This is a genomic window from Pseudomonas sp. CGJS7 (genome assembly GCF_036961695.1).
In genome coordinates, this window is sequence record NZ_JBAMDI010000038.1 from 1 (window position 1) to 57,221 (window position 57,221).

The window sequence follows — 57,221 nt, forward strand, 5'->3', positions numbered from 1 at the left end:
GAAATCAGCTGGCGATGTAGCGCTGCAACTGATCCAACTCGACCTGCTGATCTTCAATGACCGCCTTGACCAAGTCGCCGATCGACACCACCCCCACCACTTGCCCGCCTTCCAGCACCGGCAAATGGCGAATGCGCTTGTCGGTCACGATCTGCATGCAGCGCTCGGCGCTGTCGCCCAGCCCGACGCTGACCACTTGCGCGGTCATGATGTCGCGCACCGGCGTGTCGGCGGAGGAACGCCCCTGCAATACGATCTTGCGCGCGTAATCGCGCTCGGACAGGATCCCGGCCAATCGCGGGCCCTCCATCACCAGCACCGCGCCGATGCGCTTTTCGGCCATCAACCGGATCGCGTCTATCACCGGCGCATCGGGGCCGATCGCGAACACCTCAGCGGCTTTCGCCTCCAACAGTTGCCTTACTGTGCGCACGGCCATCTCCTTCCGCGAGCGGGGGGAACCGGGTTGGGACCGAGGATACTCCCGCGGCGGGCTGCCAAGTGTCGACAAGATATAAAGGCCGCTGTTTGGATTCCTCGTACAGCCGGCCCAGGTACTCGCCGATCAGGCCCAGCGCGATCAGCTGAACCCCGCCCAGGAACAGGATCACCGCCATCATCGTCGGCCAGCCCTGCACCGGGTCGCCGAACAGCAGCGCCTTCAGCACCACCTTGGCGGCGAAGGCGAACGCCACCAGCGCGGTCGCCAGCCCCAGATACGTGGCCAGCCGCAACGGCGCGGTCGAGAAACTGGTGATGCCTTCCAGCGCCAGGTTCCACAGCCGCCACAGATTGAACTTGCTGCGCCCGGCCACTCGCGGCTCGCGGTGGTACGGCAGGGCGATGCGGTTGTAGCCGATCCAGCCGAACAGGCCCTTCATGAACCGATGACGTTCGCGCAGCTGCCGCAACGCATCCAGCGCGCGCGGCGAAAGCAGGCGGAAGTCGCCGGTGTCGGCCGGGATCGGCGTGCGCGAAAGCCGGCCGATCACCCGATAGAACGCATGCGCGCTGCCGCGCTTGAGCCAGCCTTCGCCCTCGCGTTCCAGGCGGGTGCCGTAGACGTCGTCGTAGCCCTCGCGCCAGCGCGCGACGAACTGCGGAATCAGCTCCGGCGGATCCTGGCCGTCGGCGTCCAGGATCAACGCCGCGCCGTCCTCGATCCGGTCCAGCCCGGCGGTCAGCGCCGCCTCCTTGCCGAAATTGCGCGACAGGCGCAGCAATCCGACCCGCGCGTCCTGCGCGGCGAACGCCTGCAGGATGCTCCAGGTGGCGTCGCGGCTGCCGTCGTCGACATACAGCACGCGGCCGTCGATGCCGTCGCCCGCGAGCGCGTCCAGGGCCGCGGCGATCCGCGGCTGCAGCAAGGGCAGGCTCTGCGCTTCGTCGAAGGCGGCCAGGACGACGGTGACGCGATCGCGGTTCATGGCATCAATAGTAACGAGGCGGCGTAGCCGCCGGGTGTGCGGGTAACGCCGACGACGGAGCGAAGCCGATCCCGCCCCCGGCCTTCACTCGATCTGCTTCAAATACCCGCTACCGCCGATATACCGCATCTGCCGCTGGATCGCCCCGGCCCGGCGCTGCACATACGGGCCCGGCTTGGCGATGCTGTAGCGCTTGGGATTGGGCAGCACCGCGGCCATGCGCGCGGCCTCGGCCGGTCCGAGCTGGCTGGCGTCCTTGCGGAAGTAAGTGCGCGCGGCGGCCTGCGCGCCGTACACGCCGTCGCCGAACTCGGCGATGTTGGCGTAGACCTCGATGATCCGCCGCTTCGGCCACATCGCCTCGATCAGCAGCGTGTACCAGGCCTCCACGCCTTTGCGGACCCAACTGCGGCCGCTCCACAAAAACAGGTTCTTGGCGGTCTGCTGGCTGATGGTGCTGCCGCCGCGGACCTTGCGCCCGCGCTCGTTGTTCTTGCGCGCCTTCTCGATCGCCTGCAGATCGAAGCCGAAATGCTCGGCGAAGTTCTGATCCTCCGAGGCCACCAGCGCCACCGGCACGTTGCTGGAGATTTCGTCCAGATCGCGCCAGTCGTGAGCCAGCCGGAAGCCGAAATCGCCCGAGCCCCAGGCCTCGAACTGGCGGATCATCATGAACGCCGAGAACGGCGGGTCGATGAAGCGCAAGCTCGCCACTTGCAGGATTGAGGCCAGCGCGAACAGCAACGGCAAGGCCAACAGCCAGCGCAGCCAACGGCGGCGGCGCGAGGGTACGGCGGCCGGGGGCGCCGGCGCGGGAGTGGCGCGATCGGTCAAGCCTTGCACCACGCCGCCTCCGTCCCCACTGTTTGCGCAAGGCGCAAGACCCGTCGTAGTTTGGCTTGGATTGTTGGCGAACTACGTTCCGGTCGCGACCGCATTGCTGCTTCTCCCCCTTCACAGGCACCTGCGCATTATCCGCGAAGCCGCGTCCGCCGCGTTCGCCGGCACGCGATCGGCGCACTGCGACCCCAGAGTACGACCATGACCGACCACGCCTCACCCCAAGCCGCCCCGTCCGACGACCGCGACCGCCTGACCCGTTTCCTGATCGAAACCGCCGGCGTGCGTGGGGTCCGGGTGCGCCTGCACGACACCTGGCAGCAGATCCGCGAACGCGCCGATTACCCGGCGGCGGCGGCCGAAATGCTCGGCGAGGCCGCGGCCGCGGCGGCGTTGTTCACCGGCCACGCCAAGGTCGAAGGCCGCCTGTCGGTGCAATTGCGCGGCGAAGGCGCGCTGCGCACCCTGTTCGCCGAATGCACCGCGGCCGGCACCCTGCGCGGCATCGTCCAACTGGCCGAGGAAGGCGGCGAGGTGTCGCGCGATCTGCGCGAACTCGGCCCGCAGGCCATGCTCGCCATCACCATCGAAAACCCGGCCCTGGGCGGCCGCGAGCCGGTCCGCTACCAGGGCCTGGTGTCGCTGGAATCCGACTCGCTGGCCGGCGCGTTCGAGGACTATTTCCGCCAGTCCGAACAATTGCCGACCCGCTTGCTGCTGGCCGCCGACGGGCGCCAGGCGGCCGGGCTGATGCTGCAGAAGCTGCCGGGCGATGAAGGCGACGACGACGGCTGGGCCCGGGCCGGGGCGCTGTTCGACACCCTGAGCACCGAGGAACTGCTGGAACTGCCCACCGACACCCTGCTGACCCGCCTGTTCCACGAGGACGGCGTGCAGGTGCTGGGCGGCAAGCCGCTGAGCTTCGCCTGCTCGTGCTCGCGCGAACGGGTCGAGGCCATGCTGGTCTCGCTCGGCCGCGAGGAGGCCGACGCGGCCGTGTCCGCCGCCGACGGCCAGGCCCACATCCGCTGTGAGTTCTGCGGCCAGAGCTATCGTTTCGACAGCAACCAAATTGCCGGCCTGTTCGCCGCCGCGGCCGCTGAAATCCAGGCCCCGCAACGGGTACAGTGATCGCTCCGGCGGTCGGCGGGAGGCGGATTTGGGACCGCTTTCCGATTGTTAAATAAACATAAACCGGCTATAGTCAATTTCGAGAAATGGGGAACTCGACCGCTTTCATCCGGTCTTAACCACGGTCCGCGCTCAACGACTTTTCGATGCTCAAGCACCTGCGCCAATTGCCGCTTGTCCTGACGCTCGCCCTAGGCGTGGCTACGGGCGCGCACGCGCAGGCCAAGCAAGACACCACCTACTTGCCGGTGTGGAACCAGAACAACGGCAAGCTGGAGTACCTGTTGCAGTTGCAACCGGCCGACAAAGCCGCCGCGGCGCGCTGGAAAGTCGGCGCCAACACCTTCGATGCCGCACTGGGCCTGGATTCCGGCGACGGGCTGGGCTTGGTCTGCGACCGCAAAACCGGTCTGGCCGGCGCCATCGGCAACCTCGCCAATCACTGCATGCTCGCCGCGCTCGACGACGACGATCGCGACGGCAATCGCCAGATCGGCGCCGGCGTCGGCCTCAGCCGCCCCGGCGGCCGGGTCGGGGTGAGTATCGGTTCCGGGCGCGTTACCCTGCCCGGCTGGCTCAGCCCCAACAACCGCACCAGCCGGGTCGATCAAAACACCCTCGCCGTCTATGCACAGAAGAACATCGGCCGCGAGGCGATGGTCTCCATCGGCGGAACCTTGGCCCACGCCAAACTGATCCCGGCCGGCGAGATGCCCGGCCTGGCCGATCGCTGGAGCAGCAAGAGCATCGCCGTCGGCGCCGGCTACGGCAATTTCGGCGCCAACATCGTCGGCCGCGTGGTCGAAATGCCCGGTCAGCAGTGGGAAGCCCTCGGCATCGGCTTGACTTGGCGCACCCCGTGGAGCGGCCAGCTCACCGTCGGCGCCGAAAACGTGGTCACCCGCGGCAAGAACCCGTTCGCGCCGGGCAACGGCGAAAAGGACGAGGGCACCGTGCCCTACGTCCGTTACGAACAAGACCTGTAATCCCCTCGCTCACCCATCCGGACGCGCGCTCTCGGCATCGTGCGGCGTAGCCGTGCGTCACGACGAAGCAGGGGTAAAGATCGGTCGCTTCGCATCGAACGGTCGCGAATATCGCGGCCGTCGTTCGCCAACGATTCCGCCCACTGAGCAGCCCTCAAGACGCGCCCGCAGGGCCGTCATCCACGCTGAAACCGCGCCGACCGTGCTTTGCGGAATCGGCTGAACGAAATTGTGTGTTTTTGTACCAGAGTGAGGTGACCGCATCCGGCGCAGCACATTTGCCGCTACACCGCGTGCACCCCCACGCTCGCGATCAGGCTTTCGATGCCGCGTCCGGCACCGAATGAACAGGGAAATTCCCCCTAAAATTCACTCACTTGTGCAAATCAAGTGACCTCAAATACGCAAAAGTACGGTGTCTTTAAGTACAAACCGGCACTTCAACAGGTCACAAACCGACACTTAACGACACTTTAATTCTTCCGAACTGACGGTTAGCATCGGCGGACCTTGCTGGTCTTGGCGTTTTATTTGACGCCTCCGGCCGGGCTACACGGGTACACCAGACCGATTTTCGGAGAGAGAGAATGACCTTCAAGACCACCCAGCTCCGCGACGCGATCACCTTCGCGCTCGCGGTGGGCACGACCGCCATCGCCGGCGGCGCCGTAGCACAGGAAGCGAGCGCACCCGCTTCGAAGGAAGCCACCACGCTCGACCGCGTTGAAGTAACCGGTTCGCGCATCCGTCAGGTGGACATCGAAACCTCGCAGCCGGTGCTCAGCATCAGCCGCGCCCAGATCGAACAGCAGGGCTTCCAGTCGGTCGCCGACATTCTCCAGAACGTCTCGGCGGCCGGTACCCCCGCGTTGTCGCGCGCCTCGCCGCTGCTCGCCGGCGAAACCGTCGGCGGCTCGTTCATCAACCTGCGCAACCTCGGCGCGACCCGCACCCTGGTGCTGGTCAACGGCAAGCGTCTGGGCATTTCGACCGGCGGCCTGCAAGACATCTCGACCATCCCGGCCGCGGCCGTGGAACGCGTCGAAGTGCTGAAGGACGGCGCCTCGGCGATTTACGGCTCCGACGCCATCGGCGGCGTGATCAACATCATCACCCGCACCAACTACGAAGGCATGCAGGCCAGCGCCTACTACGGCCAGTACGGCGAAGGCGACGGCGACATCCAGAAGGTCGACCTGGTGATGGGCGCCCGCGGCGATCGCGGCTCGTTCACCGCCGTGGCCGAATACGCCAAGGAAGACCGCGTCCGCGCCAGCGACCGTCCCTTCAGCGAATTCCCGCAGGGTCAGTACCATCCGTACGTGAGCTGGACCCCGGTCGGCCAGTACGGCGGTTTCGTCGTCAACCCCGGCACCCCGGGCACCGGCCGCGCCAACGGCACCCGCTTGGTCCTGCGCGAAGGCGGCAATCCGAAGAACATCGCCGACTACGTGCCGCAGAACCAGACCGCGCCGAACGGCCAGGTCAGCAACACCAACGAACAAACCGACCTGCGTACCCCGCTGGAACGCAAGTCGATCTACGTCAGCGGTTCGTACGACATCACCGACAACATCCGCTTCCGCGGCGATGCGGCGTACACCAACCGCACCGCCGACCGTCAGGTCGCCGGTTATCCGTTCCAGTCGATCACGTTCAACAACCGCACCACCAACGTCTCGGTCGACCCGAACAGCTACTTCAATCCGCTGCCCGGCCAGACCATCAGCAACTGGTGGCGCCGTACCTGGGAAGTGCCGCGCTTCTCCACCAGCGACCTGGACACCCTGCGCATCAGCGGCGCGGTCGAAGGCAGCTTCGAGTTCGCCGACCGCACCTTCGACTGGGACGTCAGCTACCTGCACAGCAGCAACAAGGTCGTGCAGGCCAGCTACGGCAACCTCAACCTGGCTAACGTCGGCCGCGCCGTCGGTCCGTCGTTCCTGAACGCCAACGGCCAGGTCCAGTGCGGCACGGCCGCCGCGCCGATCGCCATCGGTCCGGATGCGGGCCAGTGCGTGCCGTGGAATCCGTTCCTGGCCTACGGCGTCTCCGGCCCGGGCGCTCTGACCGGCAACCAGGCGCTGCAGGACTACCTGTTCCAGGAAGAACATTCGACCGGCGAAACCACCACCCAGGTGGTCAGCGCCAACCTGACCGGCTCGCTGTTCGCGCTGCCGGGCGGCGATCTGGCCTTCGCGGTCGGCGCCGAGCACCGTCGCGAGCGCGGCTCGTTCACCCCGGACGCCCTGGCGGTCAGCGGCAACTCGACCAACCTGGCTTCGCGTCCGACCTCGGGCGGCTACACCGTCGACGAACTGTACGCCGAGCTCCAGATCCCGGTGTTGGCCGACGTGGCCGGCGCCAAGGAACTGAGCTTCAGCCTGGCCAGCCGCTACTCCGACTACGACACCTTCGGCGACACGGTCAACAGCAAGTTCGGTTTCAAGTGGAAGCCGATCGACAGCCTGTTGTTCCGCGGCACCTGGGCTGAAGGCTTCCGCGCGCCGACCATCGCCAACCTGTACGGCGGCGGCTCGCAGAGCTTCGTCAGCTACACCGATCCCTGCGATCCGGTGAACGGCGCGGCGCGCACCGATGCCGCTACCCGCGGCCGTTGCGCGTCGGCGATCGCCAACTACGCGAACTTCCGCCAGTTGCAGCAGGGCTTCGTCGCCGCGACGACCGCCTCGCCGCAGACGCCGATCCCGTTCTTCCAGGGCGTGGCCAATCCGCAGCTGACCCCGGAAACCTCCGAGTCCAAGACCTTGGGCGTGGTCTGGAGCCCGGACTTCATCCCGGGCCTGGGCGCCAGCCTGGACTGGTGGAAGATCCGCATCGAGAACACGATCGTCGCCGACCTCGCCGGCCAGATGCTGAGCGACTGCTACGTGCAGAACATCGCCTCGCGCTGCACCACCTTCACCCGCGACTCGGTGTTGGGCATCGTCAACAGCATGCAGCTGAGCACGCGTAACGCCGGCTACCAGGAAACCGAAGGCTTCGACTTCGACGTCAACTACCGCTTCGACACGAGCATCGGCAATTTCGTGTTGAACTGGCAGAACACCTACGTCGTGCGCGACGAGTTCAAGACCACCGATGCCGCGGGCGTCCTGCCGCAGCAGAGCGTCAGCTTCGCGAGCACCAACGGTTCGAACTTCCGCATCCGTTCCAACGCCAACCTGACCTGGACCAAGGGCGCTTTCGGCGTCACCTGGGGCGCGCGCTACTACTCCGGCCTGAAGGAAAGCTGCCTCAGCGCGGCTGCGTTCCCGGAAGAGTGCAGCGATCCGAACTACATGGCGCGTAACCCGGCCCAGACCCGTCCGATCAACAAGCTGGGCAGCAACACCTTCCACGACCTGCAGCTGCGCGTGTCGGTGCCGTGGAACGCCACCGTTTCGATCGGCGCCAACAACGTGTTCAACCACTTGGGCCCGCAGATGTACAGCGCTCCCAACTCGACCACGGTCTACAACGGCGAGTTCGATATCGGCCGCTTCGTGTACATGAAGTACCAGCAGCGCTTCTAAGCAATTCGCTGCACCGCAACAATGAACACGGCTCCCTCGGGAGCCGTGTTTTTTTATGCCGCCGCCAACAGCGTCGCAAAGTGCTCTGCGACAGAAATCGAGCTTTAACAACACTTTAATTATTTCTTCAAGCCGTCTACTATCGGGCCGGATTTGCCAATTTAGGCCTTCAGTTATGCGCCGTTTGGTAGACCACTTTGCATTGGGACCCGTTCGTTCAGGACAGACTTGGAGAGAGAGATGACCCTGAAGACCACCAAATTGCGCGACGCGATCGTCTTCGCGTTGTGCGTGGGCGCGACCAGCCTCGCCGGCACCGGCCTGGCTTCCGCCCAAGACGCCGCGGCGCCCGCCGCGCCGGCTGCTGAAGACGCCACCACCCTGGATCGCATCCAGGTCACCGGTTCGCGCATTTCGATCCCGGGCTTGACCACCAACAGCCCGGTTATGACTGTCGATCGCGAAGAGATCGATCGCATCCAGCCCTCCTCGGCTGAGGACTTCCTCAAGCTGATGCCCGGCGCGGTGCCCTCGATCGGCCCCGGCACCAACAACGGCACCAACGGCGGCGCCACCGTCGACCTTCGCGGCCTCGGCCCCAACCGCACCCTGGTGCTGATGGACGGCCGCCGCGTCGTTCCGTTCAACCTGCAGGGCGTGGTCGATACCAACGTCATTCCGGTCGCGCTGATCGACAGCGTCGATGTCGTCACCGGCGGCGCTTCGGCGGTGTACGGCGCGGACGCCGTCGCCGGCGTGCTCAACTTCGTGCTCAAGCGCAATTTCGAAGGCGTTGAGGTCAACACCAGCTACGGCCAGTCGAGCAAGCAGGACGCCGACCGCCGCAACACCGACGTCACCATCGGTGTAAACCTCGACGACGGCCGCGGCAACGTCGTGCTGAGCCTGAGCAAGACCGACAACGATCCGCTGCTGCAGGGCGCGCGCGACTTCAGCGAATTCAACTTCGACTCGCTGAGCGGCAAGGCCGGCGGTTCCGGCACCGGCATCCCGACCCGCGTCACCCGCCTGGGCCAGATCAATCCGGCCACCGGCGCGTTCACCGGCACCTCGGTGCCGTTCAACTTCAACCCGTTCAACTTCAACCAGACCGCGCTCGATCGTTGGCAGGCCACCACGCTGGCCCGCTATGAAATCAACGAGCACGCCGAAGCCTACGCCCAGGCGCTGTACACCCGTTCGAACGTGTTCTCGCAGATCGCTCCGGGCGGCCTGTTCGGCGACACCTTCACCTACAACGTCGGCAACCCGCTGATTCCGGACGCCGCGCGCCAGCAGCTGTGCGCCGAGTTCGGCGCACCGGGCATCAACTGCACCGCCGGCAGCACCGATACGGTCACCACCGGCATCTTCCGCCGCACGACCGAACTGGGCACCCGTTACTCGGACTTCCAGAACAAGACCTTCCAGGGCACCGTCGGCGTGCGCGGCGCGATCAATGACAGCTGGCGCTACGACGCCTACTGGTCGCACGGCGAAGCCGATCAGCTGCTGGTTCAGGGCGGCTTCCTGGCCAAGAGCAAGGTCGAGCAGTCGCTGCAGTCGATCGACGGCATCAACTGCGTGAATCCTACCGGCGGCTGCCGCCCGCTGAACCTGTGGGGTCCGGAAGGCTCGATCACCGCCGACTCGAAGAAGTTCCTCGAAGTGCTGACCTTCGCTACCCAGCGCGTCGAACAGGAAGTGTGGTCCGGTTCGGTCACCGGCGACCTCGGCGACACCTTCAAGAGCCCGTGGGCCGATTATCCGATCGGTCTGGCATTCGGCTTGGAAGGCCGCAAGGTCCACGCGACCAACCGCGCCGACGCGGCCTCGCGCGATCCGCTGGAAGTCCTCGGCGCCGGCAGCGCCAACCCGGACGTCGACGGCAAGCTGAGCCTGAAAGAGGCTTATGTCGAAGTCATCGCTCCGATCATCAGCGGCAAGAGCGGCGCGCACGCGCTGAACTTCGAAGGCGGCTATCGCCGCACCCAGTTCAAGTCCGGCCCGACCGATGTCTCCTACGGCAGCTACAAGTACGGCCTGGAGTGGTCGCCGATCGAACAGCTGCGCTTCCGCGGCATGTTCCAGCGCGCTACCCGCGCGCCGAACGTCAATGAGCTGTTCCTGCCGGTCATCACCCAGCTCGACAACGCCGACGCCGATCCCTGCCAGTTCGACAACATGAAGGCCGCCGATATCGGCGTCGCCGGCACGTTGACCAACCTGTGCATCCAGACCGGCGTGCCGCTGAGCGCGGTGGGCGAAGTCAGCGAGCCCAGCGCTTATCAGGCCAACATCTTCCAGGGCGGCAACCCGCTGCTCGGGCCGGAAACTGCCGATACGCAGACCCTCGGCGTGGTCTGGCAGCCGTCGCAGGACTTCTCGGTCACCTTGGACTACTGGAAGATCAAGATCGACCAGGCGATCGAAAGCCGCACCCTCGAAGACGTGCTGAACAACTGCTACAACCCGGCGCGCAACCCGGGCCTGTCGCTCAGCAATCCGTTCTGTCAGCAGATGATCGGTTCGCGCGACGCGATCAGCGGCGGCATCGACGGCGACGCTCGCGGTCCGTTCCTGGAACTGACCAACGACGGCCAAGTCGAGACCGCGGGCTGGGATCTGGGCGTTCGCTACGGCTTCGAAATGGCTAACGAGTGGGGCCGACTGGACTTCGCCCTGGATCTGACCAAGACCGACTCGTTCGACTTCAAGGCCTCCTCGATCACCCCCGTGCGCGACTGCCTGGGCTACTACAGCACCGCGTGCAACACCGTCGCCGGCATCATCTACGACTACAAGTCGAACTTCCGCGCGGTGTGGTCGATCAAGGACTTCGAACTCGGTCTGAACTGGCGCCACCTCAGCGCCCTCGACGTCGAGCCGAGCGACAAGCCCTGGTTCGATGCCTACCGTTCGATCAATTCGTACGACTACTTCGACCTGTCGATGGCCTACGAACTGCCGTGGAACGCCCGCGTGACCTTCACCGTGGCCAACCTCGCCGACAAGCAGCCGCCGGTGGTGGGCAGCAACATCGGCAGCACCGCGGTCAACAGCGGCAACACGTTCCCGCAGTTCTACGACACCCTGGGTCGCTACTACACCATGGGCATCAAGTTCCGTTTCTAATAAGAACCACGTAATCCGAGTCACTCAAAGGCGGGCTTCGGCCCGCCTTTTTTTGTCCTCGATTTACTCGCGGCCGACCCCGAAAACGAAAGGGCGGAGCCCAACGCGGCGCAATCGCTCGCCACGTTCCGCTCCACCCCGATTCGTTCGCCCAGCCGGTGCCGCTACCGCCTCAGCGCCCCGCCAGAAAATCCCGATGCGCGCCCATCATCGCATTGACCATCTCGCGCTCGGCCAGCGACAGCAGCGGATTCCACACGTCGAAGATCAGCACCACCCGCAGCTCGTCGCTGTCGTTGCGCGCTTCGTGCTCGATCGAGTCGTCGAAGATCAACACTTCGCCGACCTTCCACTCGCGCCGCTCGAAACCGACCCGGTAGCTGCACTTCTCCGGCACGATCAGCGGCAGATGCACCACCAGCCGCGCGTTGGTTTCGCCGTGGTGCGGCGGGATGTGCGTGTGCGGCGCCAACGCGGAGAACATCGCGTTCGGGCAGACGTCGGCGATGGAGGCCATCTCCACGGCCTCCAGCGCGGCGCGGGTCTGAGGGCAATGCGCCAAGTGCTCGTGCACCGGCTGGGAGTAGCTCCACAGCTTGTAGGTGCTCCAGCGCCGCGAGTGATTGAGCTCGCGCCATTGATTGACCGGGTCGCCGGGTTGGTACTCGATGTAGGGGGTGAATTCGGCCTGTTCGTTGCGCAGCACTTCGCGCATCTCGCGCAGGATGTCGTAGGTGCGGCTCTCCAGTTCCGGCACCCAGGCGAACTGGTCGCGGTCGAAGAACGGGATCGCCGGCAGGCGCGGTACGCACAGTTGATTGCAATCGGCGTGGTACGGCTTGCTGCGGCCGACCATGATCGAGGCCGCTTCGTCCCAGCGGCCTAGCGCGCCGGCCTGCAGCGCCGCGCGCGGGCCGCCGACGCGGTGCGCCAGGTACTCACTGAATTCGTCCTGGTACTGGCTGACTTTGGCCTGGGCGTGAACCAGCTGCGACTTGAGCATCTCCGGCCAATGCGGCTGCGGCGGCGCCACGGTCAGGGCGTTGCGATAGGCCTGCGCGGCCGCGCGCGACTGGCCCTGGCGCTCCAGCCAAGTGGCCTTGCTCAGCAGGCCCGGCAGGAAGTACGCATCGAGCGCGAGCGCGGCCTGGATCGCGTCCCATTCGCCCTGATGCTGGCCGCGTTCGCGCTGGACCATGCCGATCGACAACAGGATCATCGGATCGTTGGGCGCGGCTTGGTGCGCGGCTTGCAGCAGCTCCAGGGCGCCGGCGCTGTCGCCGCGCTGCAGCGCGTGGATGCCCAGGCTGTACAGCGCCTGCGGGTGCCGCGGTGCGAGCGTACGCACCTGGTTCCACAGCCGCTCGGCCTCCTGCCAACGGCCGGCGCGCGAGGCCAGACCCGCGGATTGCACCAGTTGATCGACCTGATCGTTCAAAGCCTGCCACCCCGTAACGCCACGGCGTTGCGCCGACGATCGGGCAAGCATAAGGTCGCCGCCGCGGCCTGACCACGCCCGCGGACGATCCTGCGACCGCGGCCGATTGTGGGAACCCCGGCGGCCGGCTAACGTCGCGGCATGTCGCGCCGAACCGTCCCGATCTGGTTGCTGGTCCTGCTGTGGTGGATCGCCTACGCGGTCCTGTTCGCCGGGCAAGTGCTGAGCATGAACGAGGCCGCCGGCCGCACCGAGCCCTGGAGCATCGTGCTGCGCGACAGCCTGTCGATCTGGCTGAGCTGGGTGCCGCTGACCCTGGGACTGCTGTGGGTGGTGCGGCGCTACCCGCTGGAACGCGGCCGCTTCGGCCGCGCGCTGGCGATCCAGTCGGCGGCGGTGCTGGCGGTGATCCTGCTGCGCGCGGCGCATATGTACTACACCAACCCGATCCACCATTGGTACGACCAGTTGCCGGGGTTCTGGGAAGTCGCGGTGACCAGCTTGCGCAACAACGTGATGATGGCCTGGATGATCGTCGCCGCCGCTCACGCGCTGGTGTTGTCCGAGCGCATGCGCGAACGCGAGCGCAAGCTGCTGCAGGTCGAAGCCAACCTCGCCCGCAGCCGGCTGGAAGCGCTGACCGCCAAGCTCAATCCGCATTTTCTGTTCAACACCCTCAACTCGATCGCCGAACTGGTGCAAAGCGATCCGGACATGGCCGAGGACATCCTGGTCGGCCTGTCGGAGCTGCTGCACGACAGCCTGGACGCCGACCAGAGCCAGGAACGCCCGCTGCGCGAAGAGATCGAACTGATCCGCACCTATCTGCAGATCGAAAGCATCCGACTGGGCGAACGCCTGCGGCTGGAATGGTCGATCGAGGAACGCGCGCTGTCGGTGGCCGTGCCGACGCTGATCCTGTTGCCGCTGGTGGAGAACGCCATCGTCCACGCCATCGCCAAGCGCCGCCAGCCCAGCCGTTTGTCGTTGCGCGCAAGCGTCAGCGACGGCCGGCTGCTGATCGAGGTGGAAAACACCCTGCTCGCCGGCGTCGCCCCGGCGCCGGGCGGTGGGCTGGGCCTGAGCAGCACGCGCGAGCGGTTGCGTTGTCTGTACGGCGATGCTGCTCAGCTCGAATACGGCGCCATCGACGGCGGCGAACACCGCGTGCGCATCGTCCTGCCGATCCTTGCGGCGCGGGCTGCGCAGTTCGCGCCGATGACGACTTCAGCGCCCGCCGCCGCGACCGAGCCGCCGCTGTGAGCGCCCTGCGCGTCGCCATCGTCGACGACGAGCCGCTGGCGCGCGCGCGGCTGCGCCGGCTGCTGCAGCGCGTGGCGGGGACGCAGGTCGAGATCGTGGTCGAGTGCAGCGACGGCACCGATGTCGCCGCGGCCTTGGCCCGGCAACCGGTGGATGTGCTGTTCCTGGACATCGAAATGCCGGAAACCGACGGATTCGCCGCGCTGGCGGCGCTGCCCGCGCCGCAACCGGCGATCGTGTTCGTCACCGGCTACAAGCAGCACGCGATCCGCGCATTCGAAGTCCGCGCCACCGACTATCTGCTCAAACCGGTCTCGGCGGCGCGCCTGCTCGATACCTTGCAGCGCATCCGCCAGTCGCGGCCGCCGGCCGCCGCCGTCCATGCGCCGGCCTATCCCTTGCGGCTGGCCTTGCCGATCGGCCAGCGCTTGCAACTGGTCGGCACCGACGAGATCGAACTGGTCATCGCCCAGCGCAATTACCTGGAAGTGCAGACCGCCGACCGCAGCTTCGTCCTGCGGCGCACGCTGAGCGCGTTCGCCTCGGAACTGGACCCGGCCCGGTTCGTGCAGGTGCACCGCTCGATCATCGTGCGCTCGGCGGCGGTGCGCGAGGTCAAGCCGATCGAATCCAGCCGCTACCGACTGACCTTGGCCAGCGGCAAGCAAGTGCACAGCGGGCGGAATTATCGCGAGGCGATCCGTGGGCTGTTGCGGGCCAGTGAGCTTTAGGGGCGCTGAGCGAACGGCTTGCGCGGGCGCAGTGGAGCGGGATCAAAATGGATTCCGGCTTTCGCCGGAATGACGACAGGTGAGATGACGCATGGGCCGCGCGGTTTCCACGCCCGATGCGGTTCGTCGCCCCACTTCTGCGGTTTGTCCCAATGCGCTTGTCCGCGTTGCGCAGTCTTTGTGAAATCGACTCGTACTCGATGCGCAGGGACGCAAGTGGATGCTTCAGGATCGAGCCTCCGGCGGACAAGGACGAACGTCGGATGCGACACCGCACGGCTGCGGAATCGGCATGGATCGCCGTCGCCCCACGCCGGCATCGAGCACGCGATCGACCGGGCTTGCGCATGGATCGCGCATCGCGCTCGGCGATACCCGCCTGGAAGGATTCCAGGTGTTGTCCCTCATGGAGCAGGACCGATGACCGATCGCAACACCCCAGCGGGCCGATCGCCGGCTCGCGAGCCGACTCAGGACGAGGTCGCGAAGATCTCGGCGGTGGCGGCAGCGACAAGGGCATGATTCGTTTCGATGCTGTGTACGACGATCAGACCCTTCCCTGATGCCGTACCGACCTTGCCGGCACCCGGCCTCTGTGGAGGCCGGGTGCGTTTTTTCTTGAGCCTGTGGCGCGCGACGCGCCATTTTCCATCCGGCAATCGCGCGGACGGCGGTCGTCTCTTAAACCCGATGAGAGCGAGATCAAAATGGATTCCGGCTTTCGCCGGAATGACGATCGCAAGCAGCGCGGGTTGATTGCTTCCGGAATGACGATCGCAAGCGGCGCGGCTGGATTGCTGCCGGAACGACGTCCAGCCAGCCGCGCGGTCTGCTTAGCGCGGCTTACTCCAACTGCAGCGTCGCGTCGCCCGAGAACGTCTCGATCTTGACCTTGGCGCTGCCGCTGCCATAGCGGTGTTCGAAGCTCGAACCCGGGCCGTGCTTGGGACGCACGATCTGCGCGCCCGGCGCGTTGAGGTCGCCGCTGAAGCTCTGCCCGTGCACGTTCGCCGAGACGTTGCTCGGCAGGGTCAGGCGCACGTCGCCGCTGACGGTTTCCAGCGAGACTTCGGCGCCGTCGGCCAAGCCGCCGGCGACGCGCAGATCGCCGGACACCGAATTGCCGGAGACCCTGCTCAGCCGGGTTTGATGGGCGGCCACGTCGACCTTGCCGGAGACGGTTTCCACATCGACCTCGCCGCTCAGGCGGCCGCGCAGGTCCAGATCGCCGCTGACGGTCTGCGCCGAGACCTTGGCGCTGTTGAGGGTCAGGCGCAGGTCGCCGCTGACGCTCTCGATTTCCGCCTCGCGCGGCGCGCCGGCGACGATCACGTCGCCGCTGACGCTGTCGATCTTGAGCTCGCGCGAGGCCACGCCGTTGACGTCGACCGTGGCCGAGACCGCGTCGATGTCCAGCGCCACCCGCAGCGGCACGGTCAGGCGCAGTTCGGTCGGCTCGCTCTTGTCGCCGCCGGCCAGGAAACCGATGCCGCTGCCGCGGTTGGGATAACGCACCTTGATCGACAGATCGTTGCGGTCGCCTTCGATGGCGAGCTTCTCCACGCCCTCGCCGAGCGAGCCTTCGATCTTGACCTCGGGGCGGTCCCAGACGCGGACCTGGATCAGGCCTTTGAGGTTGTCGATCTCGATGCTGCCGAGCGGATCGATCGGCCGGGTTTCGTTGATCGGGGTGGCGGCGAAGGCCGGCAACGCGACGGCCAGGGCGACGGCGAGCAAGCCGGTCGCGGGCAGGCGGCGGAGAACGCGGCTATGTGTGCTGTGGCGGACGGATGTCATGGGGGCGTTCTCCTTGGATCAGGTGTAAGCCACGCGCTGAGCCAGCGCGAGGCGTCGTGCGTAGGTGCGGCGCAGTTGCTCCAGCAGCAACCGCGAATCGGGGTCGTGCGACAACGCGTCCAGGATCAACGCGGCGTTGCGGTCGAGCTCATCGAAGGCCGGCTTGAGCGCGAGCGCCTGTTGCGTGGCCGGTTCGATCTCGCGCATCGCCGCCTGGTACTGGCGGGTCATGCCGTCGGCTTCGCGCTGCATCAAGGTGGCCGGCGCGGCCGCGGCGACCTCGCTCGGCGCGGTACCGGCCGGGCCTTGCGGGGCGCGGAACTGGCTGCCGATGCCGATCGCCAGCGCGGCCACGCCGGCGGCCAGCGCGAACGGCGCCATCCAACGGTTGCGCGTGTTATCGCGCGGCCGCAGTACCGTGACCGATGCCGGCAGCTCGTGCACCACCGGCGCAGCCTCGGGTTGCTCGACCGGCGGCGATTGCTCGCCCAGCCGCGCGGCGATGCCTGCCCACAGATCGCGCGAAGGCGGCTGATCGCGGCGCATCGCCCGCAACTGCCAGCGCAACGCATCGGGCAGCTCGCCGTCGGGGCCGCGGCCCTGATTGAGATCGTCCTGATTGAGATCGTTCTGGTTCATGCCTGTTCTCCGAGCCGGGTGCGCAGCAGGCTGCGCGCGCGGTGCAACTGTGCTTTGGAACTGCCGACCGCCATGCCCAACTCGGCGGCGATCTCCTCATGCTTCCAACCTTCCACGTCGTACAGCACCAGCACGGCGCGGGCGCGCGGCGGCAAGGTGGCGACGGCGCGTTCCAGGTCCATCGACAAGGCGGTCACGTGGCCGGCCGAATCGGCGCTGCCGAGCGTGTCGAACACTTCCTCGTCGTTGTCCTCGAACGGACGGCTGCGGCGGCCGCGCAGTTCCATCAGCGCGGTGTTGACCGCCAGCCGATGCAACCAGGTGCCGAAGGCCGACTCGAAGCGGAAATTCGGCAGCGCCTGCCAGGCGCGGACGAAGGCTTCCTGGGTCAGGTCCTCGGCGCGGGCGCCGTGGTAACCGACCAGTCGGGCGATCACGCCGTGCACGCGGCTGGCATGGCGGCGGTACAGCGCCTCGAAAGCGGCGACCCCGCCGGAGGCGGCCGCGGCCACCAGGGCGCGGTCGTCGTCGACTTCGGTCGCTAGTGCGGCATCGGGCATGGTGTCGTTCACGGCGGTCAGCATACTGAGTCCGATGCGGGGTCGGGGCTCAGGGTTTAAGGGCGAGGAGTGAGCTGAGAGAAGTGAGGAGTGAGCGGGGGCGCGGCGATCGGGGCGGCCGCGGCGGATGGGGCGTTGGGAGGAGGCAGGTCGGCTCGGGCGGGCTTGGAACGGGACGGACCGCGCCAAAGGCGAGGAGTGAGCTGAGAGAAGTGAGGAGTGAGCGGGAGGCGCGGTGATCGGGGCGGCCGCGCCGGATGGGGTGATGGGAGGAGGCAGGTCGGCCCGGGCGGGCCTGGAACGGTACGGACCGCGCCAAAAAAGGAAAGGAGCGAGGCCCAAGCAGGCAACGCGCCCCGCTCGCTCCTCACTCCTCCCCACTCACTCCTGCTTCTTAGCTTTTCAGCGCCGCGGCGATGCGCTGCTGCTCATCGTGCAGGGCCTGCGGCATGCGCGGGCCGTATTCGCGCAGGTAATCGCCGATGCTGTCGAACTCGGCGCTCCAGCCGGCATGGTCGAAGCCGAACAACTTGGCGTGCGCCTCCTCGTTCAAGCTCACGCCGTCCAGGTTCAGATCCCCGGCCTGCGGCAGATGCCCGATCGGCGTCTCGGTCGCGCCGGCTTCGCCCTTGACCCGGCCGATCATCCACTCGATCACCCGCAGGTTGTCGCCGAAACCCGGCCACAGGAACTTGCCGTCGTCGCCCTTGCGGAACCAGTTGACGTGGAACACCTTCGGCAAATTGGCGCCGGCCTGATCGAACGACAGCCAATGGCTGAAGTAATCGGCGAAGTTGTAGCCGCAGAACGGCTTCATCGCCATCGGGTCGCGCCGCATCACGCCGACCGCGCCGGTCGCCGCCGCGGTGGTTTCCGAGCCCATCGCCGCGCCGACCAGTACGCCGTGGGTCCAGTCGCGGGCCTGGAACACCAGCGGCACCAGCGAGGCGCGGCGGCCGCCGAACACGATCGCCGAGATCGGCACGCCGGCCGGGTTTTCGGCTTCGGCCGAATAGCTCGGGCACTGCTTGGCCGAGACGGTGAAACGCGAGTTGGGATGCGCCGCCGGGCCCTTGGCCGCGTCGAAGGCATTGCCGCGCCAGTCGGTGGCCGCGGTCTGGCCGTTGTCCAAGCCTTCCCACCACGGCTGGTCGTCGGCGGTGACGCCGACGTTGGTGAAGATGGTGTTGCGCTGGATCGAAGCGAGCGCGTTCGGGTTCGACTTGGTCGAGGTGCCCGGGGCGACGCCGAAATAGCCGGCTTCGGGGTTGATCGCGTACAAGCGGCCATCGGCGCCTGGGCGCATCCAGCAGATGTCGTCGCCGACCGTCCACACCTTCCAGCCGGCCTGGCGATAACCTTCCGGCGGAATCAGCATGGCCAGATTGGTCTTGCCGCACGCCGACGGGAACGCCGCGGCGACGTAGTGGGTTTCGCCCTGCGGGTTCTCGATGCCGACGATCAGCATGTGCTCGGCCAACCAGCCTTCGCTACGCGCCTGATGCGAGGCGATGCGCAGCGCATGGCACTTCTTGCCGAGCAAGGCGTTGCCGCCGTAACCCGAACCGAACGACTTGATGGTCAGCTCATCGGGGAAGTGCATGATGAAACGGCGCTCGGGATCGAGCTCGCCGATCGAATGCAGACCGCGCACGAACTTGCCCTCGCGCTCGATCCGCTTGCGTGCGGCTTCGCCCATGCGGGTCATGATCCGCATGTTGGCGACCACGTACGGCGAGTCGGTGATTTCCACGCCGCAACGCGCCAGCGGCGATTCGATCGGGCCCATGCAATACGGAATCACGTACATGGTGCGGCCGCGCATGCAGCCTTCGAACAGCGCGTCCATCTTGGCGTGCGCTTCGCGCGGCGCCATCCAGTGATTGTTCGGGCCGGCGTCTTCGCGCTCGTTGGTGCAGACGAAGGTCAGGTGCTCGACCCGGGCGACGTCGTCGGGATGCGAGCGGTGCAGATAGCTGCCCGGATGGGTTTCGTCGTTCAGGCGCTCCAGGGTGCCGTCGGCCAGCATCTGCTCGATCAGCGCCTGGTTCTCGGCATCGCTGCCGTCGCACCATTGGATCTTGTCGGGTTGGGTCAGCGCGGCGACCTGCGCCACCCACTCGTTCAAAGCGGCAAGCGAACTGCCGGCGCCCCCCAGCGCCGCAGTCGTGGGGATAGCGTCTTTCGAAATAGCATTCACGGCATTGCTCTCCAGCCGGGGGACAACGTTAAGGGAATCGGTGACTCGGTCAGGACGAGGGAATCAGCGTGGCCATCATGTGCTCCACATAGGCCTCGAACTCGTCGTGTTGCATGCGGGTCTGGTGCAGTTGCAGGTTCAACTGCAGGAAGCCGACATAGGCGGCGTAGAGCAGGCGCGCGCGATGCTGGGCATCGGTGCGGCTCAGGCCGGCTTGGCGGAAAGAAGCGGTGAGGTAGTCCAGGCGGCGTTCGGACACGCGGCCGATCACCGGCTGCACGGCCGGGTGATCCAGCGCCTTGAGCAGCTCGGAATAGATGACGTGCGACTTCACCTCGTGCGCGACGAGGTGGAACAGCGAACGCAAACGCTGGCGCGGATCGGGAATCGGTTCGAGCTGGCCGAACACGGTTTCCTGCTCGACCTTCTCCCAACGCTCCAACGCCGCGACCAGCAACGCATCGCGCGAGGGGAAGTGCCAATAGAAGCTGCCCTTGGTCACACCGAGCCGGCGCGCGAGCGGTTCCACCGCGACCGCGGCGACACCTTGCTCAGCGATCAGATCGAGCGCGGCCTGGGCCCAGTCGTCGGCGCTGAGCCGACCGCTGCGTTCGGGCTTGGGTTCCGTCTTGGCATCGCCGGCAACGGCGGCGGACGGGGCGTCGAGCTTGGGCTCGGGCTTGTTCGAGGCGGGCGGGTTCATGGATGACAAGTTTAACCATACGGCATGGTCGGGAACAGTACGCAGTGCAGCAAAAAGCAGGGAATGGGGAACAGGGAACGGTGATTCGTGAAGAACGGCGGGGAAAACCGCGGCCGGATGCTGCGCTGCAGCAGAAAAGCGGCGGATTTATGGGCTCTGGCGGGCTCGCGGCCGCGGTTTCGTGCGTTCCAGAACCGCTCATGCCCGTTCGGTTGACAGCACCGAATTGCAATTCCATACTCGGCCGTATGTTACCCGTTTGATGCCAGCGTTTGAATGCCGGATCCAGCGACCGCGCAAGCCGCGTTCGCGCCGATTCGGCGCCGACATCACGCGAGCCCCACTAGCCTGAGTACAGCCGCATCCTCTGGAGCGCCGTCATGAGTATCGCGATCCCCTTCCTTGCTTTTCTAATCATCGGCGCGGTCGCCGCGTACCACCGCCTGCGTCTGCCGGTGTGGGCCGCACTGACCGCCACCGCGCTGGTCGCGTGCTGGCTACTCGGCGCCAACCACACCGCGGTCATCGTCGCCGCCGTGTTGGTCGCGGTGATCGCCATCCCGCTGCTGATCCCGGCGATCCGCCTGCCGCTGATCACCAAGCCGCTGCTGGGCTTCTACACCAAGATCCTGCCGCCGCTGTCGGAAACCGAGCGCACCGCGCTGGAAGCCGGCACCGTGGGTTTCGAGGGCGAACTGTTCTCCGGCAAGCCGGACTGGCAGCAACTGCTGTCGCAGCCCAAGCCCGAGCTGACCGCGGAAGAACAAGCCTTCCTCGACGGCCCGACCGAAGACCTGTGCCGGATGACCAACGACTGGCAGATCACCCACATCGACGCCGACCTGTCGCCGGAAATGTGGGACTACGTCAAGAAGAACAAATTCTTCGGCCTCAACATCCCGAAGGAGTATGGCGGTCTGGGTTTCTCGGCGCTCGCCAACCACAAGGTCATCCAGAAACTGGCGACGGTGTCGAGCGTGGTCAGCTCCACCGTCGGCGTGCCCAACTCGCTGGGCCCGGCCGAACTGTTGATGCATTACGGCACCCAGGAACAGAAAGACCATTACCTGCCGCGCCTGGCCGACGGCCGCGAAGTGCCCTGCTTCGGCCTCACCGGCCCGTGGGCGGGTTCGGATGCCACGTCGATTCCCGACTACGGCATCGTCACCATGGGCGACTGGAACGGCGCGCGCGTGGTCGGCGTCAAGCTGACCTTCGATAAGCGCTACATCACCCTGGCGCCGGTGGCCACGCTGATCGGTCTGGCCTTCCGCATGTACGACCCGGACGGTTTGATCGGCGACAAGCGCGACATCGGCATCACCATCGCGCTGCTGCCGCGCGACACCCCCGGGGTGGAAGTCGGCCGCCGCCACTTCCCGCTCAACTGCACCTTCCAGAACGGCCCGATCCACGGCCGCGAAGTCTTCATCCCGCTGAGCCAGTTGATCGGCGGCGAAGCCTACGCCGGCAAGGGCTGGCAGATGCTGGTGGAATGCTTGTCGATCGGCCGCTCGATCACCCTGCCCTCCTCGGGCAGCGGCGGCGCCAAGATGGGCGCCATCGTCACCGGCGCCTACGCCCGCATCCGCAAGCAGTTCGGCCTGTCGGTCGGCCGCTTCGAAGGCGTGGAAGAAGCCCTCGCCCGCATCGCCGGCCGCGCGTTCGCGATCAGCGCCCTGTCGCAGGCCACCGCCGCGGCCGTGGCGCGCGGCGAAAACCCCGCCGTGCCCTCGACCATCGCCAAGTACCACTGCACCGAGATGGCCCGCGAAGTCGCCAAGGACGTCATGGACATCCACGGCGGCAAGGGCATCATCCTCGGGCCGAAGAACTACGCCGGCCGCAACTGGCAGGCGCTGCCGATCATGATCACGGTGGAAGGCGCCAACATCATGACCCGCTCGCTGATGATCTTCGGCCAGGGCGCGATCCTGTGCCACCCGTGGGTGCTCAAGGAAATGAAGGCGGCGATGCTGCCCGACAAGGCGCAGGCGCTGCGCGAGTTCGACAAGAACCTGTTCGGCCACATCGGCTTCGCCATCTCCAACGCCGTGCGCAGCTGGTGGTTCGGCCTGACCGCCGCGCGCATCGGCGCCGCCCCGGGCGACACCTACACCCGCCGCTACTACCGCAAGCTCAACCGCTACTCGGCGACGCTGGCGTTGATGGCCGACACCTCGATGCTGCTGCTCGGCGGCAAGCTGAAGTTCAAGGAATCGCTGTCCGGCCGCCTGGGCGACGTGCTCAGCCAGCTCTACATCGCCAGCGCCATGCTCAAGCGTTACGAAGACCAGGGCCGTCCGGCCGGCGACCAACCGCTGCTGGCCTGGGCCTTCCACGACTGCGTGCACAAGATCGAACTGGCGCTGTCGGGCGCGCTGCGCAACTTCCCGATCCGTCCGGTCGGCTACCTGCTGTGGATGCTGATCTTCCCGTGGGGCCGCCGCGCGCAAGCGCCGAGCGACCGCCTGGGCCACCGCGCCGCATCGTTGCTGATGTCGCCCAACGACGCCCGCGACCGTCTGGCCGAAGGCGTGTTCATCACCCCGTGCGAGAACAACCCGGCCGGCCGCATCAACAGCTACCTGCAGAAAGTGATCCTGGCCGAACCGGTGGAGCGCAAGTTCCTCAAAGCGCTGAAGAACAGCGACATCGAAGCGTTGGACTTCCCCGCCCAGCTCGAAGAGGGCGTGCGCGAAGGCTGGATCACCGCCGAAGAACGCAAGCAATTGGAAGAGCTGCGCGAGATGACCATCGACGCCATCAGCGTCGACGACTTCGACGCCGCCGAGCTGCGTTCGGCCGGCTACAAGCCGCACCAGGCCGATGGCGGCCACGGCGATACTCGCGCCGCGGCTTGATGCCGGGATCGTGGATGCGATACGACGCTTGAAACGGAACGGCGGGCCCTCGGGCTCGCCGTTTTGGTATCCGGCCTAGAAACGCGTTCTTTCACGCCATCTCGCCACCCACCTGCCGTCATTCCCGCGCGCGTACGCGCCAATCCCGCGCAACCCACCTACCGTCATTCCCGCGTAGGCGGGAATCCAGGGCTTCATCGCTGCATGACTCTGAAGTCTCTGGATTCCCGCCTTCGCGGGAATGACAGTGGGAAAGTGCGACGCGACTCCACATAACCTCACGACGAGCCATAACCGCCATGAGCGCCAACGTCCTCACCCTCTACAAAAAACTGACCCGCTACCCCGCCGGCCACTGGCTGTTCTCGCGCGCCGTCTGCATGAAAGCGCCCTACTTCGGCAGCATCAAACCGCGCTTCGAATCCCTGGAACCCGGCCGCTGCACCGCCACCATCAAACACCGCCGCGCCGTCACCAACCACCTCGGCACCGTCCACGCCATCGCCATGTGCAACCTCGCCGAACTCACTGGCGGGGTGATGACCGACGTCAGCATTCCCAAGTCGATGCGCTGGATTCCCATCGGCATGCAGGTGGAATACCTCAAGAAGGCCGTCGGCACCTTGCGCGCCGTCGCTACCCCGGCCGCGCCTATCGTCGAATCCGACGCGCCCTACGACCTGCCCGTGAACGTGGAAATCGCCAACCCCGCCGGCGAACCCGTATTCCGCGCCCGCATCGCCATGCGCGTCTCCCCCAAACCCAAACGCGATTAGCCGAAGCCCCTGTAGGAGCGGCGCGAGCCGCGACCGCGACATCCGGCCTGCGTCGTAAGCGCGATGTCGCGGTCGCGGCTCGTGACCGAAGGAAATCCCGTGGGACGCCGCTCCTACGGTCGGAACCGAAACATCCGCATATCACCGACGCTCTTCCCGCTGCCACAATCGCCCCCCACAGCCGCATGGGCCATGCCATGACCGCGACCACGTGGATCTACCTAGCCGGCCTGCACAGCCTCGGTTTCGCCATCTTCCACATGGGCTTCTGGAAACTGTTCGGCTGGCGACGCACATTGGCGAACGCGACCATCGCCGACCGCGCCATCATCCAGATTCTCAACCTGCGCCTGATCTACATCGCTCTAGGCGTCGCCGCGCTGTGCTTCCTGTTCGCCGACGAACTGCACAGCTCCGCGCTGGGCCGCGCAGTGCTATTGGGCATGTCGCTGTTCTGGGTCGGCCGCACCATCGAGCAATTCGTCTTCTTGCGGATCAACCGACCGATGATTCACGTGTTGACCGCACTGTTCGTCTTAGGCGCGGCTTTATTCGCGATTCCGCTATGGATTTCGCTTTGATCCACACCACGTGCATCGTCGTTGTGCACTATCGAAAAAACTTCGCGAACCGCTATTGACAAGGTTTTTTGCGAGTCGCAGTCTTCGCGCAGGAGCCTAGAAACTCCTTACGTAGCGGTAGCCACCTCCGAAACACCGGTGGTTTTTTTGTGCCCGTTCTTCAGGCACTGCCGACGCATGCGCCCTGCGTCGGGAGGGCGGTGAATACAACACCCGCAAGGGGAATAAGCCCGCCGTCTACGTACGGTTTCTAGCCTCCCGACACCCCGCCTGCATGTTCATGCAGAGCGGGCTACTCACATGGAGAGGAGTAACGCATATGCCCCGAAGAACCCCGTCCGCGATTCCCGCGGACCACGTCCTGCTACCTGTCGATGCCTATCTTGGCTTGCAAGCCTTCCACAACGAACTGATCGGCATCGCCCAAACCATCGATCCCGCCGACGCGCCTTCGCCCGCCATCCGTAAGCCCGAACAATCGCGCCGCCGCGCCCTGGCCCGAGTGTTCCGCCTGTGGGCCGATCAAGTCCACGGCAACCTCCAAGCGATCCGCTCCAAGTAAGCCCGTTCACCGCCGACCTGCCGCCGTCCAGCCCGCGGCGGCCCCTGGCGCGTCCGCAACAGCAACTTGGAACAGCCTGCTCCCGCGAACCGCACGTGCCCGGCACGTTGCGCGCCAGCCGATTCGCCTTGCGGGAAATTGCCGCCGGCTTGCGCACCGCCGCTAGGACCCGAACGGCCATACGGGCGCCTACAGGGCGTCAGTTGTGCCGGCGCCTTAAACACCTGTCCGGGGCGCCCGCGAATGAGCGATTGCCTAGCACACCGGTCGGTTTCCGAAGGCAGGCGTCGTCCGGCCCGCCGGCCCCCTTCGGACGCCGGAGAACCCTTAACCAAAGGCGTCGGCCGGTATATCCAGCTTGCAATCACCTATCAAATTGATAGGCTAGACTCGTAGAGGAAAGGATGCCCGTCAGCAAATTCAGAATCACCGCCAGGCAGTTGGAACCGCGCGTTCACGAGGCGGCGAAGGATTCGTTCAACGTCACCATCGTTCCCGCCCCGATGAAACGCAGCATGGCCGGGATGACGACTTACTTGCAGATCATCGAATGCTTGCGCAAGGGAACCATCGTCGGCAAACCGGTGTTTAGAGAGGATGGATTCTGGGAGTTCCGCATGGAGCGTTTCTCTGCCAATCAGTGGCACGCATTTCGGGTGTACGCATCGGTAGAAGGCGCGCGCGTCGTCGAACTGATCGTCGACATCAAACAACACCTAGAAGACAGGGGGATTTGACATGTACCGCTACCTCGGCGCGGGCCTGTCCAACGTATTTCTGAAGAACGGCTACAAGACCGTCAAGACGCCGTTCGGACAGGGCGTAAAGATTCACGACGTGGACGGCCTGCACGATGCGCTGGCCGAAGCGATCGTAGCCAGCCCCAATCCGGTGAACGGCCAGGAGTTCCGTTTTTTGCGCAATCAGCTGGAATTGTCGCAAGCGGCGCTGGCGGAGCTATTGGGCACCAGCGAGCAATCGGTGGCCCGCTGGGAAACGGGCAAGAGCAAAAAAGTCGATGCGACCGCGGAACGGCTGCTGCGGGTTCTGTACAAGTCGGCGAAATGCGGCGAGAAGAAGTTCGCGCCGGTGCTCAAGATGTTGCAGGCATTGGAATGCGCGCCCGGCGCTCCGCGCCAATTCGTTGCGACTGAAGTGCGCGACAGCTGGCGGGCGAAAACCGAGGCGGCCTCGGCGGCGTAACCTACGTCGCAGTCTGAATTTTGTACCGGCCCTCAAAGGTTCAAGCTTCGACCCACTTGGTTTACTCGCGAAACGCACCCTTCTTCATACGCGCGCACCCACCCTTTTTGGTGAAGAACGGCGGCTCCACCGCGATTTCGCTATGGCATCGGTGCCCGACGTCGTATTGAACTCGCCGATACTTGAATCCGTACTTCTTCTGTAGCGAATCCAGAGCGCACGACGCTCGCAGGTCTCCAACTCGCGTCAGGCAGTGCTTCGCCGAACGCGCGACTATGCTTTCCGCCACATCGCGCCTGCGCTTTGTGTAGTCCTCATCTGGATCGAGGAAGTAGAACAAGACGAACACCGCATCCCAGGCTTCTTTAGTCGACTTCGCGCTGACGCCCACCACCTGCTGACACCAGTCGCCACCGCAGAACTCCACGGATCCTTTCGCGGCATCAGGCCAGTGTTTCGCCTCGGGATAATCGCTCTTGAGTACTTCAAGCGTCTGCGGCTCAGCGGAAGCCGCGCGAACGTCGGGCGCTGCAACGAACAAGGCCGTAAGCAAGACCGAAACTGCAAGCATGCGCATTGCATCACCATCCTGTTGGCGACTACTTATAGGAGATCTCTTTCCCTCGCTTAAGGATAAAGACGTTACCGCCCAGTCGGCTACAGATTTCGGTCAGGCCAGCCCGTCCCGCGACGGGACTCGGATAAAGCAAAAGCCCCGCACTCGGCGGGGCTTTTGCGTTTGAACTGGCTCAGGCCGCGGCCTCAGGCTCAGGCTCCACCTGCGCCGGCTGCCCCATCGACATCAACACCAACCCCACCACCACCGACAACCCGACCAGCGCCGCCGCGGCGTAACCAACCCCGCCCACGCCAACCACATCGATCACCCGGCCGCCAACGATGGCGCCGACGCCGATGCCCAGGTTCGCGCCGGACACGTTGAGCGCTGCGGCGAACGCCGGCGCTTGCGGCGCCGACTTCATCACCCGCACATGGCTGACCGGGAACAGCGCGGCCTGGGTGATGCCCCACAGGGCCAGCGCGATCGCGAACAGCGGCAGCGCCTGCACCGACGGCACCACCAGGATCAGGCCCATCGCCAGCGGCACGCTGAAGATCAGCGAGGCGCGCAGCGGGTGGCGGTCGACGATGCGGCCGCCCAGGGTGTTGCCGATCAGGCCGACGGCGCCGAACGCCATCAGCGCCCAGCCGACCACCGCGCCGTTGAAGCCGGCCAGGCGTTCGAACATGTCGGCCAGGTAGGTGTAGGCGGTGAACATGCCGGCGAACAGGATCACCGACATCAGCACGTTGCCGACCACGCGCGGGTCGCGCAGGACGCGGAACTGTTCGGCCAAACGCGGCGGCTGCGCGCCGCGGCTGTCGGGCAGGAAGGCGTAGAGCATGCCGGCCTTGAGCAGCGAGGCCACCGCCAGGGCGACGAACGCCGCGCGCCAGCCGAAGGCGTCGGCGATCAGGGTGCCGGTGGGGACGCCGATCACGGTGGCGCAGATCACGCCGAAGGAAATCATCGAGATCGCGCGGCCGGCGCGTTCCTGGCCGGCGATGTCGACGGCGGTCTCGCTGGCCAGCGCCCAGAACACCGGCACGCCGAGCGCGGGGATCAGCCGCGCGAACGCCATCACGCCCAGGTTCGGCGCCAGCGCCGCGACCACGTTGGAGGCGGCGAACAGCAGCAACACGATGATGAAAAGGCGCTTGCGCTCGAAGCGGGCGAAGTACGCGGTCAGGAACGGGCCGCTGGCGGCGACGGTGAAGGCGAACAGGGTCACCAGCAAGCCGGCTTCCGACACGCTCACGCCGAGGTCGCGCGAGAGCGAGGGCAACAGGCCGACCAGGATGAACTCGGTCGTCAGCACGGTGAAGCCGGCCGCCGACAGCAAGATAAGAGGCAACAGCACGGGGGTGCTCCTTGGAAAGAGAAAGGTCGCCGCCGCGCAGGGAATGCCGCGTCGGCCAAGTCGGGAGAGGGGGATGCGCGATGAGCCGCGGCAGCGCCGCGTTTCGGCGCATGAGTTCACTTTAGGAAACGGCCTCGCGCGAATAAACCGCGGCGCGTTGGCTGCATTGTTCCGAATCGAGGACGATGCGCGAACGCCTTGATCTTGCTGGTTTTATCGGGTTTTCCGAGATTCGGGACTATCAATCCCGCGACACGGCCTAGTCGCGGATACATGGATGCGGCAGTCTACTGCCCGCATTGGACGCGAACCGCCCGATTCCGATGCAACGGCAGGCAAATCGCCAGCGGAACTTAACTCATCGACGCCCGGATTGACCACGCCAACCAGGCCCGTCGGCGTGCTGCTTTCCGGTTCTGCCGCAACGGATAAGCCCCGACAGGCTAGCGACAGCGTCGTCGGTTAGATTACGCCGGAAATCGACGCATTCTCGCGCGTCGTTCCCACCCGGCCGCGCATGTCGAACGAAATCGACCCCAATCACGAAATGCTGCAGCGGCTGCGCGAAGGCGCGGATTTCTTGGCGCTGCATCCGCTGTTGGTGCGCTACCGCGATCGCGGATTTTCGGCCACGCAAGTGATGGACCATCTGGTGAGCTTGCGTCCCCGGCTCGGCGACGCAGCCGCCGACGATGTGGTGTGCGAGCTGATGGATATCGCGGCGGGATGGTGCTGCGCTCCGAACAAGGTCTGGTGATTTCGCCCGGCGATCCACCGTCGCGCATGAGCGAAGCCCGCGGCGGCCTGCGACCGACGCCGATCGAACGACAGACCGGCCGGCGCGACGGCCGTGGCCAGTAGCGCCCGAGCAACTGCGGAAGCCGTCACACCATTTGAAACATCCCCGCCCTAGGCTCGACGCCCTGTCCAACAAGGGAGTCGGAACCATGGCGAAAGTATTGGTGCTGTATTACTCGGCCTACGGCCACTGCGAAAAAATGGCCGAAGCCGTGGCCGAAGGCGCGCGCGAGGCCGGCGCGCAGGTCGACATCAAGCGGGTTCCCGAGTTGGTACCGGAGGAAATCGCGCGCAAGTCGCATTACAAGCTCGATCAGGCCGCACCGATCGCCCAGATCGCCGATCTGGAGCATTACGACGCCATCGTCGTCGGCACCGGCACCCGCTTCGGCCGGATGTCCTCGCAGATGGCCAATTTCCTCGATCAGGCCGGCGGTTTGTGGGCCAAGGGCGCGCTGCACGGCAAGGTCGGCGCGGCGTTCACCTCGACCGCGACCCAGCACGGCGGCCAGGAGACCACGCTGTTCTCGATCATCACCAACCTGCTGCACTTCGGCATGGTGATCGTCGGGCTCAACTACGGTTACGCCGGGCAGATGCGGCTGGATGAAGTGACCGGCGGCTCGCCCTACGGCACCACCACCATCACCGGCGGCGACGGGTCGCGCCAGCCGACCGAGAACGAGCTCGATGCGGCGCGGTATCAGGGCCGTGAGGTGGCGCAGACGGCGATCAAGCTGCACGGCTGAGCAGACTTAGCGCAGCCAAGTTGAAAGTGCTTGGAGCGGCAAGCAAGACCGCGCACCCACCCAACCGTCATTCCGGCGAAAGCCGGAACCCATTTTGATTTTGCTCCCACCGGCTCGGCAAACCCGCTCCGCCAGCGACACTCAATCGCCCCGACGCGTCCACGCGTCGGGGCGAGGCACCGTGCGGTTCAAAGTAACCACAGCGCCGCCAATGCCGCCAACGCCGGAACCGCTTGCACGTAGAAAATCCGGCGACTGACCGTGGCCGCGCCGTAAGCACCGGCGACCACCACGCACACCAGAAAGAACGTCGCCACGTCGACGCGCGCGCAGATCAAGCCCCAGACCAACCCGGCAACCAGAAAGCCGTTGTACAGCCCTTGGTTGGCCGCCAGCACTCGGGTCAGCGCAGCCTTTTCCGGCGTGTTGCGGAACACTTTCATGCCCAGCGGCTTGGTCCACAGGAACATTTCCAGGACCAGGAAGTACAGATGAAGCAGCGCGACCAGGGCGATCAGGGCGATGGCTAGCCAGTGCATGGGAGCGGGCTCTGGGGGGTGAGCGGCCAGCATAAGGCTTGTGGCGGCGGCTGGGGTCGCCCTCGCCGGATAAGAGCGTGGAACGCAACGGCGTACCCACTTCGCAAACCTTCCCCGCCGTCATTCCGGCGAAAGCCGGAATCCATTTTGCTGTTGCTTGTGACTTCGCCCTTGCTCGACGAAGCCAGGAGCCAGAGCAAGATCAAAATGGATTCCGGCTTTCGCCGGAATGACGGGGTGGTGGTTTACGGTTTTCGGAGATGGTGGATTACGGCATTCGGGAGTAGTGGGTTGCGGCCTTTGCTGGAACGCCTTTTCGGGTATCAGCCGCCCGCCTTATCGCGCTCATGCCAAGCCTTGAGCACCTCGGCCTCGCGCTCCGCGCTCAAGCCGGCCTTGAGCTTGGCCCGGCGTTCGGCCGGCAGCGCACGCCACCAGAGCAACGTATCGCGCACCGTCTCGCGCAGCGGCCGGTACACCAGACCGGCAGCCTGGGCCTTGCTCACCGAGGTCCGGCCAAAGCCGGCGTACTCGCCACTCGCCGGAATCCAGGTGGGCATGTCGCTCCAGGGCTTGACTTTCTGCGCTTCCAGAAAGTCCGCCGGCACCCAGGTCACGCTGGATTTCTTGCCCGAGGCGCGCTGCGATTCGCGCAGCAATGCGCCCATGGTCAGCGTGCCCGGCGCGCCGTCGGCGTTGTAGATGCCCAAGCGCGAGCCTTCGATGGTGGCGAGCAGGAACGCGGCCAGATCGCGCACGTCGATGAACTGGGTCGGGTCCTGGGCGCTGCCGGGCGCGAGGATTTCGCCGCCACGATCGGCACGCACCGGCCAGTAGGTGAAGCGGTCGCTGTTGTCGCCCGGGCCGACGATCAAACCCGGCCGGACTACGGTGGTACGCCCCGGCAGTTCCTGCTCGGCGGCTTTCTCGCACAAGGCCTTGAGGCCGCCGTAGGTTTCGCCGGTGACCTCGGTGACGGTGGGATCGGCCAGTGTCGCCAGCGGCGAGTTCTCATCGGCCGGCGCGTCGTTCTTGGCGTAAACCGAGACCGTCGACACCAACAGATACTGCTTGATCCGGGGCCCGAGCAGCTTGGCCGAACGCGTCACGTCGGCCGGGATATAGGCCGAAGTATCCAGCACCGCATCCCATTGCCGGTCGCCTTCCAGCGCCTTCATATCGGTCTTGCGGTCGCCGTGCAGTTGCTCGATGTCGTGGTATTGCTCGCCGGAGAATTTGTCCGGGTTGGTCTTGCCGCGATTGAACAGGGTCAGGGTGTGGCCGTGCTTGCGCGCGCCCTCGACGAAATGCGGGCCGAGAAAACCAGTACCGCCCATCACCAGCAGCTTGAGCGGCTTGGTCTTGGGTTGAAGGATCGTGCGCGCGGATGCAGGCAGCGCAAGCAGGCCGGTGCCGGCGGCACCGGCGGCGAGGAAGTCGCGGCGGCTGGTGGTCATGATTCACCTCGTGCGGGTTGGCGGTGCGAAACCGGGTCGGAAGAAAGGTGGCCGCCGGGCAGGCCGCGCTGCGCGCGCACGATGCTCCAGGCGCCGGCGGTCATGCAGGCGGCGGTCAGCGCGCCAGCGGCGAAGACCGCTTGGGTGCCCAACAGCGCGACGGCTTTGTGAATCCAGACGAAGGCCAAATCGGTGCCGCGGAAAATCGCGGTGTCGATCACCGCCTTGCCTTTGTAGCGCGAAGGCCGGTCCATGCGCGTGTACAGCGTCTCGCGCGCGGGCTTGGCCAGGGCGAACTCGCTAGAGCGCTGCAACACCTGCACGATCGCCACCATCACCGGCACCGGCGAAGCCAGCAACAAACCGAAACCGAGCAGCAGGGTCAGCCCCGGCATCAACAGCGCGGGCGCGACGCCATGGCGATTGAGCAGCCAGCGGGTCAAAAACAGTTGAATCAGGATCGCCAGCAGATTCACCGCGCTGTCGATCCTGGCGAAGTACGCCGTCGCCGCCTCTGCGCTGGGATAGAACTCGCGCGCGATCGCCGCCTGCTGGTTGTACAGCAGCGTCGCCGCGCCGACGCTGAAAAACAGGGTGATCGCCATCGCCCGCAGCACCGGCCGCTGCCAGACCAGCTTCAAGCCGGCCCACACCGAACCGCCCATCGCCGCCTCGCCGCTGTCGAGCCCGTGCGCCTGCGCGCGCTGGATCGCCCACGGCCGCAAACGCACGATGCACAGCACGCACACCGACAGCAACGCCGCCGATACCAGCAGCAGATTGGCCACGCCCAACGGCTGCACCAGCCACTGGGTCAATATCGGCCCGAGCACCGCGCCGGCGGTGCCGCCCGCGCCGATGTAGCCGTACAAGCGCCGCGCCTGCCGATCGTCGAACACGTCGGCCATGTAGCTCCAGAACACGGTCACCGCGAACAGGTTGAACACCGCGATCCAGACGAAGAACACCATGCCGCGGCCGGGCACGCCGGCGTGGAAGGCCCAGTGGAACGCGAACAGGCAGGCGATGAACAGCGCATACACCACCGGCAGAAACACCCGCCGCGGGAACCGCGCGACCAGCGCGCCGTAGACCGGCTGCAACGCGATCATCACCAGGAAGGTGCAGGTGAACAGCACCTGCAAGACGAAGTCCTTGAGCTGCAGACCGTGCGCCTGCGCCCATTGGATCATCGCGTGCGGAAACACCGTGGCCGCGTCGTTGGACGCGCCCATCGCGTCGCGCACCGGTCGCAGCACGTAATAGCCGCACAACAGGCAGAAGAAGTAGAGCAACGCCCACCACAGCGGCGGCGTGTTCGACAGGGCCGCACCGAATCGGCCGGGCGCGGGTTGGTTCGCGCTCATGCGCCGATGCTCCGCCCGACCGACAGCGCCCCGCGCCTCTGATACGAGACGCGCGCACGCCGATACCCGCCCCACCCGATTGGCTCGCGCATCCGCCGCTCCCTTTTCCCACCGCCAAGCTACCCGCGCCGATCCGGCGGGGCCTCTGCGGATGGTCATCCCAACCTTCGGCACAGACCGCGACCTGCGTCGCGGGCAGGGCGCCGGTCATCGATAGCCTTTCCACGGTTTCGGGCACGACACGGCCGTCGCCGGATAGCCGCCCTCGCCTTTCGCATCCAGGGCGGGAGCGCCCCGACCTAGATCGCTCGACCGTTCATCTTCGTCACCGTCGCGGCACGATCAAGGACGCGATGAACCGGCTTCGCGCGCCGCTTCTTCGGCGCGTACCTTCTTGGCGATCTGGGCCGCTTGCCTCAGTGCCCGGTTCCAGGCGCGCTGATCGCCGGGCAGGCGCCGCCCCGTGGCCAGATCGAAATTCACTTCGATATAGCGGGGCTCGTCGAGCTCGGGGTCGGTGCCGGGAGCCACCACCCGCACGATCAGACGTTGGCCGTCCGCAGAAATCGCGTGGTCGCCGTACCACTGCACCGAGCTGACCGAGTTCGGCAGCGCGTACAGATAGTCCTCGGGCAAGAAATCTTTCAACGCCATCGAGCGCACGGTCGCGCCCTTATCGTCGTAGATCACCACGACGTTGTTGCCGTAACCGGTGGAATGCCAGTTGTCGAAAGTGACCACCCGGCCGGTTTGCGAGACCAGTGCGCTGACCGGGCCGACATCGTTGAGCAAGGGGCCCGCCCACACCGGTCTCCATTGGCCTTGCACCCGATGTTCGAGTTTGCCCTGTGCGCGCTGATCCGCCGGGCGCGGGCCGGCGCCGGCTTTTTCCCGCGCCATCGCTTCGTCGAAGTAGGCCAACTGGCTTTCCAGCCGACGCGGCGTCGCCACGAAGCGCCAATTCTTGTCGGCCGACTCGTAGGTTTGCACGCGGGGCAAATCCCAACTGTCGGCATGGGCCGAGCCGATGCTGGCCAAGGCGATCACCAAGCCAAGTCCGAATAACCGGGCGCGGGTGCGAAGTCCTTTCATGTCGCCTGTTCCTTACCAGAGTCGCCGCTCATCAAGCCCGATCCCGCGCGCGCCGGCAAGCCTGAAAAATTACGCTCGGCCGCGCCGCTATCGATCCGTCCGCCCAACCGACGCGTCCCGACTCGCACCACCCAGCCGCAACCGCGAAATCTCCGGCGGCACCCCGAACCGCACCGGCAGAATGCTGGTGCCGATGCCGGTGGTCACGAACAGCGACTTGCCGTTTTCGATCAGATACCCGCCCGCATACCGTTGCTGCGCCGGCAGCACCGGGGTGCCGATCAGCGGCAGTTTCACCTGGCCGCCGTGGGTGTGGCCGGCGATGGTCAGCGAGGCGCGCGGCGGGACCTCGGGGAACAGGTCGGGGTTGTGGGTCAGCGCGATTGCGGGCGCGTCGTCGAGGACGCCGGAAAACGCGCGCGGGATGTCGTGGCGGGTTTCCCATTTGTCGCCGATGCCGACGATCCAGACCTTGCACGCACCGAACTGCGCGGCCTGGGCCTGGTCTTCGAGCACGATCACCCCGGCCGATTCCAGCGCCGCGCGCACTTTGTGGCCATCTTTCCACCAATCGTGGTTGCCGAGCACGGCATAGACCGGCTTGCGCGCTGTCAGCGGCTTGAGGTGCGGGGCCATTTGTTCGGCGGAGATGTAGGTCCCGCCGAGCACGCTGAGGATCACGTAATCGCCGGCCATCAACACCGCGCTGGCGTCGCTGGCCGACAGCCGCTCGACGATCTGATCGAGCTTGTCCAGGCCGTTGTGCGGCGAGCCGGTGTGGATGTCGGAGACCACGTCCAGGCGCAGGCCTTCGCATTCGCGCGACCAGTGCGGCAGCGCGAATTGGTAGTCGCGTTCGATCAGCTGCCGCGGTTCCCAGAAGAAGCCCCAGGCCAGACAGGCCAGCGCGCACAGCACCACGGTCACGAACAAACGTTGCAGCCACGGCTGCCGCGGCCATGGCCGCCAGCCGCGGGTCATACGCGGGTCCGTTGGCCGCGCGCGCCGCCGTCGGGCACCTGCGCGCCGCCGCGCTGGACCCAGCGGGCGATGTTCCAACCGACCACGCCCGCGCCGGCGGCCACCGCCGCGCTGATCGCGGCCAGACCGCCGACGCCGACGCCGACACTGCGCAGGCTGACCATCGCGGTCGCCACCATCACATCGCCGAACCGCCAGGCGGCGGTATCGACCGCGTTCTTGCCCTTGTAGCGCAAGGTACGCGCGGCGCTGGCGAACAAACTCTCGCGGGCCGGGCCGACCATGCCGTAGGCGAGCCCGCGGCTGACCACCAAGGCCACCGCCACCGCCGGCAGCGGTCCGATCAGCGCCGACACGCCTTGCGGCAACGCAGCCACCAGTTGGCCGTAGAGCGGGAACACCTGGGTCAACGGCACGTGCGCATCGGCCACCACCGCCGCCAGGGTCAGGAAGCACACCGTGGTCACCGACCACACCCCGATCACCGCCGCCGCGCCGCGCCGCGACAGCAGCCACGGCGTTATCAAGACCTGCATGCTCAGCGCCAGGATATTGGTCAGCAGATCCAGGTCGGCGGCGAAACGGGTGCGCGATACCGCGTCGGTGAAGGTGGCCTTGGAGTAGTCCACCACCAGTCCGTAATTGACCGTGCCGATCCAATCGCCCAACAGCAGCAGGATCGCCATCGAACGCATGAACGGGTTGGCGAAGATCTGCTTGAGCCCGTCCCACATGCCGCCGCCGATCGCGTCCTCGTGCGCGGTCTCGAACCGGCGCGAGCCGTGCACCCGCGACCAGCGCCCGAGCAGGATCACGAACACCAGCGCCACGCCCAGCAGCGTCGCCGACACCACCAGCAGCGGCGCTACCCCGATCACCCCGACCAGGGCGCGGGTCAGCGCCGGCCCGACCAGCGAGCCGACCGTGCCGCCGACGGCGATGATCGGAAACAACCGCCGCGCCTGGCCTTCGTTCCAGATGTCGGTCATGAAGCTCCAGAACACCGACACCACGAACAGATTGAAGATGCTGATCCACAGGAAGAACACCGTGCCCAGCACCCGCGGGCTCAACGGCCCGTTGTCGGCGAACAAGGGCACGAAACCGATCAGGCAGGCGATGAAGAAGCCGTACACCAGCGGCACCACCACCCGCCGCGGGTAGCGCGAGACCAGCCAGGAGAACACCGGCGTCAGCGCCAGCGTGGCGATAAACACCGCCGCGTAGAACCACGGCAGTTGGGTCGAACCGACCGCGGCGCTGAGCTGGTCGCGCACCGGCCGGATCACGTAGTACGCGGTGAGCACGCAGAAGAAGTAACCCACCGACAAAGCCACCGCGCGCCATTCGCCGGTATGGACCCGTCCGCTGGACAGGCTGGCGCCTTGCACTGCCGACATCGCGTCGCTCCGTGAGGGAACCGCCGCGGTACGGCGGGTTCTGCAGATCGTGGATTGCGGATCAGCGGCGCGGGGCGGTCTGCGCTCCCGTCGTCGCCCGAACGGCCGCCACTGCCGGCCGTCCGGGTTTGCCGGCACGGTAGCCCAAGGCGCGCAGCGCCGCCACCACGGCGTGTGGCGGAAACCGCGGGCGGCCGCCGTTGGGAGCATTTGCTCTAGTTTTGCCGCTTACGGTCGCCCGATCCGCGCGGCGAGCGACGCCGCGCCCTTGCCGGAAGCGCCAGTGGCCACCGAGTTCGACTACATCATCATCGGCGCCGGTTCGGCCGGCTGCGTGCTCGCCAACCGGCTCAGCGAAGACCCCGACACCCGGGTGCTGCTGATCGAAGCCGGCCCGCGCGACTTGCACCCCTTCATCCACATGCCCGCCGGCGTGGCCAAGCTGGTCAACAAGAAGGGCGTGAACTGGGATTACGACACCGCGCCGGAGCCGAATCTGGACAACCGCGTGCTGTGGTGGCCGCGTGGCAAGGTGCTGGGCGGTTCCAGTTCGATCAATGCCATGTGCTACATCCGCGGCGTGGCCGGCGACTACGACGGCTGGGCCGCCGGCGGCGCCAGCGGCTGGGACTGGAACTCGGTGCTGCCCTACTTCAAGCGCAGCGAGCGCAACAGCCGCGGCGACGACGCGCTGCACGGCAGCATGGGCCCGCTGTACGTGTCGGACCTGCGCTACACCAATCCGCTGTCGGCGGCGTTCCTTGAGGCCGCGCAACAGGCCGGCTTCGCCCTCAACCCGGACTTCAACGGGCCGCAGCAGCAGGGCTTCGGTTACTACCAGGTCACCCAGAAGAACGGCGCGCGCTGTTCCAGTGCGGTCGCCTATCTGGACCCGGCGCGCGAACGCCGCAACCTGCACATCGTCACCGGCGCGATGGTCAGCCGCATCACCCTGGAAAACGGCCGCGCCACCGGCGTGGTCTACAGCAGCGGCGGCCGCGCCTATCACCAGCACGCGCAGCGCGAAGTGCTGCTCAGCGGCGGCGCGATCAATTCGCCGCAGTTGCTGATGCTCTCGGGCATCGGCCCGGCCGATCAGCTGCGCCGGCACGGTATCGAGGTCGCGGTCGACGCGCCGCAGGTCGGGCAGAACCTGCAGGACCATCTGGACATCTGCACCCTGCAGCACTCGACCCAGCGCGTCACCTACGACCGCATCAGCGACGTGCGCGTGGCGTTCGACTACTACCTGCGCGGCCACAGCGGCCCGGGCAGCAGCAACATCGCCGAGGCCGGCGGTTTCGCCCGCTCATCGCTGGCGCCGGACGACCGCGCCGACGTGCAGTTCCATTTCGTGCCGGCGATGCTCGACGATCACGGCCGCCACCGCCTGTCCGGCGACGGCTACACCGCGCACGCCTGCTTCCTGCGCCCGCGCAGCCGCGGCCACGTCGAACTGGTCAGCGCCAGCGCCGGCGACAAGGTCCGCATCCAGGCCAATTATCTGAGCGACCCGGAAGGGTTCGACATGAAGATGATGGTCGAATGCGCCAAGCTCTCGCGCACGCTGTTCCAGCAGAAGGCGTTCGACAGCTACCGCGGCGCGCCGATCTTTCCGGCGCGCGAGGATCTCAGCGATGCCGAGCTGGTCGAGTTCGTGCGCGCCAAGGCCGAGACCGTGTACCACCCGGTCGGCACCTGCCGGATGGGCGACGATGCGGCCTCGGTGGTGGACTCGCAGTTGCGCGTGCGCGGCGTCGACGGGCTGCGGGTGATCGATGCGTCGGTGATGCCGACTTTGATCGGCGGCAATACCAATGCGCCGACGATGATGATCGCCGAGCGGGCTTCGGATTTGATTCGCGGGCGGGTTTGATTTTCAGGAATCGGTAGCCGACACGACGCTCTCCCCGCGCCCCTCCCCGATCGCCTCCCCCCTTTGAAAAAGGGGGGCAGGGGGGATTTGCTCTTGCTCCGAGGCAAATCCCCCGGCGCAGCCAGCCTTTCGCCCTACCCCATCACGCAAGCGCCAGCCCCCTTTTGCAAAGGGGGCGCATTTTCGGTGCGGCCATCTAAGATCGCCACCACATCGCCGCCGACAAAACCTCACCGCCTGGCCGCTCAGCGACGCTCGGATCGTTTACCCAATCTGCTCGCAGCCCGATCATTAATCCCTGAAAAATCAGAATCCTGAATGCGGTTGTTGTTCAATTCCCTGAGATCGGCGCTAGAATCGGTTCAACCCGGTCCACGCAGGCGCTGCGAGCGATGAAACACGATCCTTCCCGACGCTCCCTCAACCCCTGGCGTCTGGGCACGCTCGCCGCCCTGCTGACGCTGACCCTGGGTTCGACCGCGCAGACTTCGCTGCGCTGGCGCAGCGCCGACGCGGCCCAACCGCAAGCCGACGTCGCCCGCGCGCAAGGCCTCGACGGCACCGCCGCCACCGGTCTGCAGATCGGTTCGGTGCCCAACCTCAATACCCGCGTGCTGCCGCTGGCCGCCGATTTCGACGTGCGCCAGTTCGAAGCGATGGCGCAGGCGCTGGTCGCCGATCAACGCATCCCGGGCATGGCCATGGCCATCGTCCACAACGGCCAGATCCTCAGCGCGCGCGGCTACGGCATCACCGACGTGCGCAACGCCGAGCCGATCGACGCCCACACCGTGTTCCGCCTGGCCTCGCTGTCCAAGAGCTTCGCCGGCACCTTGACCGGCCTGCTGGTCAACGACGGCACCCTGCGCTGGGACAGCAAGGTCGTCGACTACATGCCCAGCTTCCAACTGGGCGACGCCAACGCCGCGCGCACGGTCACCGTCGCCGATCTGCTCAGCCACCGCGTCGGCCTGACCCACAACACCTACGACCGCGATCTGGAGAACTACGCCGACTACCGCGTGCTCACCCAGAAGCTGGCCTATGCGCCGATGACCTGCCAGCCGGGCACCTGCTACGGCTACCAGAACATCGCCTTCAGCATGATCGGCGACGTCGTGTTCGCCGCCACCGGCGATTTCTACAGCCAGGAAGTGCAGCGCCGCCTGCTCAAGCCGCTGGGCATGAACGACGCCAGCCTGGGCCTGGAAGGCATCACCTCGGCCGCGCGCTGGGCCAAGCCGCACGTGCGCGCGCGCGGCGGTTGGGCCTCGCTGACGCCCAAGCCGACCTATTACCAACTGCCGCCGGCCGCGGGGGTCAACGCCAGCGCCAGCGACATGGCGCAGTGGCTGATCGCGCAGACCGGCCACCGCCCCGACGTGCTGCCGCTGCCGCTGCTGGCGACCCTGCATCAGCCGCTGGTGGAAACGCCGTCGGAGATCCGCGGTTCCAGCTGGCGCCGTCAGCGCCTGACCTCGGCCGGTTACGCGCTGGGTTGGCGCGTGTTCGATTACGCCGGCCGCCGGGTGGTGTTCCATGCCGGCGCGGTCCAGGGCTATCGCGGCATCGTCGCGATGCTGCCCGAGCGCGACCTGGGCATCGCCATCCTGTGGAACAGCGAAAGCGGCCTGCCCACCGGCCTGCTGCCGACCCTGCTCGACCGCGCCATCGGCATGCCGGCGCAGCGTTGGCTCGATGTCGACGGCTTCGACGACCCGGGCCTGTACGCCTCCGAAGGCGCGACGCCGCAACACGATCCCACCGGCAGCAACGCGCAGAAGGCGACCGCGGCGCCGCACTGATTCGCGATTCGGCCCAGCACAAAAAGGCCCGCCATTGGCGGGCCTTTTGTTTTCTGGCCGAGGGAAGCGAAAGACCGATCGTCGCAGCGGCCTGGGCGGGTTCGCTTCGCCCGATCTTGAGTCCCGGCCTACGGCGCGCCGGTCTCCAAGACCTGCTTCAACTTCGCCAGGCCCTTGTCGTAGTCCTTGCCGACCATCGAATCGAGCAGCAGGCCGAACCAGCGCGAGACCAGGTTGTTGCCGTGTTCGCTGTCCAGGGCCCAGGTCACCCGCGTGCCGCTGCCTTGCGCCTGCAAGGTGAAGGTGCCGGTGGCCTGAGTGCCTTCCAGGTCCATCGTATTGACCACCTTCTGCTGCGGCACCGACTCGGTGATGCGCTGACTGCCCTTGCCGACCTTTTGCCCTTCCCAGGTCATCGTCGCGCCCACGCCGGACTCGGGGCCGCTGTAGGCGTAGCTGGCGGTCGGTTCGATGTCGAACCACGGCGACCACTCGTTGAAGCGCTTGTAGGAATCGAGGATCGCGTGCACTTCCGCGGGCGGGCGTTCGATCGTGATCGAGCGTTCGACGTGACTGCGCGAAGGCAACAGGAACCCGCCGACGACGAACGCGACGGCGAGCAGGACGACTAGGTAGAGCAGGCCCTTGAGCAAGGACTTCATTGGCGCACCCCCATGGTGGACGTGGACCGATGCTAACCAATGCCGGCCGCGTGCGGTGTCATGGGGCTGGGGTCGCCGACGGGAGGCGCGGTGGTCGCGGTGGTCGCGGTGGTCGCGGTGGTCGTGGTGGTCGTGGTGGTCGTGGTGGTCGTGGTGGTCGCCGTGGTCGCGGTGAGGTTAGGTGAGCCGTTGCGGGATCTTTGCGCGCGAGGTCCAGCAGTCATTAGTCGCCCCGCCCCGGCTTTGGCTACACGCAACTCCGGCGCCGACAGCGCCCCCCCCACCCCGTCATTCCGGCGAAAGCCGGAATCCATTTTGATCTTGCTGGTGACCTTTGCCGTTGCTTCACCGAAGCCAGGGCAAGAGCAGGATCAAAATGGATTCCGGCTTTCGCCGGAATGACGGCGGGTGAAGATTCGCCAAGCGGCTGAGGGTTCGCGCCGCAGACGCGCCGCCCCGCTCTCGCGACATCCCCACCGATAAACCCCCGCCCATAAAAAAACTCTCCCCCCGCCTGGGCTGCGGGGAGAGAGTTCTGATTACGGCTAATCGGGGATTTTTATTAGATCAGCGGAGCCGGGGTTGCCGGCATCGCAGCGGCCTTGGCCTTGCGCGGACGCTTGGCGGCCTTCTTCGGGGCCTTCTTGGCGGCCTTCTTAGCAGTCTTCTTGGCAGCCTTCTTAGCGGCCTTCTTCGGGGCCTTCTTAGCCGCCTTCTTGGCGGTCTTCTTGGCAGCCTTCTTGGCGGTCTTCTTGGTCGCCTTCTTAGCAGCCTTCTTCGCGGTCTTCTTGGCGGCCTTCTTCGCCGTCTTCTTCACGGCCTTCTTGGCGGCCTTCTTGGCGGTCTTGCGGACGGCCTTCTTGGCGGTCTTCTTCACAGCCTTCTTGGCGCCCGCCTTCTTGGCGGCCTTCTTCACGGTCTTCTTGGCGCCGGCCTTCTTGGCGACTTTCTTGGTCGCTTTCTTGGCGGAGGGTTTCTTAGCAGCTTTCTTAACGGCCATGGGATGGCTCCTCGTCAGTGATGATCAGGGATGATCAGTGGTAGTGCGGTAAGCCCAGTACTAAAGAACTCTGTGGTGGCAGAGCCGCGGGAGTCGGACCCGCGTGCAACCGCCGGCGCGCTGGGCGCGTCGGAACGGATCGGGGATCGCGTCCGGCCGTGGCGGCGGCAGGACCGATGGCGTACCCGCCGGAAGGGCGGGCGTGGCAGGCCGCGAAACGGGGCGGCCAAACAAAAACCCGGGCCGCCGAATGCGAACCGGGTTGCTGGAAGCAGGACGCCAACGATGTCATCAGGGATTTGGATGTCATCGGCGAAGAGAGCGTGGCCAACATTTCTGCAGAGGAAGCGAACCCTGCGTCCACCGTTTTGATTGTCCGGGCGGAGGTTCGAATTGTGCTGCGTGTTGTCGCGCTGGGTTTTCTCACTCTCTTGGCAGGAAGCGTCTGCTGGGCGAAACCTAATCACGCTTTTTCTGACTGTCAACAACCCCGGCGATTTTTTTTCCGGACCCAAACCCGGAACCGCGCCGCCGCCGACCGCGCGCGCGCCGTCGCCGATCGCGCGCGCGCATCGACGACGCGACAACGCGTTTCGATCGACATCGCTGAAACCCAAGCGTGGCGCGGGTTTCAGCGCACTGACTTTTTTCGATTCGATTTTTTTTCGAAACCGCGCGCGCGTTCGCCGACGCGTCGAAGGCGTCCTCGGCGACCTGTACCGGAAGAAAAAATTCCTCTTCGCGGCGGTCCCGGATTTCGCGTCGCACAAGCCCGATTGCGCGAAAGTGCGCGAACTTTTTTCGGCCGCGACGACCGCTCGAACGCCGCCGCGCGCGTCGGCGACGGGGCGCGGGAGACCGCGAACGCGTCTTCCGATACCCGAGCGAGGCGGTCGAGAACGCGGCGACGCGCGAGCGTGGACCGCGCGCATCGACGCCGTCCCGCGTCGGTCGCGGCGCGCACGCAGCTACCGTTCGTCTGCCCGGACGGCACGGTCGCGCGTCGTCGTTCGCACGCGCGCCGAGTCGGAAAGCGTTTACGCCGATCCGCGCGCGGGTCGCTCGATGGCGGCGGCGACGCGCGGCGCCGATGTCGGAATCCTGTCGCCGCATCGGCGCGGGCGAATCCGCGGGGCGAGCAATCGCCACGCGAAAGTGGCGGCGCGTGTGTTGCGACGACCGCTTCGCAGCGCGTTCGCTCCGCCCTGCCCAAGCCCGCGATCGCCGCGGGCCTTCACGCGGGATACACGCTTTCACGACGACGCCGGGCGCTTGCGTCATCCATCGCCGCTGCCGACGGCGCGGTGGTTCTGGTCGCCGCGAGTCGTCGCTACGGATCGATGGCGCCTGGCCGAATCGCGTGCAAAAAAACCGCGCCCGCACCACTCGCGCCAGCGAGCGTCGCAAGCGTTCGGCAGGTATTTCACCGAGGATTCGTAGCGACTAAGGCGAGCGAGCGCGACGACCGCGTGGGCGTTCGGCCCATCGCCACGCAATGCGACTCGCCGACCCTCGAACCCGTCGCGACGGTCCCCATCCGGTCGTCCTCCGGCTTGTGCTCTTGGTGAGGTTCGACGATTCAACTGCCCGCTCGCGAGGACGTCAGCGCCCTCGCCTGGCGACGCCCGCGCGCCGCGCGATCGCGCGCCTCGCGCGCATTGCCACCTTGGATTCGCATTCGACCACCTCGGCCCGACGTCGCCGCAAGGCACACCCGCGTCGCTGGCGACACCTCGCCCGCGACCGCCGTCGACGGACGCCGGCTGCATCGCCGATGCCGACGGCGAGCGCGCCGGCCGACCCGCGTTCGCGGACCGACCGCGCGAGGCGGCCGCGCAAACTAAAACGGGGAGCGAGTCCGGTGCCGCGTCGCGGTCCGGTCTGCGCTCCCCGTCGGCCAGGGCCGTCGCCGGCCGTGGCGGATGGATCAGTGGTCGTCTTCTTCGAGCAGCTCGGCGTAGTCGTCGGGCGCCAGCAGCTCGTTGAGCTGATCGGGCTCGTCGATTTCGACGGTGTAGATCCAGCCTTCGCCGTAAGCGTCTTCGTTGATCGTTTCCGGCTTGTCGGCCAGCGCGGTGTTGACCGAGGTCACGGTACCGGAGACCGGCGCGTAGACGTCGGAGGCGGCCTTGACCGACTCGACCACGGCGCTGGCGTTGCCGGCCTCGACGCGGTCGCCGACGTTGGGCAGTTCGACGTAGACCAGGTCGCCGAGCAGGCCCTGGGCGTGGTCGGAAATGCCGACGGTGACTTTGCCGTCGCCTTCGACGCGGGCCCACTCGTGGGACTTCATGAACTTCAGATCGCCGGGAATTTCACTCATGGCAGGGGCCTCGAACGTTGCAGGGAGCGGCGGGTAGTGGCGCGTAGTTTAAACATGCTGGCGCGCCATGGGAGGGGGGATGCGGTCGGAGTGTCGCGGCGGAACCAAATTCGGGGCGGAACAAGCGAAGCACAATCGCAGATACCTCGCGCAAGTGGCGGGCGGTGCGCGATTTCGATCGCCGCGGGCGGATCGGCGCGCGGCCTCGGCATAGACTGAATCGATCCGGACGACAAGCGGCGGCGGATGGTCGGCCGCGCCGAATCGTCGACGGCGCGCCCAGTATCAGCGAGCGCCGGTCCCGAACGGTTCGCGCCCGCTCAGCAACGCCTCGCGCAGCGCCTCGACCCGGTCCTGCCCCCAGAACGGTTCCTCGCGCCACACGTAACCGGGCAAGCCCGGCAAGTCGGCGGCGATGGCCGCGGCGGTGTGGGCCTGGTAGCGGGCGGCGACCGCGTCGCTGTCGGCCGCGGCGAGGATCGCATCGGCATCGTGACCGTGATCGCGCAACAGCTGCGCGATCACGCCGCGATCGGCCAGATCGCGGTCCTCGGCCCAGATCGCCCGGAACGCGCCGTCCATGTACGCGGCCGGGTCGCGGCCGGCGTCGCACAGGGCGATCGCGCAGCGGTCGGCCAGGCCCGGATCGACCGGGAAGAACTTCGGCGACAGATTCAGCGGCAGCCCGCGCTGCGCACGCGCGCGCTGCAGCTCGATCAAGCGGTAGCGCTGACGCGCCGGCGCGCGCTGGCCCAACGGCAGCCCGCCGTTGGCCGCGAACAGTTCGAAGATCCGCACCGGCTTGTAGACCAGCCGCGCGCCGGTCTCGCGCGCGAGCGCGAGCACCGGTGCGTGGCCCAGGTAGGCGTAAGGCGAGATCAGGCTGAAGTAGTAGTCGATCTCGATGGCGGCCGCGGCGCTCACGCCAGCACGCCGTCCTGCGCCTGTCCGTCGCGCACGAACGGGAACTTCACCACCCGCACCGGCACTTCCTTGCCGCGGATGTCCACGCGCACGTTGCCGGCCGCGCCCAGCGCGATCTCGCCGGCGGGCACGCGGGCGAAGGCGATCGACTTGCCCAGGGTCGGCGAGAAGGTGCCGGAAAGAATTTCGCCGTCGCCGTAAGCGGTCAGCACTTTCTGGCCGTGACGCAGCACGCCCTTCTCGTCCATCACCAGGCCGATCATCTGGCGCGCGGCGCCGCTGTCCTTCTGCTGCTGCAGCGGGCCGCGGCCGATGAACTCGCGCGCCAGGCCTTCGGCGTTGGCGTCCAGGGCCACGGTCCAGGCCAGCGCGGCTTCATACGGCGACACGGTGTCGTCCATGTCCTGGCCGTACAGATTCATGCCCGCTTCCAGGCGCAGGGTGTCGCGCGCGCCGAGGCCGGCCGGCTTGACCCCGGCCGCGAGCAACGCGTCCCACAGCGCGACCGCGCGGTCTTCCGGCACCACCACTTCGAAACCGTCTTCGCCGGTGTAGCCGGTGCGGGCGATGAACAGCGCGATGCCGTCGGCGGTCTGGGCCTCGCCGGCGACGAATTTGCCGAGCTTGCCGATCCGCGCGCGGTCTTCCTCGCGCAGCAGGCCGATCACCTTTTCGCGCGCGTTCGGGCCCTGCACCGCGATCATCGCCAGTTCCGGACGCTCGGTCACCGACACCTCGAACGCTTTGGCCTGCTCACCGATCCAGGCCAGATCCTTCTCGCGCGTGGCGGCGTTGACCACCAGGCGGAAGTACTGCTCATCGAGGAAATAGACGATCAGATCGTCGATCACGCCGCCGTTGGGGTTGAGCATGCAGGTGTACAGCGCCTTGCCGGACTTCTGCAGCTTGTCGACCGAATTGGCGACCAGATTGCGCAGGAAATCGCGCACGCGCGCGCCGCGCAGATCGACCACGGTCATGTGGCTGACGTCGAACATGCCGGCGTCGCGACGCACCTGATGGTGTTCCTCGATCTGCGAGCCGTAACTGATCGGCATGTCCCAGCCGCCGAAATCCACCATCTTGGCGCCGAGTGCGCGGTGGGCGTCGTTGAGGATGGTCTTCTGGCTCATGGGGGCGTGGCCTGCTGATGGGGGTGGGAGCCGGCGATTATCCCAGAAGCGCGCGGCGCGCGGCGGATCGGCGTGGGCTGAATCGTGGGTACGCAGCCGCATGGTGCTTGCGTGGGAGCGTGCGAGTGGCGGTGTATCGGGCGGATGGCGGCGTAACTGTGATTTCGCGGTCGCGGCTTGCGCCGCTCCTACAGGCAGCAGCCCGGCCGCGACGCGACTGCAAATCCGACGGTAGGCGCTGCGCGAGCTGCGACCGCGAAAACGCGGACGGCGGCGCGATTTCACCCGGGCGCAGTTACTTCATTGACGCGGTCGCGGCTTGCGCCGCTGCTACAAAACGCGGGCGGCGCGACGGCAAAAAACGGGCGATGCGCGGGGAAGGCGGTGCCGGGTTTATTCCCCTTCGGCGCCTTCGTTGTAACAGCTTACTTCGGTTGGCTTGACCGTAATGAAGCGGCCCTTGCGCCGGTCCAGCTTCACCGCCCAGCGCACCGCATCGAACATCTCGCGCGCATCGGCGCCTTCCACCGCGGTGTCGACGATGGCGATCACGCCGGGGTCGTTGACGCCGTCGATCATGCAGGTCGACATCGACACGCGCTCGCCGCGTTGCAGCTTCGGATACGGCACCACGTCGGTGATCTTCCAGCGCGCCTCGTTGCCGATCCGGCCGACCAGTTCGCCGGCGTAGAACTTCAACGAGCGGTCTTCGGCATCGTCGATGGTGCCGATGCTGCGCGCGCAGATCTGCTCGGCGCTGCGGCCGCTGCCGACGCAGCCGCCGGTGTTGGATTTGTAGCCGTCCGGATACGGCGGCACGACCCGGCCGATCCAGTCGCCTGCGCCGGCCTTCGGCTCGACCGACGCGGAATGCGCGGGCCGCGACGCCGCTTGCGCGGCGGGCGCGGTCTGAGCGGTGGGCGCGGCCTGGGCAAACGGCGAGGCCGTGGCGGCGATGCAGGTGCCGGACAACACGACCAGGCAGGCCGACATCGCCGATGCACGCAACGCCCGCTGGGCCAGCGCGCGCCGGGTCGGAACATGGTTATTGGGAAAGACGCCTGCGCTACCTACGCGCTCGGCGAACGCGCGACGCGTCCAGGCCCGCTTGGCGAAAGCCTGCTCGATCGCAACCGGCCTGGCGCGCGCGGCGGTCATCGTTCAACTCGCCGGCTCGACCCGCAGGGTCATGCCGTCGGTGGCGACCACCCGCACCATCGCGCCGGCTTCCAGCTCCGGCCCGCTCACGTCCCAGAACGCATCGGCGATCTGCACCCGCCCGCGTCCCTGAACGATGCCGCGTTCCAGCGGCACCACCCGCCCGACCAGTTGCTCGGCGCGGCGGTTCAACAGCGGTTGGTCGCTCTGCCGCTCGCGGCCGCGGAACCAGGTCCGGTAGACCTGGATCGAGGCGAAGCTCAGCAGCACGAACGCGGCGACCTGGGCCAGCACGGTCAGATCGGGAAACGCCAGCACCAGCAGGAACACCGCGGCCGCGGCCAGCCCGAGCCACAGCATGAACGCGCCGGGCGCCAGCGCTTCGGCCGCGAACAGCAGCAGCGCGATCGCCGCCCAACCGATGGTCTGCCAGCTCCACGACATGGCTCAGCCTCCGCTGCGCGGCGCCGGACGGGCGCCGGTCTGGCTTTGTTGGTTGGCCAGCGCGTCCTTGGCCAATTCGGCGATGCCCGCCAGCGAGCCGATCACCCCGGCCGACTCCATCGGCATCATCACGAACTTCTGGTTCGGCGCTTCGGCCAGCGACTTGAACGCTTCGATGTACTTCTGCGCGATGAAGTAGTTGATCGCCTGCACGTTGCCCGAAGCGATCGCGTCGGAGACCAGCTGGGTCGCCTTGGCTTCGGCCTCGGCCAGGCGTTCGCGCGCCTCGGCTTCGCGGTACGCGGCCTCGCGCTTGCCTTCGGCTTCCAGGATCGCGGCCTGCTTGTCGCCCTCGGCGCGCAGGATTTCCGATTGGCGGTGGCCCTCGGCTTCCAGAATGTTGGCGCGCTTCTCACGTTCGGCCTTCATCTGCCGGGCCATCGAATCGACCAGATCGCGCGGCGGCTGGATGTCCTTGAGCTCGATCCGGTTGACCTTCAGGCCCCAGGGGTGGGTGGCCGCGTCGACCGCGTTGAGCACCTTGGTGTTGATCTCATCGCGCTTGGACAGCGATTCGTCCAGGTCCATCGAACCGATCGCGGTGCGGATGTTGGTCATGACCAGGTTGAGGATCGCGATTTCCAGCTGCGCGACTTCGTACGCGGCCTTGGCCGCATCCTGGACCTGGAAAAACACGATCCCGTCGACCTTGACCACCGCATTGTCCTTGGTGATCACGTCCTGGCTGGGCACTTCCAGCACCTGTTCCATCATGTTGATCTTGCGGCCGACGCCGTAGATCACCGGCACCAGGAAATGCAGGCCCGGGTCCATGGTGTGGGTGTAGCGGCCGAACCGCTCGACCGTCCATTGATAGCCCTGCGGCACCATGCGCACGGTCTTGAACAGCAGGACCACGCCTGCGAATACCACGATCAACGCCAGCAGCCCGGTGCCCGTTCCCATGACGCCCCCTCCTTGTCCGATGGGCGCAGTATAGGCCCAGCCCCGCGACTGCGACCCTTCACGCCCTTGCCGCATCCTTGTCTGGGAATGCCGCCCGAACCGACTCCATCGCCGCTGCCCGCCCCCGCGCCCGACCGGCCGGCGTCGAGCTTCGCCATCGACGTCCCGGAGACGTTGCTGGCGCGCGTGCGCGCCGGCGAGGCCGCCGCGTTCGAGCAGATCTACCGTTGGTTCGAGCGGCCGGTGTTCAATTTGGCGATCCGGATCGGCGGCGACCGCGACGGCGCGACCGACGTGCTGCAGGAGACCATGTTGAAGGTGTTCACGCGGATCGGCGACTTCCGCGGCCACCGCGACGGCAGCGGCACGCCGTTCTGGGGCTGGCTGCGCCAGATCGCGGTCAACGAGGCGCTGATGCGGTTGCGCAGCCAGCGCCGCCACGAACACGCGCCCGAGCCGGACGACGAATACCTCGCCGACGACCGCGCTCCGCCGCCGCCGGCCGCGGCCGACGCCGCGGCGCTGAACCGGGCGCTGGCGCAGTTGCCGGCGCCGACCCGCAGCGTGCTGTGGCTGTACCACGCCGAGGGCTATACCCACGAGGAGATCGCCGCCTTGATGCAGCGGTCGACCAGTTTTTCCAAATCGCAGCTCGCGCGCGGCGGCCGTCGCCTGCGCCAGTTGCTGGAACCGGAGCAGGCCCATGCCTGATCGCAATTCTCATCCGCCGCGCGACTGGGGCGAAGCGTTCGCGCTGCTGCCGCAGGAACCCCCGCCGGCCGACGGCTGGGCGCGCATGGCCGCGAGCCTGGCCGCCACCGCCGGCGCCGCCGAGGCGACGTCCGATCCGACGCCGACACGCGCCGAGCCGCGCCACATTCAAGCCGCGCCGCGGCGCCGAGTCGCAACCCGTCCCGTGCGGCGCTGGGCGATCGCGGCGATGCTGGCCGCGGCGCTGCCGCTGGGTGTGTGGTTGGCCTTGAACGCGCAACGGCCGACGCCGCAGGCGCCCGCGTCCGATCCGGTCGCCGCCGCGCCCACCGCTTCGACTGCCGTCACCGCGACCGATGCGAAGCCCGACGCAAGCGCTGCCGTCGCAGTGCAGACGCCGGCAGTCAGCGACACCGGCCCACGCGCCGCAAGTCCGAACGATTCCGACCGCCGCCCTCTCGCTGCACCGGACACGCGGCAGGCGACGGCCGATCCCATCGCTCCGAATCGGTCCGCCGACGCCATCGCGTCGCCGCGGCGCTCCTCCGCGGCGGCCGAACGCATCGCCAAGGCGACCGCGGCCAACCGTCCCTCAACGCCGTCGCGCGTCGACGACGCCACGGCGACGCCGACCGGCGACACCGCGACTCGCCTCGCCGATACCAGCGACAACAGCTCCGCCGACACCATCGCCCGCCAGCTGCGCGATCTGCAAGCCGAGTCGGCCCAGCTCGAAGCCCTGGTCGCGCTGACCCGCGACGAACGCGTCGGCAATGCCAGCGCCACGGTGATGAGCGCCGATCTCGACCAACGGCTGGGCCTGATCGACGCCGGCCTGATCGACGCCGCGCTGTCGCCCGAACAACGCCTGGCGCTGTGGCAACAACGCGTCGGCGCGCTGCGTTCGCTGGCCGGTGTGGAAAGCACCCAGCGCTGGCTGGCCGCGCACGGCGAACGCTACGGCGACGCGCTGGTGCGGGTCGACTGATGCCTGTCTGTCTCAACGAATTCGCGTAACGGAGATCCTCATGTCCCATATCCGCTTGCTTCCCGCGCTGTTGTTCGCCGCGATCGGCGGCGCGCTCGCCGCCCCGAGCACGGCGCCGGCCGATGCGCCGCCGGCGCGCAGCTATCACCGCACCGTGCTGATCCATCCGGCCGCCAGCGGCGCGGTGCTGTTCGCCCAGGCGCGTCCGCACGTGCTGCCGATGCCCGGCAGCGCGCGCACGCCCGGCGGCCTGCCCGACCCGGTCGCCAAGCCGGTGTTGATCCGCGACGACATCCGCGGCCCGCAACTCGGCGTGATCCTGGCGCCGGACGACAACAAGGGCGTCGGCATCGTCGCGGTTACCCCCGGCAGCGCCGCCGCGCAGGCCGGATTGCGCAGCGGCGACCGCTTGATCGCGGTCGACGGCAAGGCCATCGCCGGCAAGGACGGCGACGCCCGCCTGCTCGGCGCGCGCGCGCTGCTGAGCGGGCTGCAAGCCGGCAAGACCACCCGCATCGGCTACCTGCGCGACGGCCGCGAAGCCAAGGTCGATGTCACCCCGCGGATCGGCGAGCGGGTGATGGTGTTCGAGAACGCCGACGGTTCGCAGATGGTCGCCAGCGGCCGGGTCAAAATCATGCATTCCGAGGACGGCACGCTGGACGTCAGCGCCAATTCGATCGAACACACCGCGGCGATCGCGCCACGGGTGCGCACCGAGATCTACCGCATCGGCCCCGACCAGGACTGCAAGGGCAAACCCTGCACGCTGCCGCTGATCAGCGAGGCGCTGCGCTGGAACGACCTGAATCTGGCCACCGTCGACGCCAAGCTGGGCCGCTACTTCGGCACCCAACGCGGCGTGCTGGTGCTCAGCGCGGGGCCGAAGCTCGGCGGTTTGGAAGCCGGCGATGTGATCCAAAGCATCGGCGGCCGCGCGGTGGCCACGCCGCGCGAGGCGATGGACGCATTGCGCGACAAGCCCGAAGGCACTCAGGTGGACGTCGGTTACTTGCGCGACCGCACCGCCGCCAAGCTCAAGCTCACCGTGCCCAAGGCGGTGGCCTGGGTGCCCCCTGCGCCCCCTGCGCCGCCCGCGCCTCCGGCTCCGCCGTTGCCTCCGACCGCGCCTGTGCCTGCGGCGCCCGCACCGCCGAAAGCGCCTGCGCCGCCTCCGCCGCCGGTTCCGGGCAAGAGCAGCGCGATGCCGATACCGCCCGCGCCGCCGGCACCGCCGCGGTGGGCTTCGGCCGGGGGCACGCATATCTATATGTCTCGCGTCGATTGAGCGAATCGATGCGGGGTTCGGGGTAGGCGTCGGTGCCCAACGGAGTTCCCGCGGGCACACGCCGCTACCGCTACCGCTACCGCGACGCGACGCGACGCGACGCGACGCCGAAAAACCCACACCACCGTCATTCCGGCGAAAGCCGGAATCCATTTTGATCTTGCTCTTGCTTGAAACTCTGGGGCAGCAACGGCAACAGCAACAGCAACGTCAAAATGGATTCCGGCTTTCGCCGGAATGACGGGTATGAAAGTGACGCGGCTGGACCGGCCACTCCGCGGCACGCGTCTACTAGATCGTCGACGCAAGCCGATTCGACCGATCCGCCAACATGCGATACCCGCCCCAAGAAAAAGGCCGGGCATCCTGCCCGGCCTGTTCCGATCATCGATCCGGCATCCCGCGTTCCTTCGCGGCCCGCGCCGGCAATCCTGGGCGGCGATCAGCGCCGCCGCGTCACTCCGCCGGCGCCGCGGTCACCCACTTGGCGAACACCGCGTCGATGTCCTTGTCGGCGACCTTCTGGCCTTTCTCCAGCTTTCCGGCTTGCTCGAACAGCGGAATGATCATCGCCATGCCATCGACCTTGGTCTTGAGCAGCACGCCCGGTGCGCGGCCCAGGTAGCGGTCCCAATGCGCGCGGACCTTGGCCCAATAGCCCTGGGTAGCTTCCCAGTACTTGTAGGCCGGCTTGAAGTCGACGTCCTTGGTCTTCTGGTAATCGTTGAAGCCGAACTCGCGCGCCAACTCTTCCTGGCTGCCGTCGGGCTTGCGCAGCACCTTGGTGTTGAACTGCTCGTGGGTCCAGCCGTTGGGGGTGATGGTGTGGCGGTTGATCGCGGCGACCGCGTTGTAGTCGCTGCGCTTGGTGTACTCGCGGCGCGGCAACGGGCGCCAGCTCGAATCGCTGGTCCAGGTGGCGACGTTGTTGTGGTAGTCCCAGCGGCCGGTGCCGCAGTAGCGCGGCGCGTCGCTGACTTCGAAGACGCACTGGGTCCAGGCGCCGCGGTTGAGCTCGGCCGGGATCTTGCGCACGTGCCAGGTCTGATCGGCGCTGAACTCGAAGCGTTGCGGCGCCTCAAAGGTCCAGTCCTGGCGCCAGTGCTTGGTCACGTGGCCGCTCTTGCCGTCGACCAGGATGTGCTGCAACACCAGCTTGGTCGGGGTGTCCTCGACCACGATCACGGTCTCGTTGCCGCCGCTGCGCATCGCCGGCGCGCGCTCGTAGCCGGGCTTGAGCAGCACGGTTTCGTCGAAGGCGAAGTCGACGATGTACTCGCCCTGCATCGCCAGAATCGAGGCGCGGTCGCGCTCGATCGACGGCGCCTGCGCGGCGGGGGCGGATTGGGCCAGCGCCAGCGGGCTGAACGACAGGCAGATCGCCAGCAGGCTGGCGCGGTGGGACATAAGGGTCATGGTTGAACTCGGTGGCTCTATGGCTTTGGAAAGAAAGGAAGGAAGCGATCTCACGCGTGCGCGGGCCCGGCGCCGTCGCGCAGGCCCGAGGCCATGCAGCAGCAGACATCGGCCCGCGCTTGCAGGCGCGCGCCCTCGCCCGCGGCGATGCGTTGCGCGCGCGCGTGGCCCAGCGCCGACAGCTCGGCGCCGTCGGCCAACAACACGCAATGGCCGGCGTCGTCGCGCAGCACCTGCAAGCGCAGCACCTGCGCCTGCCAGCGTCCGCGCAGACGGCGCAGCCAGCGACGACGCAAACGCGCCCACAGGCCGCTGCGCGCTTCGCCGCCGCTGTGCGCGGGCAACTCGGCGGCAGCGTCGTCCCAAGCGAGAAAATCGCTGTCGGGCAACAGGTACAAACGCCAGCACACCCGCCCGGCGGCGTCGCGGAACAACAGCGCTTCGCAGGCGTTGTCGCCGTCCTGGCGACTGACCCGTTCGGCGCTGCACGCCGCCAGCCAGCCGTCCAGCGCGTCGCGATGGCGGCGCGGGTGCACGCACAACACCGTCGCCACCGCCGCCAACCGTTCCGGCGACGGCAAACCGGCGCGGGCCGATCCGACGTTGGCCAGCGCGGTAGCGGCGATGAGCGACAGCGCGCGCACGGTTTACCAGCTCACCGCGACGCTGGCGCCGACGTTGCGGCCCGGCGCGCTGTAGCGGTCCAGCACGGTGCTGGTGGCGGCGAGGGTGCCCGGGATATCACCGTTGTCCCAATACTTCTTGTCGCCGAGATTGAACACGCCGACGTTGAACTTGGCGCCCGGCGCGAAGTTCCAGTGCGCCAGCAGATCGAGCACGCCGTAACCGGGCGCGGCGAAGCGGTTGGGCGCCGGCAGATCGCTCTTGCGCTTGGCGAAACGGCCGGCCAGCTCCACGCCCCAGACGTCGCGGTCGTAGGCCACGCCGACGGTCGCGGTCAGCGGCGCGATCGATTCCAGCGGACGGTCGGCGGTCTTGTCCTCGCCCTTGCTGTAGGCCGCGGCGAAACGCGTCGACCAACCGGCCAGCGACGGCGACAGCTCGCCGAAGTCCACCCCGCCGCGCAACTCGACGCCGCGGATGCGCGCCTTGGCCACGTTCTGCGACTGGAACACGATCAGCGGCGTCTGCGGCGGCGCGCTGACCTGACGGCTGGATTCGATGAAGTCCTTGTAGTCGTTGTAGTAACCCGACAACTGCGCGTACACCGCCTTGCCGCTGAAGCGCAGGCCCAGCTCGTAGCCGTCGCTGGTCTCGGGCTTGAGGTTCGGGTTGGGGATGGCGGTGTAGCCGAACTGCAGGTTGGTGAAGCCCAGATTGACGTCGTTGTAGGGCGGCGCGCGGAAGCCGCGCTGATAGCCGCCGTACAGCGACCAGTCTTCGGCGAAGTGCCAGACCGCGCCGAGCTTGGGCGAAACGCTGGTCTTGCTCAGATCGCTGACCTTCACGCCCGGGTTGTCGGTGGTGAAGATCGCATCGGGCTTGACCCGCAATTCGTAACGGTCCACGCGTACCGCCGGCACCAGCCGGAACTTGCCGTCGGCGAAGCGGATTTCGTCCTGCACGAACACGCCGGCGTTGCGGGTCTGGCTAACCGGGAAATCGCGCACCGGGAAGGTGTCGGGCGAAATCGTGTTGCTGACCGCGCCGGTGGTCAGATTGATCGCGCGGCCGTCGCGCTTCTGGCGGAAGTCGGTGTGCTCGTATTCGAAGCCGTAGGTCAGGGTGTGTTCGACCGAACCGGTGGCGAAGTCCTTGTGCGCGGTGGCTTCGGCGCCGTACACGCGCTGGTCGAAGTTGAATTCGCGCAGGCGCAGGGTCGGAGAAGGATTGTTCGACACATTGACGCGCTCCTCGCGGGTGCGCTGGGTGGTCTCGCTGTCCTGGCGGTAAACCTGCCAACGCAGCGAATCGGCCAGCACGCTGTCGAGCGAATCGATTTCGTGCGCGAACGACACCCGCGCGCGGGTCTGATGATCGTCGCCGTTCTGCGACAACACCCGCACCGCCGGCGCGCCGGGCATCGACAACGCGGTACCGCGCGCAGTGAACACTTCGGTGTCGGTCTGGTCTTCGCTGCCTTCCACGGTCAGGCGGAAACGCTGGTTTTCGCTGGGGGCGTACACCAGCTTGGTCAGCAGGCTGCGGCCGTCGCTGTTCTGCGGGTTGGGCTTGGTGCGGCTGCCGTCGAGGGAGTCGCGGGTGCCCTTGTTTTCGGTCTCCTGGCCTTGGTGATGGTTGACCACCACCAGTCCGGACCAGCGCTCGCCGCCGAAGGCCGCGGTGGCGCCGCCGTACAGGCCTTCGTTCTGGCTCTCCACGCCCAGTTTGAGGCCGAAGTAGGTCTTGGCGCCGTCTTTGAGATAGTCGCCCGGATCCTTGGTCACGAACGACACCACCCCGCCGAGCGCGTCGGAACCGTGCAGGGCGCTGCTCGGGCCGCGCACCACTTCGACTTCCTTGACCGTATCCAGATCGACGAAATTACGCCCGGCGTTGGAGAAGCTGCCGATCAGGAAGCTGTCGGACACCGACACGCCGTCGACCAGCACGCGCACGCGGTTGCCGCCCAGGCCGCGGATGCGGATGTCGCCCAGGCCGAAACGGTCGCGGTTGGCGCCGACGTCGATGCCGGGCTCATAACGGAACAGATCGCGCACGTTGCGGACCATTTCGTTGTCCATGCGCTCGCGGTCGATCGCGTTGACCGTGGCCGGCACGTCCTGGACCTGACGCTCGGTGCGGGTGGCGCTGACCACCACGCGGTTGAGTTCGTTGACCTCGGCCGCGGCCGCATCGGGCGCTTCGGCGGCGTGCGCGGCCGGCAAGGCCAGCACCACGGCCAGGGCCAGCGCGGAACGCGCCGGAATGCGGAGGGAGGTGGATCGTGCAGGCGTTGCCTGGAATTGGACGCGGGACATGCTTCGACTCGGATGAGAGGTGAGACCTAGGCGAGCTGGCATCCGAAACGAATGGGGCTGGCAGCCTTGGAGAGAGAAGGTGCTGGCGGGCCGCTGAGGGCCTGTGCGCTCGCCGCGCCCGGGGGACCGGGCACGGCGGGCGATGACGCGGGCGTTGCGGCGTTTGCCAGAGCTGCGGCGGGCCGGTCGGGGCCGCTGGAGCCTGCTGGACTGCAAACCAGTCCGGGGCGAGGCGGTCGAATCGGTTGGGGAGAGGGAGCCGTCGACAGCTGCTGGCGCTCGGTTCGGCCTGACCAGCAGGGTGCTGGACGGGCTTGGCCGGGACGCGTGTTACGCGGGATTACTTGGTCAGGATCAACTTGTCGTTGCGGGTGTGACGCAGGCGGTAAACCTCGCCGCCGTGGCGGATCAGCACCTCGCGCGCGCCGCGCAGCAGCGCGGTGCTTTCGATCAGAACGCCCTGGGCGGCGGCGACGACGGCAGACGTCACGGCCGCGGCGGAAGCCGGGGCCACGGCGGCGACGGGCGCGGCGACGGCGGTCAGGGAACGATCGGTACGGGGCTTGAGCTGCAGCACGGGGTTGCGCAGAGACATGGCGGTGACTCGTTCGGGGGTGGGCTCCCGAATGATGATAATGATTCTCATTTGCCAGTCAACACGCAAACACAGGAATCTGTGATCGCGCCCGTGAACACGCCCGCCCAGGCAAGCTCGGCCGACGGACGGTCCAGCTCTGACGGTCCCGTCCTGACGGTCCCGCTCAGGCGGTCGCCGCCTCCACCCGCTGCCAACCGGCCTCGTCGATCCGCCCGGCCAGTTCCAGCGCGTCCAGGTTCTGCAACAGCTGCTCGACCCGGCTGGCGCCGAGAATCGCGCTGGACACATGCGGATTGCGCAGGCACCAGGC

The 57,221-nt window shown here is 67.0% G+C and carries 52 protein-coding genes (1 of these 52 running past the window's edge); 22 read left to right on the forward strand and 30 right to left on the reverse strand.

The window, feature by feature from the left end:
- Nucleotides 1-4 precede the first annotated feature (4 nt).
- The 3 genes from V7787_RS22230 to mtgA all read right to left on the reverse strand — a co-directional run bounded on the left by V7787_RS22230 (nt 5) and on the right by mtgA (nt 2,261).
- Nucleotides 5-433, reverse strand: coding sequence for a CBS domain-containing protein (locus V7787_RS22230; RefSeq protein ID WP_336089584.1), 429 nt, complete (start codon nt 431-433; stop codon nt 5-7).
- Nucleotides 393-1,427 (reverse strand): glycosyltransferase family 2 protein, encoded by a 1,035-nt coding sequence (locus V7787_RS22235; RefSeq protein ID WP_336089585.1) that lies wholly within the window; start codon nt 1,425-1,427, stop codon nt 393-395. The genes V7787_RS22230 and V7787_RS22235 overlap by 41 nt, the downstream gene beginning before the upstream one ends.
- 84 nt (nt 1,428-1,511) lie before the next feature.
- A complete protein-coding gene (gene mtgA / locus V7787_RS22240) occupies nt 1,512-2,261 on the reverse strand; it encodes a monofunctional biosynthetic peptidoglycan transglycosylase (RefSeq protein ID WP_442965329.1) in 750 nt (249 codons plus the stop codon).
- A 207-nt stretch (nt 2,262-2,468) separates the two neighbouring features.
- On the opposite strand from mtgA, the gene hslO reads away from it, so the two are divergent.
- The 4 genes from hslO (at nt 2,469) to V7787_RS22260 (ending at nt 11,055) form a co-directional block, all read left to right on the forward strand.
- Entirely contained in the window at nt 2,469-3,398 is a 930-nt protein-coding gene (gene hslO / locus V7787_RS22245) for an Hsp33 family molecular chaperone HslO (RefSeq protein WP_336089587.1), read from the forward strand.
- Between the two features lie 146 nt (nt 3,399-3,544).
- The gene (locus tag V7787_RS22250; protein ID WP_336089588.1) at nt 3,545-4,384 is read left to right on the forward strand and encodes an XOO1806 family protein; all 840 of its coding nucleotides are present in this window, start codon (nt 3,545-3,547) and stop codon (nt 4,382-4,384) included.
- A gap of 587 nt (nt 4,385-4,971) precedes the next feature.
- Nucleotides 4,972-7,920, forward strand: coding sequence for a TonB-dependent receptor domain-containing protein (locus V7787_RS22255; RefSeq protein WP_336089589.1), 2,949 nt, complete (start codon nt 4,972-4,974; stop codon nt 7,918-7,920).
- Between the two features lie 240 nt (nt 7,921-8,160).
- Nucleotides 8,161-11,055: a TonB-dependent receptor plug domain-containing protein gene (locus V7787_RS22260; RefSeq protein ID WP_336089590.1), complete on the forward strand. Its 2,895-nt coding sequence runs from the start codon at nt 8,161-8,163 to the stop codon at nt 11,053-11,055.
- Between the two features lie 172 nt (nt 11,056-11,227).
- Here V7787_RS22260 and V7787_RS22265 read toward each other — a convergent pair whose 3' ends face one another.
- Nucleotides 11,228-12,544, reverse strand: coding sequence for an aspartyl/asparaginyl beta-hydroxylase domain-containing protein (locus V7787_RS22265; RefSeq protein ID WP_336089591.1), 1,317 nt, complete (start codon nt 12,542-12,544; stop codon nt 11,228-11,230).
- Nucleotides 12,545-12,634: 90 nt separating this feature from the next.
- On the opposite strand from V7787_RS22265, the gene V7787_RS22270 reads away from it, so the two are divergent.
- Nucleotides 12,635-13,756, forward strand: coding sequence for a sensor histidine kinase (locus tag V7787_RS22270; RefSeq protein ID WP_336089592.1), 1,122 nt, complete (start codon nt 12,635-12,637; stop codon nt 13,754-13,756).
- Complete coding sequence (locus V7787_RS22275) at nt 13,753-14,487, forward strand: LytR/AlgR family response regulator transcription factor (protein WP_336089593.1); 735 nt, start codon at nt 13,753-13,755, stop codon at nt 14,485-14,487. Before V7787_RS22270 ends, V7787_RS22275 begins: the two co-directional genes overlap by 4 nt.
- A gap of 843 nt (nt 14,488-15,330) precedes the next feature.
- Here the strand turns inward: V7787_RS22275 and V7787_RS22280 are convergent.
- The 5 genes from V7787_RS22280 to V7787_RS22300 form a co-directional block, all read right to left on the reverse strand.
- Nucleotides 15,331-16,284, reverse strand: coding sequence for a DUF4097 family beta strand repeat-containing protein (locus V7787_RS22280; RefSeq protein ID WP_336089594.1), 954 nt, complete (start codon nt 16,282-16,284; stop codon nt 15,331-15,333).
- Nucleotides 16,285-16,302: 18 nt separating this feature from the next.
- A complete protein-coding gene (locus V7787_RS22285) occupies nt 16,303-16,923 on the reverse strand; it encodes a hypothetical protein (protein WP_336089595.1) in 621 nt (206 codons plus the stop codon).
- Nucleotides 16,920-17,507, reverse strand: a complete 588-nt coding sequence (locus tag V7787_RS22290) for an RNA polymerase sigma factor (protein ID WP_336089596.1) — start codon at nt 17,505-17,507, stop codon at nt 16,920-16,922. The genes V7787_RS22285 and V7787_RS22290 overlap by 4 nt, the downstream gene beginning before the upstream one ends.
- A gap of 370 nt (nt 17,508-17,877) precedes the next feature.
- Nucleotides 17,878-19,683 carry a phosphoenolpyruvate carboxykinase (GTP) gene (locus tag V7787_RS22295; protein ID WP_336089598.1) on the reverse strand — a complete coding sequence of 602 codons (1,806 nt, stop codon included), beginning with the start codon at nt 19,681-19,683 and terminating at the stop codon, nt 17,878-17,880.
- Between the two features lie 49 nt (nt 19,684-19,732).
- Entirely contained in the window at nt 19,733-20,386 is a 654-nt protein-coding gene (locus tag V7787_RS22300) for a TetR/AcrR family transcriptional regulator (RefSeq protein WP_336089600.1), read from the reverse strand.
- Between the two features lie 380 nt (nt 20,387-20,766).
- Here V7787_RS22300 and V7787_RS22305 point away from each other — a divergent pair, with 380 nt between their 5' ends.
- The 6 genes from V7787_RS22305 (at nt 20,767) to V7787_RS22330 (ending at nt 26,372) form a co-directional block, all read left to right on the forward strand.
- Nucleotides 20,767-23,250: an acyl-CoA dehydrogenase gene (locus V7787_RS22305; RefSeq protein ID WP_336089601.1), complete on the forward strand. Its 2,484-nt coding sequence runs from the start codon at nt 20,767-20,769 to the stop codon at nt 23,248-23,250.
- A 299-nt stretch (nt 23,251-23,549) separates the two neighbouring features.
- The gene (locus tag V7787_RS22310; RefSeq protein WP_336089603.1) at nt 23,550-24,026 is read left to right on the forward strand and encodes a hotdog fold domain-containing protein; all 477 of its coding nucleotides are present in this window, start codon (nt 23,550-23,552) and stop codon (nt 24,024-24,026) included.
- A gap of 197 nt (nt 24,027-24,223) precedes the next feature.
- Nucleotides 24,224-24,607, forward strand: a complete 384-nt coding sequence (locus V7787_RS22315) for a hypothetical protein (RefSeq protein WP_336089604.1) — start codon at nt 24,224-24,226, stop codon at nt 24,605-24,607.
- A gap of 319 nt (nt 24,608-24,926) precedes the next feature.
- Entirely contained in the window at nt 24,927-25,169 is a 243-nt protein-coding gene (locus V7787_RS22320; RefSeq protein WP_336089606.1) for an XAC0095 family protein, read from the forward strand.
- 404 nt (nt 25,170-25,573) lie between these two features.
- The gene (locus V7787_RS22325; RefSeq protein WP_336089608.1) at nt 25,574-25,906 is read left to right on the forward strand and encodes a hypothetical protein; all 333 of its coding nucleotides are present in this window, start codon (nt 25,574-25,576) and stop codon (nt 25,904-25,906) included.
- A gap of 1 nt (nt 25,907) precedes the next feature.
- Complete coding sequence (locus V7787_RS22330) at nt 25,908-26,372, forward strand: helix-turn-helix domain-containing protein (protein WP_336089610.1); 465 nt, start codon at nt 25,908-25,910, stop codon at nt 26,370-26,372.
- Nucleotides 26,373-26,433: 61 nt separating this feature from the next.
- Here the strand turns inward: V7787_RS22330 and V7787_RS22335 are convergent, their stop codons facing one another.
- Both V7787_RS22335 and V7787_RS22340 read right to left on the reverse strand, forming a co-directional pair.
- Nucleotides 26,434-26,949, reverse strand: a complete 516-nt coding sequence (locus V7787_RS22335) for a hypothetical protein (protein ID WP_336089612.1) — start codon at nt 26,947-26,949, stop codon at nt 26,434-26,436.
- Nucleotides 26,950-27,121: 172 nt separating this feature from the next.
- A complete protein-coding gene (locus tag V7787_RS22340) occupies nt 27,122-28,294 on the reverse strand; it encodes an MFS transporter (RefSeq protein ID WP_336089613.1) in 1,173 nt (390 codons plus the stop codon).
- A gap of 517 nt (nt 28,295-28,811) precedes the next feature.
- Between V7787_RS22340 and V7787_RS22345 the strand changes: the two genes are divergently transcribed.
- Both V7787_RS22345 and wrbA read left to right on the forward strand, forming a co-directional pair.
- Entirely contained in the window at nt 28,812-29,051 is a 240-nt protein-coding gene (locus tag V7787_RS22345) for a hypothetical protein (RefSeq protein WP_336089614.1), read from the forward strand.
- A 190-nt stretch (nt 29,052-29,241) separates the two neighbouring features.
- A complete protein-coding gene (gene wrbA, locus V7787_RS22350; protein ID WP_336089616.1) occupies nt 29,242-29,841 on the forward strand; it encodes an NAD(P)H:quinone oxidoreductase in 600 nt (199 codons plus the stop codon).
- 188 nt (nt 29,842-30,029) lie between these two features.
- On the opposite strand, the gene V7787_RS22355 is transcribed toward wrbA, so the two are convergent.
- Nucleotides 30,030-30,380, reverse strand: coding sequence for a DUF1304 domain-containing protein (locus V7787_RS22355; protein WP_336089617.1), 351 nt, complete (start codon nt 30,378-30,380; stop codon nt 30,030-30,032).
- A 77-nt stretch (nt 30,381-30,457) separates the two neighbouring features.
- Between V7787_RS22355 and V7787_RS22360 the strand changes: the two genes are divergently transcribed.
- Nucleotides 30,458-30,613 (forward strand): hypothetical protein, encoded by a 156-nt coding sequence (locus V7787_RS22360; RefSeq protein ID WP_336089618.1) that lies wholly within the window; start codon nt 30,458-30,460, stop codon nt 30,611-30,613.
- Between the two features lie 90 nt (nt 30,614-30,703).
- Here the strand turns inward: V7787_RS22360 and V7787_RS22365 are convergent, their stop codons facing one another.
- The 5 genes from V7787_RS22365 to V7787_RS22385 all read right to left on the reverse strand — a co-directional run bounded on the left by V7787_RS22365 (nt 30,704) and on the right by V7787_RS22385 (nt 36,677).
- Nucleotides 30,704-31,837: an SDR family oxidoreductase gene (locus V7787_RS22365; protein WP_336089619.1), complete on the reverse strand. Its 1,134-nt coding sequence runs from the start codon at nt 31,835-31,837 to the stop codon at nt 30,704-30,706.
- Nucleotides 31,834-33,204, reverse strand: a complete 1,371-nt coding sequence (locus tag V7787_RS22370) for an NTP/NDP exchange transporter (RefSeq protein WP_336089620.1) — start codon at nt 33,202-33,204, stop codon at nt 31,834-31,836. The genes V7787_RS22365 and V7787_RS22370 overlap by 4 nt, the downstream gene beginning before the upstream one ends.
- A gap of 342 nt (nt 33,205-33,546) precedes the next feature.
- The gene (locus tag V7787_RS22375; protein WP_336089621.1) at nt 33,547-34,296 is read right to left on the reverse strand and encodes a hypothetical protein; all 750 of its coding nucleotides are present in this window, start codon (nt 34,294-34,296) and stop codon (nt 33,547-33,549) included.
- Between the two features lie 87 nt (nt 34,297-34,383).
- Nucleotides 34,384-35,277: a metallophosphoesterase gene (locus V7787_RS22380; RefSeq protein WP_336089622.1), complete on the reverse strand. Its 894-nt coding sequence runs from the start codon at nt 35,275-35,277 to the stop codon at nt 34,384-34,386.
- Nucleotides 35,274-36,677: an NTP/NDP exchange transporter gene (locus tag V7787_RS22385; protein WP_336089623.1), complete on the reverse strand. Its 1,404-nt coding sequence runs from the start codon at nt 36,675-36,677 to the stop codon at nt 35,274-35,276. The genes V7787_RS22380 and V7787_RS22385 overlap by 4 nt, the downstream gene beginning before the upstream one ends.
- A 283-nt stretch (nt 36,678-36,960) precedes the next feature.
- Here V7787_RS22385 and V7787_RS22390 point away from each other — a divergent pair, with 283 nt between their 5' ends.
- Both V7787_RS22390 and V7787_RS22395 read left to right on the forward strand, forming a co-directional pair.
- Nucleotides 36,961-38,553: a GMC family oxidoreductase gene (locus V7787_RS22390; protein WP_336089624.1), complete on the forward strand. Its 1,593-nt coding sequence runs from the start codon at nt 36,961-36,963 to the stop codon at nt 38,551-38,553.
- Between the two features lie 392 nt (nt 38,554-38,945).
- Nucleotides 38,946-40,358, forward strand: coding sequence for a serine hydrolase domain-containing protein (locus V7787_RS22395; RefSeq protein ID WP_336089625.1), 1,413 nt, complete (start codon nt 38,946-38,948; stop codon nt 40,356-40,358).
- 128 nt (nt 40,359-40,486) lie between these two features.
- Here the strand turns inward: V7787_RS22395 and V7787_RS22400 are convergent, their stop codons facing one another.
- Nucleotides 40,487-41,020, reverse strand: a complete 534-nt coding sequence (locus V7787_RS22400) for an SRPBCC family protein (protein WP_336089627.1) — start codon at nt 41,018-41,020, stop codon at nt 40,487-40,489.
- A gap of 90 nt (nt 41,021-41,110) precedes the next feature.
- On the opposite strand from V7787_RS22400, the gene V7787_RS22405 reads away from it, so the two are divergent.
- Nucleotides 41,111-41,422, forward strand: a complete 312-nt coding sequence (locus tag V7787_RS22405; RefSeq protein WP_336089628.1) for a hypothetical protein — start codon at nt 41,111-41,113, stop codon at nt 41,420-41,422.
- A 160-nt stretch (nt 41,423-41,582) separates the two neighbouring features.
- Here the strand turns inward: V7787_RS22405 and V7787_RS22410 are convergent, their stop codons facing one another.
- Nucleotides 41,583-42,020, reverse strand: coding sequence for a hypothetical protein (locus tag V7787_RS22410; RefSeq protein WP_336089630.1), 438 nt, complete (start codon nt 42,018-42,020; stop codon nt 41,583-41,585).
- Between the two features lie 402 nt (nt 42,021-42,422).
- Between V7787_RS22410 and V7787_RS22415 the strand changes: the two genes are divergently transcribed.
- Nucleotides 42,423-43,460 carry a hypothetical protein gene (locus V7787_RS22415; protein WP_336089632.1) on the forward strand — a complete coding sequence of 346 codons (1,038 nt, stop codon included), beginning with the start codon at nt 42,423-42,425 and terminating at the stop codon, nt 43,458-43,460.
- 487 nt (nt 43,461-43,947) lie between these two features.
- Here the strand turns inward: V7787_RS22415 and gcvH are convergent, their stop codons facing one another.
- The 6 genes from gcvH to V7787_RS22445 form a co-directional block, all read right to left on the reverse strand.
- Nucleotides 43,948-44,343 carry a glycine cleavage system protein GcvH gene (gene gcvH / locus V7787_RS22420; protein ID WP_336089633.1) on the reverse strand — a complete coding sequence of 132 codons (396 nt, stop codon included), beginning with the start codon at nt 44,341-44,343 and terminating at the stop codon, nt 43,948-43,950.
- Nucleotides 44,344-44,628: 285 nt separating this feature from the next.
- Nucleotides 44,629-45,267, reverse strand: a complete 639-nt coding sequence (locus V7787_RS22425; RefSeq protein ID WP_336089635.1) for a 2-hydroxychromene-2-carboxylate isomerase — start codon at nt 45,265-45,267, stop codon at nt 44,629-44,631.
- Nucleotides 45,264-46,400, reverse strand: coding sequence for a glycine cleavage system aminomethyltransferase GcvT (gene gcvT / locus V7787_RS22430; RefSeq protein ID WP_336089637.1), 1,137 nt, complete (start codon nt 46,398-46,400; stop codon nt 45,264-45,266). The genes V7787_RS22425 and gcvT overlap by 4 nt, the downstream gene beginning before the upstream one ends.
- A gap of 393 nt (nt 46,401-46,793) precedes the next feature.
- Nucleotides 46,794-47,558 carry a hypothetical protein gene (locus V7787_RS22435; RefSeq protein WP_336089639.1) on the reverse strand — a complete coding sequence of 255 codons (765 nt, stop codon included), beginning with the start codon at nt 47,556-47,558 and terminating at the stop codon, nt 46,794-46,796.
- A gap of 3 nt (nt 47,559-47,561) precedes the next feature.
- Nucleotides 47,562-48,002, reverse strand: coding sequence for an NfeD family protein (locus tag V7787_RS22440; RefSeq protein WP_336089640.1), 441 nt, complete (start codon nt 48,000-48,002; stop codon nt 47,562-47,564).
- A gap of 3 nt (nt 48,003-48,005) precedes the next feature.
- Complete coding sequence (locus V7787_RS22445) at nt 48,006-48,968, reverse strand: SPFH domain-containing protein (RefSeq protein ID WP_336089642.1); 963 nt, start codon at nt 48,966-48,968, stop codon at nt 48,006-48,008.
- An 87-nt stretch (nt 48,969-49,055) separates the two neighbouring features.
- Here V7787_RS22445 and V7787_RS22450 point away from each other — a divergent pair, with 87 nt between their 5' ends.
- Genes V7787_RS22450 through V7787_RS22460 form a run of 3 tightly spaced genes read left to right on the forward strand, consistent with a single transcriptional unit; the run spans nt 49,056 to nt 51,955 of the window.
- On the forward strand, nt 49,056-49,679 hold the full coding sequence (locus tag V7787_RS22450) for an RNA polymerase sigma factor (RefSeq protein WP_336089643.1): 624 nt from the start codon (nt 49,056-49,058) through the stop codon (nt 49,677-49,679).
- Nucleotides 49,672-50,667: a hypothetical protein gene (locus tag V7787_RS22455; protein WP_336089644.1), complete on the forward strand. Its 996-nt coding sequence runs from the start codon at nt 49,672-49,674 to the stop codon at nt 50,665-50,667. Before V7787_RS22450 ends, V7787_RS22455 begins: the two co-directional genes overlap by 8 nt.
- 40 nt (nt 50,668-50,707) lie before the next feature.
- Entirely contained in the window at nt 50,708-51,955 is a 1,248-nt protein-coding gene (locus V7787_RS22460) for a PDZ domain-containing protein (protein WP_336089645.1), read from the forward strand.
- A gap of 456 nt (nt 51,956-52,411) precedes the next feature.
- Here the strand turns inward: V7787_RS22460 and V7787_RS22465 are convergent, their stop codons facing one another.
- The 5 genes from V7787_RS22465 to V7787_RS22485 form a co-directional block, all read right to left on the reverse strand.
- Entirely contained in the window at nt 52,412-53,371 is a 960-nt protein-coding gene (locus tag V7787_RS22465) for a DUF6607 family protein (protein WP_336089646.1), read from the reverse strand.
- A 50-nt stretch (nt 53,372-53,421) separates the two neighbouring features.
- Nucleotides 53,422-54,015 carry a hypothetical protein gene (locus V7787_RS22470; protein WP_336089647.1) on the reverse strand — a complete coding sequence of 198 codons (594 nt, stop codon included), beginning with the start codon at nt 54,013-54,015 and terminating at the stop codon, nt 53,422-53,424.
- A 3-nt stretch (nt 54,016-54,018) separates the two neighbouring features.
- Complete coding sequence (locus V7787_RS22475) at nt 54,019-56,313, reverse strand: TonB-dependent hemoglobin/transferrin/lactoferrin family receptor (protein ID WP_336089648.1); 2,295 nt, start codon at nt 56,311-56,313, stop codon at nt 54,019-54,021.
- A 340-nt stretch (nt 56,314-56,653) separates the two neighbouring features.
- Entirely contained in the window at nt 56,654-56,908 is a 255-nt protein-coding gene (gene hemP / locus V7787_RS22480; protein ID WP_336089649.1) for a hemin uptake protein HemP, read from the reverse strand.
- A gap of 166 nt (nt 56,909-57,074) precedes the next feature.
- Nucleotides 57,075-57,221 carry the 3' end of an aldo/keto reductase gene (locus V7787_RS22485; RefSeq protein ID WP_336089651.1) on the reverse strand. 825 nt of this gene lie beyond the right edge of the window, so only the last 147 of its 972 coding nucleotides appear in the window; the start codon falls outside the window, past its right edge; it ends in the stop codon at nt 57,075-57,077.

Excerpts from the sequence above, each read along its gene's own strand:
- V7787_RS22305 (WP_336089601.1), top strand. The coding sequence starts at position 20,767 with ATGAGTATCGCGATCCCCTTCCTTGCTTTTCTAATCATCGGCGCGGTC.
- V7787_RS22445 (WP_336089642.1), bottom strand. The coding sequence starts at position 48,968 with ATGGGAACGGGCACCGGGCTGCTGGCGTTGATCGTGGTATTCGCAGGC.
- V7787_RS22455 (WP_336089644.1), top strand. The coding sequence starts at position 49,672 with ATGCCTGATCGCAATTCTCATCCGCCGCGCGACTGGGGCGAAGCGTTC.
- hslO (WP_336089587.1), top strand. The coding sequence starts at position 2,469 with ATGACCGACCACGCCTCACCCCAAGCCGCCCCGTCCGACGACCGCGAC.
- V7787_RS22325 (WP_336089608.1), top strand. The coding sequence starts at position 25,574 with ATGCCCGTCAGCAAATTCAGAATCACCGCCAGGCAGTTGGAACCGCGC.
- V7787_RS22260 (WP_336089590.1), top strand. The coding sequence starts at position 8,161 with ATGACCCTGAAGACCACCAAATTGCGCGACGCGATCGTCTTCGCGTTG.
- V7787_RS22365 (WP_336089619.1), bottom strand. The coding sequence starts at position 31,837 with ATGACCACCAGCCGCCGCGACTTCCTCGCCGCCGGTGCCGCCGGCACC.
- gcvH (WP_336089633.1), bottom strand. The coding sequence starts at position 44,343 with ATGAGTGAAATTCCCGGCGATCTGAAGTTCATGAAGTCCCACGAGTGG.
- V7787_RS22380 (WP_336089622.1), bottom strand. The coding sequence starts at position 35,277 with ATGACCCGCGGCTGGCGGCCATGGCCGCGGCAGCCGTGGCTGCAACGT.
- hemP (WP_336089649.1), bottom strand. The coding sequence starts at position 56,908 with ATGTCTCTGCGCAACCCCGTGCTGCAGCTCAAGCCCCGTACCGATCGT.
- wrbA (WP_336089616.1), top strand. The coding sequence starts at position 29,242 with ATGGCGAAAGTATTGGTGCTGTATTACTCGGCCTACGGCCACTGCGAA.
- V7787_RS22255 (WP_336089589.1), top strand. The coding sequence starts at position 4,972 with ATGACCTTCAAGACCACCCAGCTCCGCGACGCGATCACCTTCGCGCTC.
- V7787_RS22235 (WP_336089585.1), bottom strand. The coding sequence starts at position 1,427 with ATGAACCGCGATCGCGTCACCGTCGTCCTGGCCGCCTTCGACGAAGCG.
- V7787_RS22375 (WP_336089621.1), bottom strand. The coding sequence starts at position 34,296 with ATGAAAGGACTTCGCACCCGCGCCCGGTTATTCGGACTTGGCTTGGTG.
- gcvT (WP_336089637.1), bottom strand. The coding sequence starts at position 46,400 with ATGAGCCAGAAGACCATCCTCAACGACGCCCACCGCGCACTCGGCGCC.
- V7787_RS22280 (WP_336089594.1), bottom strand. The coding sequence starts at position 16,284 with ATGACATCCGTCCGCCACAGCACACATAGCCGCGTTCTCCGCCGCCTG.
- V7787_RS22440 (WP_336089640.1), bottom strand. The coding sequence starts at position 48,002 with ATGTCGTGGAGCTGGCAGACCATCGGTTGGGCGGCGATCGCGCTGCTG.
- V7787_RS22345 (WP_336089614.1), top strand. The coding sequence starts at position 28,812 with ATGTCGAACGAAATCGACCCCAATCACGAAATGCTGCAGCGGCTGCGC.
- V7787_RS22285 (WP_336089595.1), bottom strand. The coding sequence starts at position 16,923 with ATGAACCAGAACGATCTCAATCAGGACGATCTCAATCAGGGCCGCGGC.
- V7787_RS22335 (WP_336089612.1), bottom strand. The coding sequence starts at position 26,949 with ATGCGCATGCTTGCAGTTTCGGTCTTGCTTACGGCCTTGTTCGTTGCA.
- V7787_RS22435 (WP_336089639.1), bottom strand. The coding sequence starts at position 47,558 with ATGACCGCCGCGCGCGCCAGGCCGGTTGCGATCGAGCAGGCTTTCGCC.
- V7787_RS22315 (WP_336089604.1), top strand. The coding sequence starts at position 24,224 with ATGACCGCGACCACGTGGATCTACCTAGCCGGCCTGCACAGCCTCGGT.
- V7787_RS22475 (WP_336089648.1), bottom strand. The coding sequence starts at position 56,313 with ATGTCCCGCGTCCAATTCCAGGCAACGCCTGCACGATCCACCTCCCTC.
- V7787_RS22290 (WP_336089596.1), bottom strand. The coding sequence starts at position 17,507 with ATGCTGACCGCCGTGAACGACACCATGCCCGATGCCGCACTAGCGACC.
- V7787_RS22310 (WP_336089603.1), top strand. The coding sequence starts at position 23,550 with ATGAGCGCCAACGTCCTCACCCTCTACAAAAAACTGACCCGCTACCCC.
- V7787_RS22320 (WP_336089606.1), top strand. The coding sequence starts at position 24,927 with ATGCCCCGAAGAACCCCGTCCGCGATTCCCGCGGACCACGTCCTGCTA.
- V7787_RS22460 (WP_336089645.1), top strand. The coding sequence starts at position 50,708 with ATGTCCCATATCCGCTTGCTTCCCGCGCTGTTGTTCGCCGCGATCGGC.
- V7787_RS22250 (WP_336089588.1), top strand. The coding sequence starts at position 3,545 with ATGCTCAAGCACCTGCGCCAATTGCCGCTTGTCCTGACGCTCGCCCTA.
- V7787_RS22410 (WP_336089630.1), bottom strand. The coding sequence starts at position 42,020 with ATGGCCGTTAAGAAAGCTGCTAAGAAACCCTCCGCCAAGAAAGCGACC.
- V7787_RS22395 (WP_336089625.1), top strand. The coding sequence starts at position 38,946 with ATGAAACACGATCCTTCCCGACGCTCCCTCAACCCCTGGCGTCTGGGC.
- V7787_RS22300 (WP_336089600.1), bottom strand. The coding sequence starts at position 20,386 with ATGAACCCGCCCGCCTCGAACAAGCCCGAGCCCAAGCTCGACGCCCCG.
- V7787_RS22450 (WP_336089643.1), top strand. The coding sequence starts at position 49,056 with ATGCCGCCCGAACCGACTCCATCGCCGCTGCCCGCCCCCGCGCCCGAC.
- V7787_RS22400 (WP_336089627.1), bottom strand. The coding sequence starts at position 41,020 with ATGAAGTCCTTGCTCAAGGGCCTGCTCTACCTAGTCGTCCTGCTCGCC.
- V7787_RS22270 (WP_336089592.1), top strand. The coding sequence starts at position 12,635 with ATGTCGCGCCGAACCGTCCCGATCTGGTTGCTGGTCCTGCTGTGGTGG.
- V7787_RS22330 (WP_336089610.1), top strand. The coding sequence starts at position 25,908 with ATGTACCGCTACCTCGGCGCGGGCCTGTCCAACGTATTTCTGAAGAAC.
- V7787_RS22385 (WP_336089623.1), bottom strand. The coding sequence starts at position 36,677 with ATGTCGGCAGTGCAAGGCGCCAGCCTGTCCAGCGGACGGGTCCATACC.
- V7787_RS22265 (WP_336089591.1), bottom strand. The coding sequence starts at position 12,544 with ATGCTTGCCCGATCGTCGGCGCAACGCCGTGGCGTTACGGGGTGGCAG.
- V7787_RS22465 (WP_336089646.1), bottom strand. The coding sequence starts at position 53,371 with ATGACCCTTATGTCCCACCGCGCCAGCCTGCTGGCGATCTGCCTGTCG.
- V7787_RS22355 (WP_336089617.1), bottom strand. The coding sequence starts at position 30,380 with ATGCACTGGCTAGCCATCGCCCTGATCGCCCTGGTCGCGCTGCTTCAT.
- V7787_RS22370 (WP_336089620.1), bottom strand. The coding sequence starts at position 33,204 with ATGAGCGCGAACCAACCCGCGCCCGGCCGATTCGGTGCGGCCCTGTCG.